Here is a 55,755-nt window from a genome sequence, read left to right as displayed (position 1 = left end):
CGCCTGGAGTCGAGCCTAGTGCTGCTGGTGGAAGCGGCGCTGGCCGAGGCGCTGGATAAGGTCGAGGCACGCTGGGACCCACGCCCCAGCCTCGGTGTGGTCCTCGCCGCCGGTGGCTATCCGGGCGACTATGCCAAGGGCCGGGCGATCGACGGGCTGGACGCGGCGGCCAGGCTGCCGGGCAAGGTGTTCCACGCCGGCACCGCGCTGGCCGACGACGGCCGCGTGCTGACCGCCGGCGGCCGGGTGCTGTGCGCCACGGCGCTGGGCGAGAGCGTCTCGCGCGCGCAGAAGAACGCCTACCTGCTGGCCGAGGCGATAGAGTGGGACGGCTGCTTCTACCGCCGTGACATCGGCTATCGCGCCGTACTGCGGGAAGAAGGCCCGAACTGACCAGGACGGTCCGTCCGATATGTGCGCGAAGCCGGCATTTGCCGGCTTTGTCCGCCTTACCTGACCGATAAGCTTGGTTATAATCCGCGGTCACACCCACGAAGGGACCTCACGCGTGCGCCGGCTCTGGATCGCTTTCGGAATATGCCTCGGCCTGTTGCTGGCAAGCGTTTGCCCGGTGCAGCCCGTTGCGTTCGCCGCGCAGCCGGCGGTTGCCGGGTCGGATCCGGCCGCAGCGTCTACCGAATCCTCGACCTGGCGCATGCTGGTGGACCGCTCGGGCCAGCTGTCGCTCGAGGAGGTGCTCGCCCAGCGGCAACTGTTCGAGCGGCTCGACGCGCATGCCCTCTCCGCGTCCGCAAGCGACACCGCGGTGTGGCTGCAGGTCAGCGCCTCCGGCTACAGCAAGCCGCACTGGCTCTGGCTGTTCGCGCCGCGCGTGCAGTACCTGGACTTCTACCTGCTGCGCGACAGCAGGATCGAGCAGGTCGTCCACAGCGGCGAACAGCGCCCGCTGAGCTCGCGCCCGCTGCCGGCCCGCTCCTATCTCTTCGCCCTGCCCAACGACGGCCAGGCGCGCGAGGCCTACGTCCGCATGCAGTCGAACCACCCGCTGCTGGTGTGGTTCCAGACCATCGACGAGGCCGGCCTGGTCGCGCTGGAAAAGCCCGCCTACCTGTACGGCGCCCTGCTCGGCGCGCTCGCCCTGCTGGCGGTGCACAGCCTGTTGCGCTCCGCCTACGTGTTCAGCGCCGGCTATGCCTGGCTCGGAGCCCTGCACGTCGCGTTGCTGCTGTGCGCCATGGCGAACCTCGGCCTGCTGGCGGTGTGGGTGCCCTGGCTCGGCTACAGCCAGTCGCTGATCGCCGATCTCTCGGCGCTGGCCGCCGCCGCCTCGCTGTTGCTGTTCGCCGAGCGCTTCTTCAAGCAGCGCAACACCGGCTGGATGCGCGGCCTGCTGGTCGGCCAGGCGCTGGTGATCGCCGCGATCGCCCTGCTGGTGGTCCTGCTGCCGTGGCTCTGGCAGAGCTGGCTGATCTACGCACTGGTACTCGGCGCCTCGCTCAGCGTGCCGCTGGTGGCCCTCTATCACTGGCGCCGCGGCTATTCGCCGGCGCGCCTGGTGCTCAGCGGCATGCTGCTGTTCAACGGCGGCTTCGCCTTCTTCCTGCCGGTGCTGTTCGGCTTTGACCGGCTCAACCCCGGCTGGCTGATCGGCGGGGTGTTCTCGGTCGTCACGCTGAGCGGCCTGGTGCTGAGCTTCGCGCTGGTCGAACGGCAACGCTTCGTGCGCGCCGAGCAACTGTCCCGGCACACCGCCGCCGCGGTGAACTCGGCGGAGCTCAAGACCAAGGCCGACTTCCTGGCGAAGATGAGCCACGACATCCGCACGCCGATGAACGGCGTGCTGGGCATGACCGAGCTGCTGCTGGGGACCTCGCTGTCGGCCAAGCAGCGCGACTACGTGCAGACCATCCACAGTTCGGGCAACGAGCTGCTCAACCTGATCAACGAGATCCTCGACATTTCCAAGCTGGAGTCGGGCCAAATGGAACTCGAGGACGTGCCTTTCGACCTGCACGCGCTGATCGGCGAATGCCTGGACATCTTCCGGGCCAAGGCCGAACTGCGGAAGGTCGAGCTCATCAGCCTGATCCAGCCGCAGGTGCCGCGCGTGATCGGTGGCGACCCGGCGCGCCTCCGGCAGGTCCTGCTCAGCCTGCTGGAGAACGCCCTGCGCCAGACGGAGCGGGGCGAGGTGCTGCTGCTGGCCACGCTGGACGACGGGTGCCTGAGCATCTCGGTGCAGGACGACGGGCAGCCGTTGCCGCCGGCCGAACGCGAAAACCTGCTGAACCTGACACCGGAGAGTCCCGACCTGCTGACCGCCACCACGCTCGGCGGCCGCCTGAACCTGATCGTCGCCCGCCAGCTGGTCCGGCTGATGCAGGGCGAGCTGAGCCTGGAAGTCAACGAGACCGGCGGCAACCTGTCGCGGGTCCGCCTGCCGATCGGCAGCCCGAGCCTGACGCCGCCGGCCGGCGTGCTCGACGAGTCGCTGCACGGCGCCCGGCTGCTGGTGGTCGACGACAACGAGACCTGCCGCAAGGTGCTGGTGCAGCAGTGCTCCGGGTGGGGCCTGTCGGTCACCACGGCGGCCTCCGGCAAGGAGGCGCTGGCGATCATGCGCACCCGTGCGCACCTGGGCGAGTACTTCGACGCCGTGCTGCTGGATCAGGACATGCCGGGCATGACCGGCATCCAGCTGGCGACCAAGATCAAGGAAGACCTCAACCTCAGCCACGACGTGCTGCTGATCATGCTCACCGGCATGGGCGCCGCGCCCGGCAAGATCGATGCACGCAACGCCGGCATCGCCCGCGTGCTCGCCAAGCCGGTGGCCGGCTACACGCTGCGCACCACCCTGGCCGACGAACTGGCGCAGCGCCGGCGCGGCAACCGCCGCCGCAGCGACCTGTCGCCGGCCGCCGGCCTCAAGGTGCCGGAGGATTTCCGCATCCTGGTGGCCGAAGACAACGGCATTTCGACCAAGGTCATCCGCGGCATGCTGAACAAGCTCAACCTCACGCCGGACACCGCCAGCAACGGCGAGGAGGCGCTGCGGGCGATCAAGGCGCAGCCCTACGACCTGGTGCTGATGGATTGCGAGATGCCGGTGCTCGACGGCTTCGCCGCCACCGAGCGGTTGCGGGCCTGGGAGGCCTCGGTCGGGCGCGCGCGCACGCCGGTGGTCGCGCTCACCGCACACATCCTCAGCGAACACAAGGAGCGGGCTCGGGAAGCCGGCATGGACGGCCACATGGCCAAGCCGGTGGAACTCTCGCAACTGCGCGAACTGGTCGAGCACTGGGTCGCGGTCAAGGAGGCCGCGCCGCACGTCGCCCCATGAGGCGCTAGCGCGCGGTCAGACGCTCGACCGCCTCGATGAGCAGCCCGCTTTCCGGCTGCGCCGGCATGCGCGCCATGTCGACGCCAAGGTCCTGCTCGGGCACCCGGTAACGGATCTCCCGCGTCAGCACGCGCAGCGCATCGACCAGCAGGGCGATGGCCAGCGGCTCGCCGGGGCAGCGGTGCCCCCGATGCGGCTCGCCGCCGCCCTGGGTGATGAAGTTGAAGGCGCTGCCGTTCCAGCGCTCGAAGCGCTGCGGATCGAAGATGTCCGGCGCGGGCCACCGGGTCGGCTCGCGATTGGTGCCGAACAGATCGAGCAGCACCCGCGTGCCCTTGGGGAAGTGATAGCCCTGCCATTCGAAATCCTCGCGCACCCTGGCCGCCATGAAGGGGAAGAAGGCATACAGCCGCCGCACCTCCTGGGCGAAAGACTCCAGCGCCTGGTCATCCTCACGCAGGCGTTCGTGCCACTCGGGATGCGCGCGCAGTTCGAGCGCGGCGTAGATGACGAAGCGTGAAACCGCCACCGTCGGCCGCAGCAGGTTCAGCAGCTCCACGGCCGCGACCCTGGGCTCGAGCAGGCTGCCGTCGAGGTTGCGGTACTGCGCGACCGCCGCGAGCGCGCGGCCCTCGGCGACCGGCAGGGTTCCTGCACGCACGCGCTCGATGAGTTCGATCCCCCAGCCTTCCGCCGCCTTGCGCGCCCAGCGCGCGCGCCAGTGCCGGGCGCCGATGCCACCCGCCCCGTCGATGAGCGTCGCCAGCTGGTCGCGACGCGTTTCCACTTCGTCCTCCGGCAGCGGCACGCCCGCCCAGGCGCAGACCGCGCGGGTGAGGATCGCCTGCACCTCGTGATGCAACTGCACCTGTCCGTCACCGATCCAGCGGCCGACGGCCGAAGACCATTCACGCCGCGCCAGGGCCACCAGCTCGGCCACCCCGGACTCGCCCAGCAGCGACATGAACAACTGCTTGCGATGGTGGTGCTCCGGTCCGTCGAGCGTCTGCACGCCCCCTTCTCCCAGCAGCGTCTTGCGCAGCATGCGCGGCGCCGCGCCGGCACGCTGGAAGCGCCTGTCGTCGTAGAACAGGCGGGCGGCCTCCTCGCCGCTCAGACAGATGGTGTCCTGCATCAGCAGGCGGGTCTGGAACAGCGGCGCCTGGAGCTGTTGGCAGCGATTGCGAATGAAGCCGTAACCTTCCCTGAGCAGGCTGGCAGAGCTTTCCGGTGCGGGATCTCGGGGAATCGGACGCATGGCATATTTCCTGGTTTTCGTGTCCAATTCCGACCGCCGGAACCACCGCGGGTGCGGCCAGTGAACAAAAAGCCTTCGCCGCTGCCGATTACCTGTAGTGGCTGCGATGGGCGGTCATGCGGCAAAACGACCGCCCGAGACGGTCACGGCCGAGGAGTTGTCGATGATTAAACGGAGCGATGCCGCCTGGACCCTGGTCGGGCTGGCGGCAGTGCTGCTGTCCAGTTACCTGCTCTACAAAGAAGTCCGCACCCTGTCGCTCGCCGAGCTGACCGACAGCCTGGAGGCCATCCCGTTTTCCGGCTGGGTCATGGCCGGCCTGGCCACGCTCGGCGCCTACACGGCGCTCGCCTGGTACGACCGCATCGCCATGGCGCATCTCGGCAAGTGCATTCCCTGGTGGTTCATCACTCTGTGTTCCTTCACCACCTACGCGCTGGCTCACAACATCGGCGCCTCGGTGTTTTCCGGCGCGGTGGTGCGTTACCGCGCCTACCGCAGCAAAGGCCTCACCCCGCAGGAGATCGGCGTGCTGATCGTGTTCTGCTCGCTGACCTTCGGCCTCGGAACCATCCTAGCCGGCGGCCTGGTGCTGCTGCTCGAGCCCGGCCTGTTGCAGCGGGTGGCCGACGTCGGCCCCTGGGTCGCACAGGCGATCGGCGTGCTGCTGCTGGCGGCGGTCGTCCTCTATGCCTCGAGCGCGCTGCGGCGCGAAGCGCCCTGGCGGCTGGGCAAGTACCGGATCGACAGCCCGCGCCTGGGCATCGTCCTGCGCCAGCTCGCGGCAGGGCCGCTGGAACTGGCCTGCGCGGCCGCCATCATCTATTTTGCGCTGCCGGCGGAGAACAACCCGGGCTATCTGGTGGTGCTAGGGGTCTTCCTCGCCTCCTTCTCGCTGGCACTGCTGTCGCACGCGCCCGGCGGGCTGGGGGTTCTGGAGGTGACCTTCCTGGCGGCCATGCCGGAGTTCCGCACCGCCGACGTGCTGGCCGCGCTCATCGTGTTCCGCTGCCTTTACCTGCTGCTGCCGTTCGCCCTGGCGATCTTCGTCGTGCTCGGCTTCGAGTTCGGCCAGTGGTCAAGCAAGCGGCGCAGGCTGCCGGGCGAATAGGGGCAGCGGCTTCCGACGAAACGGCTATGGCCTTCTGGTGCCACACGGGCGATCATTCCGCGCCATGTTCTCGAGCGACGACGATGACCTCACCCTCCCCCACTGACGAACAGAAGCCGCGGCCGCTGCTCGACCTGCTGGTCAGCATCGTCATTCCCTCGCTGGTGCTGATGAAGCTCAGTTCGCCCGAACGGCTGGGCGCCGACGGCGCGCTGCTGCTGGCGCTGGCGTTTCCCCTCGGCTGGGGCGCGCTGGACCTGATCGGGCGGCGGCGCTTCAACTGGATCGCCCTGCTCGGCCTGGTCAGCATCGCACTGACCGGCGGCATCGGCCTGCTGCGCCTGAACCCCCAGTGGCTGGCTATCAAGGAGGCGGCCGTGCCGGGCATCCTTGGCATCGCCGTGCTGGTCTCGACGCGCACGCGCTACCCGCTGATCCGCACCCTGCTGTATTCGCCCAGGATCTTGGACGTCGCGCGCATCCATCAGCGCCTGGAGGACCGCGGGCTGGTCGAGCAGTTCGAAGCCCGGCTGCTGCGCGCCACCTACTGGCTCAGCGGCACTTTCTTCTTCTCCTCGGCGATGAACTACATCCTCGCCAAGTGGCTGGTCAACAGCCCGGCCGGCAGCGAGGCGTTCAACGCCGAACTGGGGCGGATGACGCTGCTCAGCTATCCGATGATCGCCATTCCGAGCATGCTGATGATGATGGCGATCTTCTACTACCTCTGGCGCACCATCCACGGCATGACCGGCCTGCGCCTGGAAGACATCCTCGCCCAGCACGACCGCGGTGGCGCGAGCAACCGGACGGACGACACCGGTCGCTAGAGCAGCAGTTCCGTCACCGCCAGCAGGCCGACGAGCAGGATGATGAGCAGCACGCTGGCGCTCTTGCGGAAGGATCTGAACATGGGAGCCGCCTGGATCGGATTGACGCAGTTGTGACTGCGTCTCGTGCAGCCGCGTTCGCGAACGCCGGTCAGCCGCCCGCCAGGAGCATCCACAGCGGCAGCGTGCCCGCTGCCAGCACGGTGGAAAGGAAGACCGTCGAACTGACCGGCCGGGTGTCGTCGGCATGCCTGACGAAGGCCAGCACGTTCACCCCGCTCGGGCACGCGGCCAGCAGCAGCAAGACGTTGCGTGCCTCTTCCCCGAGGCCCGGCAGCCAGCCGCTGAACCACCATACCAGCCAGGGAAACAGCCCCAGCTTGACCGCCGTGAGCAGGATCGCCGTGCGGCTCGGCCGCAGCCGATAGCGCGACAGGCTGACGCCGAGCACGATCAGCGCACAGGGCAGCGCGGCGTTGGCCAGCCACCCGGCCATGCGCCACAACGGCTCCGGCAGCGTCAGGCCGGACAGGTTCAGCGAGGCCCCCAGCAGCAGCCCGACGACGAGCGGGTTGGCCAGACTCCTGAGCAGCGAGACGAGATTCACCCGTTCGCCCGACCCGAGCGCGGCATAGAAGCTCTGGGCGGAAAACAGGATCAGGCTGTGGAACACCAGGATGGCGAACACGTAGACCAGGGCGTGGCTGCCCAACAGGGTCGTCACCAGCGGGATGCCCACCAGCACGTTGTTCGAGTAGGCGGCGGAGAGCCCGAGCGGGCTCGCCCGGCCGAGCCGCAGGTGCGCCACCAGGCTGACCAGCACCAGCACCGCCAGCACCGGCCCGAAGTAGGCCAGCAGCAGCATCGGCGACAGGCCCTGTGAGAGTTCAGCCTTCGCCAGGCCGGTGAACAGGATCGCCGGCATGAACAGCTTGAAGGTCACGTTGGCCAGCCCGGTGGCCGCCTCGCCGGTCAGCCACTGGCGCCAGCCCAGCACGTAGCCGAGCATGATCAGCCCGAAAATCGGCAGGATCGCCTGCACCACCACCATGCCCCGTCTCCTGATCTGCGGGCGGCTGGCAGCCCCCGTCCGGCAAGGCGGCGAAGGATACACTGGTCGGCACGTGGGTGGCAGGCCGTGGCCTGCACGCCGACGAGACGGTCAGGCGCGTGAACGCTGGCGGCTGGGGAGCGGGCGCTCGTTGAGTGCGTCCAGTTGCTTCAGGACCCGTGACAGGTCCTCTTTCCAGTCGTGCGGGGACAGGCCGAATGCCGCCTCGAAGCGGCTGCAGTCGAGCACCGACCAGGCGGGACGCCGCGCCGGCGTGGGAAACTGCTCGGTGCTGATGGGCAGCACCTCGGGGGCACTGGGCAGCAGGCCGATCAGCCGCGCCTGGCGAAAGATCTCGACGGCGAAGTCGAACCACGAGCAGGGCGGCTGGCCGCAGTAGTGGTACAGGCCCCAGGCGAGCACCCTGCCGTCCGCGTAACGCCGCGCCAGCTCGAGCATCACGTCGGCCAGCACGCCGGCGTGGGTCGGGCAGCCGATCTGGTCGGCCACGACGGACAGCTGGCTGCGCTGCTCGCCCAGGCGGAGCATGGTCTTGACGAAGTTATGCCCGTAAACGCCGTAGACCCAGCTGGTCCTGAGGATCAGGTGGCGGCTGCAGGCCTGCTGGATCTGCTCCTCGCCGGCGAGCTTGCTCGCACCGTAGACGCCGGTGGGGCCGGTCTGGTCGGACTCGCTGTAGGGATGGCCGGCTTCCCCGGCGAACACGTAGTCGGTCGACAGATGGAACAGCGGGATGCCGGCACGCTCGGCGACCCGGCCGAGGGCGCCGGCGCCATCGCGATTGATCGCGTAGGCCTGCTCGACATGCGTCTCGGCGTTGTCGACATGGGTGAAAGCCGCGGCATTGATGATGAGGTCCGGTTGCAGTTGTTCGACCGTACGCAGCACGGCATCGGGCTGGCTGATGTCCAACTCCCGATGGCTCATCGCCAGCGCCTGAAGGCCGAAACCAGCCGCACGGTCGATTACCTCGCGACCGACCTGGCCGCCTGCACCGCACACAAGGATTCGCATTCTCGTAGCCTCATCGATTGGGCAGCTCACAGTCTCCGCCGTGAGCAGAAAAAACCATCGGCGTGACGCGCCCAAAAAGGCGCGCCGGCCCTCGTGGAGCCGAACTCCACGCCTCCCCCTTTTTACGGGGGACTATACCCTGCCGGTGGAACGCCTGTATGCCTTCCAGTGAAACGACCGAGCGCTCGCAATCCCCCGCGGCAGACGCTTCGGATACCGGCTCCGTTCAGGCCAGCGATAAAGGGTTTTGTTCCCGCTTCGCCATAATTGATTACAACTTTGGACCTATGGTCCGCCCGTTCGTGACGGCCGCCCCAATTTCGGGAACTTCCACCGTCGGCGGAGTCGAGAATAGGGAGACTCTTGCTGAGGTGACGACCATGCCCCAAGGTGACAAATCCAAGTACACGGACAAGCAGAAGCGCAAGGCCGAGCATATCGAGGAGAGCTACGAGGAAAAGGGCGTACCCGAGAAGGAGGCCGAAGCCCGCGCCTGGGCCACGGTGAACAAGCAGTCCGGCGGCGGCGAACGTGAAGGCGGCTCCGGACGGCGCAAGAGCCCCGAAGCCAAGAGCGCCGCCCGCGAGGACTCGGCGCACCGCGCGGCCGACGCCCGCCATGGGCATCCACACAACCAGGGCGAGGCCAGCGAGCGGCACGGAAAGGGCTCCTCGTCCGGGCGCAAGTCCGGCGGCAAGTACGACTCCGATACCCTGTCCGGAATGACCAAGGAGGAGTTGCTCAAGCTTGCACGCGACCGCGACCTCCACGGCCGCTCGACCATGCGCAAGGACGAGCTGATCCGCGCGATGAGCTGACCGCCCCGTCCGGCCACCATGCGCCCCGCCGACGAAAGCGGGGCGCATGGCTGGCTAAACTTTCCTCCGCTTCGTCAATCACAGCTAACAGAGCGCCGGATCGACCATCCGGAACGGCCGGAGGCCGCCTCTGCGGCCGACGCCCACAAGCCGAGGAGACCCTGATGACCTATGTACAACTGAGCGACAAGCAAACCCTGCGCGAGCGCGCCCGCCAGCACGTCGAGAACGGCGCCGTCACCGAGAGCTACACCGCCGACCGCGAGGAGGTGATCCGCCTGCTCAACGAGGCGCTGGCTACCGAGCTGGTGTGCTACCTGCGCTACAAGCGCCACTACTATATGGCCACCGGCCTCAGGGCCAGCGTCGCCGCCGACGAATTCCTCGAGCATGCCAACGAAGAGCAGGAACACGCCGATCGCCTGGCCGAGCGCATCGTGCAACTGGGCGGCGAGCCGGACTACAACCCCGACAGTCTCTCCGAGCGCGCCCATGCCCAGTACGCCGAGGGCAACGGCCTGCGCGACATGGTGTTCGAGAACCTGGTATCGGAGCGCATCGCCATCGACAGCTACCGCGAGATCGTGCAGTTCCTCGGCGACAAGGACCCGACCACCCGGCGCATCTTCGAGGACATCCTGGCGCAGGAGGAAGAGCACGCCGACGACATGGCCAGCCTGCTCGACGGCATGAACTGAGCCACCGGCCAGAAGGAGCGTGTAAAGGTTCATCGCGCTTTCTCGGGAAGCAAGGATTGACACCGGACTGGCAAGTTTGAGTGTTTGAATGAAAGTCCTGCTTTCATGTCGGTTCGCGAGCCCTTGGGACGCTCGGTTTCGCCCTGCTGGACGACCTACTTTTTCCAGTCGCGGAAAAGAAGTAGGCAAAAACGCTTGTCCCTGCATCCGGCCCCGGCTGCGCCGGGGTTCGTTCGCTCCATCGCCGCTCCAGGAGTCGGCTTACAAGGGCCATCCACCCGTGGCCCTTTAAGCGGGGATGTTAGTCCTTTCGCCCTATCCCTGCGGCTCAATCCCCTACGCAACGATTGCGCTCTCCCTCCCTGATGGGGCGTTTTGGAGTCGCCATAGTTCGCGCATCGAGCAAAAGCCAAAAGCAAATTCTTGATCTTCCAGGCGACTCGGACTCCATTCCCCGTCAGGAGGCCGAGTGGAGGTGTTGCGCAGGGGGACGCGAGGCATGGACGCCGAGCGAGGAACGAAGGGGCAGGGACGCCCCTTCGTGACGGCCCCCGGAGCGGCACCGGAGCGAGGGAAGTCTGGCCGCACAGCGGACAGACCCGAATGTCGGGTGCCCTTCTTCTTTGGTTACTTTCTTGTTGGGCAAGCAACAAGAAAGTGACTCGGCCGGGGGGCCGAAACAAGGTGTACCAGCACACTCGGTAATCGCCCTGATCTCCAAGGTGCGAGCCTAAACGAGCTGGGAGCTCACCCCGAACTAGTCAGTCCGGTATCAAGCCACCATGTTCCCAGGAACGCGCGAAGAACCATAAAAAAAAAGCCACCCGAAGGTGGCCTTGAATCTAGGAAAGGAGAGGTACTGCTCAGCCGGCCGCTACCGGGCGCATGTAGGAGATCGGTGCGGTCTGCGGGTCATCGAAGGTCACCACTTCCCAGGCATCCTGCTGTTCCATCAGGGTGCGCAAGAGGCGGTTGTTCAACGCATGGCCGGATTTATAGCCGCGGAATTCGCCGATCAGGCTGTTGCCCAGTAGGTAGAGATCGCCGATGGCGTCGAGGATCTTGTGCTTGACGAACTCATCCTCGTAACGGAGGCCGTCTTCGTTCAGCACGCGGCTTTCGTCCACCACGATGGCGTTCTCCACGCTGCCGCCGAGCGCCAAGTTGTGCGAGCGCAGGAACTCGATGTCACGCATGAACCCGAAGGTACGCGCGCGACTGACTTCCTTGACGAAGGAAGTGCTGGAGAAATCCACGCTGGCAGTCTGGGTACGGCCGCGGAAAACCGGGTGGTCGAAATCGATCTCGAACGTCACCTTGAAGCCTTCGAATGGCAGGAAGGTGGCTCGTTTGTCGCCCTCCTCCACCGTGACTTCGCGCTTGATACGAATGAATTTCTTGTGGGCATCCTGTTCCTGGAGGCCGGCTGACTGGATCAGGAACACGAACGGGCCCGCGCTGCCGTCCATGATCGGCACTTCCGACGCCGAGAGCTCCACATAGGCATTGTCGATGCCCAGGCCGGCCATCGCCGACAGCAGGTGCTCCACGGTGTCGACCTTGACGTCACCATTGACCAGGGTCGTCGACATGGTCGTTTCGCCGACGTTCTCGGCCCGCGCGGGAATCTCCACATACGGGTCGAGATCGGTACGGCAGAACACGATGCCAGTGTCCACGGGCGCGGGCTTGAGGGTCAGGTAAACCTTCTCCCCCGAATGCAGGCCCACGCCGGTGGCGCGTATGGTGTTCTTCAAGGTGCGTTGTCTGATCATGGCTTGCTTCGCTAAGGCGCTAGTTGCGAATTGTTTTCAACAATAAGTGGCGATAATAGCAGATGCCCACTTTGCTGAATACAAATCACAGCTATCCCTTCGATTACCTCCCTCAATCAGCCTGACGACGCAGGAAGGCCGGAATGTCGAGGTAATCGAGGTCTTCCTGCGGGTTCATCTTGGTCGCCGCAGCAGCGCCGTGCGTCTGATTGCGCATCACCGTCGGGCGGTCCAGGTCACGGTAGTTGACCGAGCTGCCGTCGGCTGCCTTGGGCGCCTGCGCCGGGGCCACGGCGGCGGTCTGCACGGTGTTGTCGACCACCTTCACCGGCTTGTCCATGCGCGAATTCAGACCGGTGGCGACCACGGTCACGTGCAGCTCGTCACGCATGTCGGCATCGATCACCGCACCGACCTTGACGGTGGCGTGCTCGGAGGCGAAGGCCTCGATGATCTCGCCGACCGCGGCGTACTCGCCCAGCGACAGATCCAGACCGGCGGTGATGTTGACCAGGATGCCGCGGGCGCCCTGCAGGTTGACGTCCTCCAGCAGCGGGTTGCGGATGGCCGCCTCGGTGGCTTCGCGGGCGCGGTTCGGGCCGCTGGCGCAACCGGTGCCCATCATCGCCATGCCCATTTCGCCCATCACCGTCTTCACGTCGGCGAAGTCGACGTTCATCAGGCCCGGACGCTGCATGATGTCGGAGATGCCGCGCACCGCACCGGCGAGCACGTCATCGGCCTTGGCGAAGGCGGACAGCAGGCTGGCCTCCTTGCCGAGGATGGTCAGCAGCTTCTCGTTGGGGATGGTGATCAGCGAGTCGACGCACTCGGACAACGCGCGGATGCCCTCGTCGGCCACCTGCATGCGGCGGCGTCCCTCGAAGGGGAACGGACGGGTCACCACGGCGACCGTCAGCATGCCCATTTCCTTGGCCACCGAAGCGATGATCGGCGCCGCACCGGTGCCGGTGCCGCCGCCCATGCCGGTGGTGATGAAGACCATGTCGGCGCCCTGCAGGACTTCGGCGATGCGCTCGCGGTCCTCCAGCGCGGCCTGACGGCCGATTTCCGGGTTGGTGCCGGCGCCCAGGCCCTTGGTGATACCGGAGCCCAGCTGCAGGACGGTACGCGCCTCGACCTTCTTCAGCGCCTGCGCATCGGTATTGGCGCAGATGAATTCCACGCCCTCGACGCTGTTGCGCACCATGTGGTTGACGGCGTTGCCGCCGCCTCCGCCGACGCCGATCACTTTGATGACGGCATTTTGCGGGGTCTGATCTACGAGCTCGAACATTTCCCTCTCTCCTTTCACTTTCTAGTTTTGGATTACTGCGTGCTGCTCAGAAGTTGCCCTGGACCCAGCTCTTGAGCCGGTCGAGGACAGACGGTTTGGTTTCTTCGCCGTAATGGCCGGGCCCGGACAGCGAGATGCCGTCGGCCTGCTTCTGCAGGCCGTACAGCAGCAGGCCCACGCCCGTCGAATAGATGGGGTTGCGAACGACGTCGGTGAGCCCCTTGATGTTCTGCGGCGCGCCCAGGCGCACCGGCATGTGGAAGATTTCTTCGGCGAGGTCGATGGCGCCTTCCATCTTGGCGGTGCCGCCGGTGAGAACGATGCCGGCCGGGATGAGATCCTCGTAGCCGCTGCGACGCAGTTCGGCCTGGATCAGAGTGAAGAGTTCGTCGTAACGCGGCTCGACCACTTCGGCCAGGGCCTGGCGCGAGAGTTCCCGCGGCGGCCGGTCGCCGACGCTCGGCACCTTGATGGTCTCGCCGGCGCCGGCCAGCTTGGCCAGCGCGCAGGCGTAGCGGATCTTGATCTCCTCGGCGTACTGGGTGGGCGTACGCAGGGCCATGGCGATGTCGTTGGTGACCTGGTCGCCGGCGATCGGGATGACCGCGGTATGGCGGATCGCCCCTTCGGTGAAGATGCAGATGTCGGTGGTGCCGCCGCCGATGTCGACCAGGCACACGCCCAGCTCCTTCTCGTCGTCGGTGAGCACCGCGTGCGCCGAGGCCAACTGCTCGAGGATGATGTCGTCCACCTCGAGGCCGCAGCGACGCACGCACTTCTCGATGTTCTGCGCCGCGTTCACCGCGCAGGTGACCACGTGCACCTTGGCCTCCAGGCGCACGCCGGACATGCCCAGCGGCTCGCGCACGCCTTCCTGGTTGTCGATCACGTAGTCCTGCGGCAGCGTGTGCAGGACCCGCTGGTCCGACGGGATCGCCACGGCCTGGGCGGCGTCGAGCACGCGCTCGAGGTCGGCGGTGCTGACTTCGCGGTCGCGGATGGCGACGATGCCGTGGGAGTTGAGGCTGCGGATATGGTTGCCGGCCAGCCCGACGAACGCCGAGTGGATCCGGCAGCCGGCCATCAGCTGGGCCTCCTCGATGGCGCGCTGGATGGACTGCACGGTCGATTCGATATTCACCACCACGCCCTTCTTCAGGCCACGGGACGGGTGCGTTCCAATGCCGACGATCTCCAGTTGGCCATCGGCCGCGACCTCGCCCACCAGCGCCACCACCTTGGAGGTGCCGATGTCGAGACCGACGATCATCTTGCCGCTTTGCACGCTTGCCATCTTCTCTCGTTCCTCAATTCTTCACGGCGACCGTTTGGTCGGTTGCCGCCGGGATCGGTTCGCGCCATGCCACGGCCAGGCCGTTGGAGTAACGCAGGTCGATCCGCGCGATGTTGCCGCTCTGCTCCTTGAGCGCCTTTTCGTAGATCGTGCCGAAGCGACGTACCTTCTCGACCAGATGGTCGCGCCCCAGCAGCAGTTCGATTCCTTCGCTGGTGGTCAGGAACCAACTGCCACGCTCGCGCAGTTCCAGGCGGGTAATGGAGAACCCCAGCGGGCGCAGCATCTGGCTGAGCAGCTGGTATTGCTGCATGACCCGCTGTTGGGCCCGCTTCGGACCATGGAGTTGCGGCAGGTGTTCATAGTTGGAAAGCTCGCTCGGCGCGAAGGCCTCGCCCTGGTTGTTCAGCAGCGCTTCCTCTCCCCAGCGTGCGATGGGCAACTGCTCGTCCAGGCGGATCACCACCTGGTCCGGCCACACGCGCCTGACCTGCGCATGGGCGATCCAGGGCATCTGCTCCAGATCGTGGCGCATGCCGTTCAGATCAACCTTGAAGAAGCTCGCCTCGACGAACGGTGCGATGTGCTGCTGCACCGCTTCGCGGCTGACGTAGGCCAGGTCGCCCTGGACGCTGACCTTGGTGATCGGCCGGTCGGCATAGGGCAGCAGGCGCAGCGCCAGTTCGTAGCCGCCGTACAGCAGGGCGACCAGCAGCAGCGGCCAGGACAGCCGCCTGATCCCGCTCAGGCTCGGCTTCGGCAGACGCGCGGACAGGGGCTCGCGCGCCACCAGACGGCTCGCGCCACGTGGCGGCGCCTTGCGTGACGGCAGGCGCCCCAGCCCGGGTTGCGGATGACGAAGCATGGCGCCCATGGTCAGGCCCTCGCCTCGAGGCTGTCTTCGAGGATCGCCAGGGCCAGTTGCGGGAAGTCCAGCCCGGCGGCGCGGGCCGCCATCGGCACCAGGCTGTGGTCGGTCATGCCCGGTACGGTGTTGACCTCCAGCAGCCAGAACTGCCCGTCGGCGTCCTGCATCACGTCGACCCGCGCCCAGCCCTGCACGCCGACCGCCTCGCAGGCGCGCACGCAGAGGCTTTCCAGCTCGGCGCTCTTGCCGGCGTCGAGGCCGCAGGGAATGCGGTACTGGGTATCCGAGGCGAGGTACTTGGCGTCGTAGTCGTAGAAGGTGTGCGGGGTGCCCAGGCCGATCGGCGGCAGAACTTCGCCGCGCAGGATGGCCACGGTGAACTCCGGCCCCTGGATCCACTGCTCGACCAGCACCTGGGCATCGTAGGCGCTGGCCGCACGCCAGGCGGCGACCAGTTCGGCGATCCCGCCGACCTTGGCCATGCCGATGCTCGAGCCTTCGTGCGCCGGCTTGACGATCAGCGGGAAGCCCAGCGCCTCGGCCGCCGCCTTGCAGTCCTCTTCGCTGGCCAGCACGGCGTGCCGCGGCGTCGGCAGGCCGATGCTCTGCCACACCTGCTTGGTTCGCAGCTTGTCCATCGCCAGCGCCGAGGCGAGGATGCCGCTGCCGGTGTAGGGGATGCCGGCGCATTCGAGCAGGCCCTGCATGCTGCCGTCTTCGCCGCCGCGGCCGTGCAGCACGATGAAGGCGCGATCGATGCGCTCCTCGCGCAGGCGGTCGAGGAAGTCCTCGCCGACGTCGATGCCGAAGGCGTCCACACCGGCGGTCTGCAGGGCCTCCAGCACGGCGGCGCCGGACTTCAGCGAAACCTCGCGCTCGGCACTGCGTCCGCCATAAAGCACGGCGACACGGCCGAAGGCCTTCGGGTCGGTGGAATGCAGCGCCTTCATCAGCCTTTCCTCGCGGCGTTCTCGCCGCCAAACAGGGGACCCTTGAGCAGTTGCGGCGCCAGCCCGCCGATGTCGCCGGCGCCCTGGCAGAGCAGGATGTCGCCGGCGCGCAGCAGCGGCCGGAGCACCGGAGCGAGGTCGCTGCCACGCTCGACGTAGATCGGATCGAGCTGGCCGCGCTGGCGGATGCTGTGGCACAGGTTGCGGCTGTCGGCGCCGGGCACCGGCTCCTCGCCGGCCGGGTAGACCTCCATCAGCAGCAGCACGTTGGCGTCCGCCAGGACCTGAACGAAATCCTCGTAGAGGTCGCGGGTGCGGCTGTAGCGGTGCGGCTGGTAGACCATCACCAGGCGCCGCTCCGGCCAGCCGCCGCGCACCGCCTTGATCACCGCGGCGACTTCGCGCGGGTGGTGCCCGTAGTCGTCGACCAGCATCACGCTGCCGCCGTCGACCTGCAGCTCGCCGTACACCTGGAAGCGCCGGCCGACGCCCTGGAAGCCCGACAGCCCCTGGACGATGGCGGCGTCGTCGATCCCTTCGTCGGTGGCGATGGCGATGGTGGCCAGGGCGTTGAGCACGTTGTGGTTGCCCGGCATGTTCACCGAGACGTCCAGCGGCTCGTGGCCGTTGCGCAGCACCGTGAAGAAGGTGCGCATGCCTTCCTGGCGCACGTCGATGGCGCGCACGTCGGCGTCTTCGCTGAAACCGTAGGTGGTGGTCGGCCGGCCGATCTGCGGCAGCAGCTCGCGCACCACCGGGTCGTCGACGCAGAGCACCGCCAGCCCGTAGAACGGCAGGTTGTGCAGGAATTCGACGAAGGTCTTCTTCAGCTTGCCGAAGTCGCCCTCATAGGTGCTCATGTGGTCGGCGTCGATGTTGGTCACCACCGCCACCATCGGCTGCAGGTGCAGGAAGCTGGCGTCGCTCTCGTCGGCCTCGGCGATCAGGTAGCGGCTGCTGCCGAGCTGGGCATTGGTGCCGGCGGCGTTCAGCCGGCCTCCGATGACGAAGGTCGGGTCCAGCCCGCCGGCGGCGAACACCGAGGCCAGCAGGCTGGTGGTGGTGGTCTTGCCGTGCGTGCCGGCCACCGCGATGCCGTGGCGATAGCGCATCAGCTCGGCGAGCATCTCGGCGCGCGGCACCACCGGAATGCGCTGCTCCAGCGCGGTGGCGACTTCCGGGTTGCTGGCGTTGACCGCGCTGGAGACCACCAGCACGTCGGCGCCATGGACGTTCTCGGCGCGATGGCCGATGTGGATGCTCGCCCCGAAGTTCTGCAGGCGCTCGGTGGTCGCCGACGCCCGCAGGTCGGAACCGGAGACCTCGTAGCCGAGGTTCAGCAGCACCTCGGCGATGCCACACATGCCGACCCCGCCGATGCCGACGAAGTGGATACGACGGATCCGGCGCATGCGCCGGACTTCGGCTTTCACCGCCGCGGGCGACTTAGCCATGCGCCACCTCCAGGCAGATGTCCACCACCTGGCGGGTGGCGTCGGGCCGCGCCAGACGCCGCGCGATGGCGCCCATGGCCTTGAGTTTTTCCGGCTGCATCATTACCTCGGTCAACTGCGCGGCGAGTCCGGCCGCGTCGGTCTTGGCTTGCGGCAGGAGGACGGCGGCGCCCTCCGAGGCCAGGTACTGGGCGTTGCGCGTCTGGTGATCGTCGATCGCATGCGGCAACGGAATCAGGAAGGCCGGCAGGCCCGCGGCCGCCAGCTCGCTCACGGTCAGCGCGCCGGCGCGGCAGATCACCAGATCGGCCCAGGCGTAGGCCCGCGCCATGTCCTTGATGAAGGGCGCCACCTCGGCGCCCACGCCGGCCTCGCGATAGCGCTCGGTGGTCACTTCGGCGTGCTGCTTGCCGGCCTGGTGGAACACTTCCGGGCACAGCTCCGGCGCCAGTTGCGCCAGCGCCGCCGGCACCAGCTTGTTCAGCGGCTCGGCGCCGAGGCTGCCGCCGAGCACCAGCAGCCGCGGCTTGCGGTTGGCCAGGGCGTCGCGCGGCGTTTCCAGGAACAGCTCCTCGCGCACCGGATTGCCGGTGGTGCGGCGCTTGGCGCTGGCCGGGAAGGTGTCCGGGAAGGCCTCGCACACGCGCTGGGCCAGCGGCACCAGGCTGCGGTTGGCGGTGCCGGCCACGGCGTTCTGCTCGTGGATGATCAGCGGGACGCCGGCGAGCTTCGCCGCAAGTCCGCCGGGGCCGGTGACGTAGCCGCCGAGCCCGAGCACGCAGACCGGCGCGACATCGCGCACCACCCGGCGGGCCTGGAACAGCGAGCGGAGCAGCTGGAACGGCGCCTTGAGCAGCGAGGCGATGCCCTTGCCGCGCAGGCCGCTGACCTGGATCAGGTGCAGCGGCAGGCCGGCGGCTGGCACCAGTTCGTTCTCGATCCCGCGCGGGGTGCCCAGCCAGTGCACCTGATAGCCGCGCGCCTGGAACTCGCGGGCGCAGGCCAGAGCCGGGAACACGTGCCCGCCGGTGCCGCCGGCCATGATCAGTACCTTAGCGGCCATGGGCGACCTCCCCGGCCGGTTCGGAGAAATCCGCCTCGTCGAACTCGGCATCCTCGCTGCCGAAGGTGGTGCGGCTTTCCCATTCGATACGCAGCAGCAGCGCGACGCTGACGCAAGTGATGACCAGAGAGCTGCCGCCGTAGCTGAGGAACGGCAACGTGAGCCCTTTGGTCGGCAGCAGCCCGATGTTCACGCCGACGTTGATGAGGAACTGGCCGATCCACAGGAACGCCAGGCCCCAGGCGATGTAGGCGGCGAAGAACTGCTTGGCGCGTTCGGCGCGCAGGCCGATGTAGAGCGCGCGCACGCCGACGAAGGCGAACAGCGCGACCGTGGTCAGCGCGCCGACCATGCCCAGTTCCTCGGCGAGCACCGAGAAGACGAAGTCGGTGTGCGCCTCGGGCAGGTAGAACTGCTTCTGCACACTGTTGCCGAGGCCGACGCCAAACCATTCGCCGCGGCCAAAGGCGATCAGCGCCTGGGTCAGCTGGTAGCCGGCGCCGTACTGGTCGGCCCAGGGATCGGTGAAGGCGATCAGGCGCTGCAGGCGGTATTCCTGGGTCTGCACCAGCACGTAGACCGCGCCGACGCCTAGCGCCACCAGCAGGCTGAAACGAATCAGGCCGACGCCGCCGAGGAACAGCATGGCCACCGCCGCGCCCATCATCACCACGGTGGCGCCGAAGTCCGGCTCGAGCATCAGTAGGCCGGCCATCGGCAGCAGCACGAAGAACGGCTTGAGGAAGCCCCAGAAGCTCTCGCGCACCTCTTCCTGGCGGCGTACCAGGTAGCCGGCCAGGTACACCACCACGAACAGCTTGGCCAGCTCCGACGGTTGCACGTTGAAGGCGCCGAAACCGATCCAGCGCGACGAACCGTTGACCTCGCGACCGATGCCCGGCACCAGCACCGCCACCAGCAGCACGAAGGCGGCGATCAGCAGCATCCAGCCGAAGCGCTGCCACACCGACAGCGGGACGAACAGCGCGGCGCCGCCGGCCACCAGGCCGATCGCCAGGTAGATCAGGTGGCGAATCATGTAGTACATCGGATTGCCGGCGTTCACCGCGGCGACTTCCGACGAGGCCGAAGTGATCATCACCAGGCCGAGCCCGAGCAGCGCGAGGCAGCCGGCGAGCATCGGGAAGTCGACGTTGAAGCCGTGGCGGCCGAAGACCGGCGAAGGATACTGGCGCAGGCGCGAAAGCATCAGTCGAGCGCCTCCACCGCCGCGGCGAACAGACGCCCGCGTTCTTCGAAGTTTTTGAACATGTCCAGGCTGGCGCAGGCCGGCGACAGCAGCACCGCGTCCCCCGGCCCGGCCAGGGCGTGGGCACGGGCGACCGCCTCGTCCAGCGAAGCGACGCGCTCGAGGCGGGTGGCGCCTTCGAGGGCATCGGCCAGACGCCCGGCATCGCGGCCGAGCAGCACCACCGCGCGGCAGTGACGGGCGATGGCCGGACGCAACGGCGCGAAGTCCGCCCCCTTGCCGTCGCCGCCGGCGATGAGCACCAGCTGGCCGGCGATGTCCTCTCCGAGCCCCTCGATGGCGGCCAGTGCGGCACCGACGTTGGTGGCCTTGGAATCGTCGTAGTAGCTGACTCCGGCGCGCTCGCCGACCCACTGGCAGCGGTGCGGCAGGCCGGCGAAGCGGCGCAGTGTGTCGAGCATCGGCTCGAACGGCAGCCCCACCGCATGGCCCAGCGCCAGCGCCGCGAGCGCGTTGCTCTGGTTGTGCGCGCCGCGGATGCGCAATTCGCGCGCCGGCATCAGGGTATCGAACTGGAAGGCCAGGTGCTTCTCGCCCCCCTCTTCGATCAGCCCGAAGCCGCGGAAGTCGGGCTTGCCCAGGCCGAAGGACCAGACCGGGACGTCCTCGCCGATCAGCGGGCGGCTCAGCCGATCGTCACGGTTGATCACCACCTGGCGAGCCCCGCGGAAGATCCGGTGCTTGGCCTGGTGATAGGCCGGCAGGCCGCTGTAGCGATCCATGTGGTCTTCGCTGACGTTGAGGCAGGTGGCCACTTCGGCGTCGAGCCGCTCGGTGGTCTCCAGCTGGAAGCTCGACAGCTCCAGCACGTACAGCTCGACATCGTCGGCCAGCAGGTCGAGTGCCGGGGTGCCCAGGTTGCCGCCGACGGCGACGCGGCGCCCGGCCGCGCGGGCCATTTCGCCGACCAGGGTGGTCACGGTGCTCTTGGCGTTCGAGCCGGTGATGGCGACGATGGGCGCGCGCGCCTGGCGGGCGAACAGCTCGATGTCGCCGGACAGGCGCACGCCGCGCTCGGCAGCGGCCTGCAGCGCCGGGGTGCTCAGCGCCAGCCCGGGGCTGATCAGCAGTTCCGAGGCGCGGCAGAGGAAATCGACATCCAGCTCGCCGCAGCGCACTTCCACCTGTGGGAAGTCGCGCCTGAGCGTCGCCAGCTCCGGCGGCTGTTCGCGCGTGTCGGCCACGGCGAACGGCACCCCGCGGCCCGCCAGGTGGCGAACCAGCGACATGCCGCTCTTGCCGAGCCCGACGACGATGCGGAACTGGTCGGATGCGATCAGCACGCTCGATTACCTCAGCTTCAGGGTTGCAAGGCCGACCAGCACCAGAATCACGGTGATGATCCAGAAACGGACGATCACCCGTGGTTCGGGCCAGCCTTTGAGTTCGAAATGGTGGTGGATCGGCGCCATGCGGAACACACGCTTGCCGGTCAGCTTGAAGGACGCCACCTGGATCATCACCGAGAGCGTTTCCATGACGAACACGCCGCCCATGATGAACAGCACGATTTCCTGGCGGACGATCACCGCCATCGTGCCGAGCGCCGCGCCCAGCGCCAGCGCGCCGACGTCGCCCATGAAGACCTGCGCCGGGTAGGTGTTGAACCAGAGGAAGCCCAGGCCGGCGCCGATCAACGCGCCGCTGAACACGATCAGCTCGCCCGCGCCCGGGACGTAGGGGATCAGCAGGTACTCGGAGAAATTCGCGTTGCCGGACAGGTAGCAGAAGATCCCCAGCGCGCCGCCGACCATCACCGTCGGCATGATCGCCAGGCCGTCGAGGCCGTCGGTGAGGTTCACCGCGTTGCTCGAGCCGACGATGACGAAGTAGGTGAGCACCACGAAGCCGAAGCCGAGCGGAATCTCGACGTTCTTCAAGAGCGGCACGATGAAGGTGGTCTCGATCGGCGCCTGCGCGGTCATATAAAGGAAGAGCGCCGCGGCCAGGCCGAACACCGACTGCCAGAAGTACTTCCAGCGGCTCGGCAGGCCGCGCGAATTCTTTTCGATCACCTTGCGATAGTCGTCGACCCAGCCGATCGCGCCGAACAGCAGGGTGACGGCCAGCACCACCCAGACGTAGCGGTTCGACAGGTCCGCCCACAGCAGCGTGCTGATGGCGATGGCCGAGAGTATCAGCGCGCCGCCCATGGTCGGCGTGCCCTTCTTCGACAGGTGCGACTGCGGTCCTTCGCTGCGCACGGCCTGGCCGATCTGGCGCACCTGCAGGGTGCGGATCATCCAGGGGCCGAGCCAGAGCGCCAGCACCAGGGCGGTCAGCACGCCGAGGATGCCGCGCAGGGTCAGGTACTGGAAGACCGAGAACCCCGTGTGGAACTGTTGCAGGTACTGTGCGAGCAGCAGCAGCATCAATGTTTCTCCCCGGCGGATGTCCGCAGGGCGGCGACGACCTTGTCCATCGCGGCGCTACGTGAGCCCTTTACAAGAATGGTGGTGGCCTGCCCCTGCTCGGCGCGCAGCGCTTCGATCAGTGCGGCCTGGTCGTCGAAATGCCGGGCGCCCTCGCCGAACGCCGCGACGGCATGGACCATCAGCGGGCCGACCGCATAGAGCGCGTCGACCTTGTCGGCGGCGTACTGGCCGACCTGGCGATGGCCCTGCTCGGCCCACTGGGCGAGCTCGCCCATGTCGCCGAGCGCGAGCACGCGGCGCCCGGAGAAACCGGTGAGGATGTCCACCGCCGCACACATGGAGGCGGGGTTGGCGTTGTAGCTGTCGTCGATCAGCCGCACGCCGCCGCCGATCAGCTCGGCGACCGCACGGCCCTTGACCGGCTGCAGGCTCTGCAGCCCGGCGGCGATGTGCTCCAGCGACACGCCCAGCGCATGCGCGGCGGCGGCGGCGGCCAGCGCGTTGGCGACGTTGTGGCGACCGAGCAGGTTGAGCTGGACGCGCGCCTGGCCGGCCGGCCCCATGAGGGTGAAGTTCGGGCAGCCGCGCAGGTCGTAGGCGATGGAGCCGGCGTAGAAGTCCGCCAGCGGGCTTTCCAGCCCGAAGCTGAGCACGCGACGGCCGGCAGCGCGGGTCTTCCAGACGTCGAATGCCGGATCGTCGCGGTTGAGCACCGCGATGCCGTCCTCGGCCAGGCCTTCGAGGATCTCGCCCTTGGCCTCGACGATTTTCTCCGGACCGCCGAACTCGCCGACGTGGGCGGTGCCGGCGTTGTTGATCAGGCTGACCTGCGGGCGGGTCAGGCCGGCGGTGTAGGCGATCTCGCCGACCCGCGAGGCGCCCAGCTCGATGACCGCCGCACGGTGCGCCGGTGCCAGTTCGAGCAGCGTCAGCGGCACGCCGAGATCGTTGTTCAGATTGCCGCGGGTGGCGTGCACGGCCTGCTCGCCGAAGGCCGCGCGCAGGATGCTGGCCAGCAGCTCCTTGACACTGGTCTTGCCGCTGGAGCCGGTGATGGCGGCGACCGGACCCTGGAAGGCGGCGCGATTGAACGCGGCCAGACGACCGAGCGCCACCCGGGTATCGGCGACCACCAGCTGCGGCAGCGCGACGTCCGGCACCTCGCGTTCCACCAGGGCGGCGGCGGCGCCCTTGGCGGCGACCTCGGCAAGGTAGTCGTGGCCGTCGAAGCGCGGCCCGGTGAGCGCCACGAACAGTGCCCCGGCGGCGAGCGTGCGGCTGTCGGTGCTGACCGAGTCGAAGCGCGCATCGGCGCCGGCCAGGCGGCCGCCGAGGGGGCCGGCCGCGGCGCTCAGGGTCAGGGCGTCAAGCATGAGGCGCCTCCCAACGGGCCAGCGCCTGGCTGGCCTGCTCCAGATCGGAAAATGGATGCCTCACGCCCTTGATCTCCTGATAATCCTCGTGCCCCTTGCCGGCCAGCAGCACCACGTCGTCCGCGGCACTCGCCGCGATGACCTCGGCGATCGCCTGGCTGCGGCCGTGAATGAAGGTGGCGCGGTCCGCTGTCACAAAACCGTTGCGGATATCCGCGAAAATGTCCGCCGGCTCCTCGCCGCGCGGGTTGTCGTCGGTCACCACCACCACGTCGGCCAGCCGCTCGGCTACCGCCGCCATGAGCGGGCGCTTGCCCCGGTCGCGGTCGCCGCCGCAGCCGAACAGGCAACGCAGCTGGCCGGTCGCGTGCGGCCGCAGGGCGGTGAGCACCTTTTCCAGCGCATCCGGCGTGTGCGCGTAGTCCACGACCACCAGCGGCCTGTCGCCGCCGCCGAGCCGCTGCATGCGGCCGGCCGGCCCCTGAAGGGTCGGCAGGATGGCGAGAATCTCGTCCAGCGGATAGTCCATTCCGATGAGCGCACCGATGGCCGCCAGCACGTTGCTGAGGTTGAAGCGGCCGAGCAGCGAACTGCGCAGGGCACGCTCGCCCTGCGGCGTCACCAGGCGCGCGCGGATGCCGTCGTCGTCCAGCCGGGCATCCGGGCAGTAGAGATAGGCCGAGCTGTCCTCGAGGCTGTAGGTGATCAGCCGCGACTCGTGCGGCCGGCCGGCCAGCTCGCGACCGAAGGTGTCGTCGAGGTTGATCACACGGCAGTGCAGACCGGGCATCTCGAACAGCTGCGCCTTGGCCTCGGCGTAGGCCTGCATGGTGCCGTGGTAGTCCAGGTGGTCGCGCGAGAGGTTGGTGAACACCGCGACGTCGAACTGCAGTGCCGCCACGCGCCCCTGCTCGAGCCCGTGCGAGGAAACCTCCATCGCCACGGCGCGCGCGCCGGCCTGCTTCAGCCCCGCCAGCGTGGCCTGCACGCCGATCGCATCGGGCGTCGTGTGCCGCCCCTGTGCGAGCTCGCCGTGGAAGCCGGTGCCGAGCGTGCCGATGATGCCGCAGCGCTCGCCCAGCTGACCCAGTGCCTGGGCCACCAACTGGCTCACGCTGGTCTTGCCGTTGGTACCGGTCACGCCGACCAGATGCAGCCCGCGGCTCGGTTCGCCGTAGAAACGACCGGCAATGGCGGACAGCTGGGCGGACAATTGACGCACCGGCAGCAATACAGCGTCGGGGAAGGAACGGGTCAGATCTTCGGCGCCTTCCGCTTCATAGGCCACGGCCGCGGCGCCGCGCGCCAGGGCGTCTCCGATGTGCGCGCGGCCGTCCTGCTGCAAGCCGGGGACAGCCAGGAACAGATCGCCCGGGCGCACCTTGCGGCTGTCGAGCGTCAGTTCGCGGATCAGCACGGCGCTCTCGGCCTGCGGCAGGAGCTGGTTCAATGGCATGGGCATCAGCTGCGCCCTCCCTTGCTTGCCGCCGGCACCGAGACCGTCTGGGTCTCGGCCGGTGGCGGCAGGTTGTCCGGGGCGATGTTCAACAGACGCAGGGCGCCGGCCATCACCCGGCCGAACACGGGGGCGGACACCAGGCCGCCGTAGTAGCCGCCCTTGCTCGGCTCGTCGATGACCACCACGGTGGCGATGCGCGGGTCGCTGGTCGGCGCGAAGCCGGCGAACAGGGAGCGATACGCGTGCTCGGTATAGCCCTTGGAACCGACCGCCGCCTTGCGCGCCGTACCGCTCTTGCCGGCCACGTGGTAGCCCGGCACCTGGGCGCGGTAGACGCCGCCCGGCGCTTCGACCACCTGCTGCAGCATGCCCTGCAGGGTCTTGGCCACCGGCTCCGACATCACCGCCGTGCTTTCCGGCTTGCGGTCCATGCGAACCAGCGACATCGGCACGCTGCGGCCGTCGTTGGCGAGCACCGAATAGGCGTGCGCCAGCTGGATCGCGGTGACCGAGAGGCCATAGCCGTAGGACAGGGTCGCAGTTTCCGCCTTGCGCCATTCGCGGTGATTCGGCAGGTTGCCGACCCGCTCGCCGGGGAAGCCGAGGCCGGTGTCCTGGCCCAGGCCGACCCGCTGCATGATCGAATAGATGGACTCACCGCCGATGTCGAAGGCGATCTTGCTCATACCGACGTTGCTCGACTTGAGCAGGATGCCGGTCAGGTCGAGCACGCCGCCTTCGGCGCGAGAAACGTCACGGATGGTGTAGCGGCCGATGCGCAGCCAGCCCGGGTGCACGTCGACCTTGTCCTCGGGCTTCCAGCGGCCGCTGGCCAGCGCCGCACTCATGGAGAAGGGCTTCATCGTCGAGCCGGGCTCGAACACGTCGATCATGGCGCGGTTGCGCATCGCCGCCGGCTGCAGGTTGCGCCTGTTGTTCGGGTTGTAGGTCGGATGGTTGACCATGGCGAGGACTTCGCCGGTCTTGACGTCGACCATCACCAGGCTGCCGGCCTTGGCGCCGAACTCGGCCAGCGCGTTGCGCAGCTCGCGGTGGGCCAGGTACTGCAGGCGCAGATCGATCGACAGGGCCAGCGGCTTGCCGGCCTTGGCGTTCTTGACCACCTGCACGTCCTTGATCAGCCGGCCGCGGCGGTCCTTGAGGACCTGGCGCTTGCCAGGCACACCGGCGAGCCATTCGTCGTAGGCCAGCTCCATGCCTTCGCGCCCGCGGTCGTCGATGTCGGTGAAGCCCACCACGTGCGCGGCTACCTCGCCGGCCGGATAGAACCGGCGGAACTCCTCCAGGGCATAGACGCCCGGCATCTTCAGTTCGAGCACGCGCTCACCCTGCTCCGGCGTCAGGCCGCGGACCAGGTACATGAATTCGCGATCGGCCTGGCGCTGCAGGCGCGTGGCCAGCTCGTCCGGCGCCTGCCCGAGGGCCTTGGCCAGTTCCGGCCAGCGCGCCTTGGCGGCCTGCAGCTCCTTGGGGTTGGCCCAGAGCGTGGTGACTGGCGTGCTGACGGCGAGCGGCTCGCCGTTGCGGTCGGTGATCAGGCCGCGGTGCGCCGGGATCGGGATGTGCCGCACGCTGCGGGCATCGCCCTGCGACTGCAGGAAATGCTGGTCGACCACCTGAAGGCTGACGATGCGCCAGCCGATCGCGCCGACCATGCCCGCCAGCAGCAGCAACACCAGGCGGACGCGCCACGGATAGAGCGCACCTTCGAGGCGGATCATGGCGCCACCAGCCTGACGTCCGCAGCCTGCGGCACGTGCATCTTCAGCTGTTCGCTGGCCAGCGCCTCGATCCGGCTGTGCGCGGTCCAGGTGCTCTGCTCGAGAATCAGACGACCCCACTCGGCCTGCGCCTTGTCGCGCACGCTCAGCTCGCCGTAGAGGCTGTTGAGCAGCTCGCGATTCCAGTGGGCGCTGTAGGCCACCGCGATCGCCGAGACCAGCACGCCGAGAAACAGCACGAGCATCAGCAGGCTGCCGCGCGGCATGGAACGAAGGGCGCTCATCGCAGCTTCTCCGCGACCCGCATGACGGCGCTGCGCGCGCGCGGGTTCGCCGCGAGTTCGGCCGGCGAGGCGTACTGGGGCTTGCCGATGAGCCTGAGGCGCGGTTCGAAGGCCTTGGGAATGATCGGCAGATCGCGCGGCAGGCGGTCGGCCTCGCCCTTGGCATGCCGGCGCATGAACTGCTTGACGATGCGGTCCTCGAGCGAATGGAAGCTGATCACCACCAGCCGCCCACCGATCTCCAGCGCCTCGAGCGCCGCGTCGAGCCCGGTCTCCAGGTCGCCCAGCTCGTTGTTGATGAAGATCCGCAGGCCCTGGAAGGCCCGCGTCGCCGGGTTCTTGCCCTTTTCCCAGGCGGGATTGGCCTGCGTCAGCACCTGCGCCAGGTCCGCAGTGCGCTCGAAGAGCTTCTGCTCGCGGCGCTGCACCACCGCCCGCGCCATGCGCCGGGCGAAGCGCTCCTCGCCGTAGTCCTTGAAGACCCGTGCGATCTCGTCTTCCGCGGCGGTGGCGATCCACTCGGCGGCGCTCACGCCACGCGAAGGGTCCATGCGCATGTCCAGCGGCCCGTCGTGCAGGAAGCTGAAGCCGCGCTCCGGATCGTCGAGCTGCGGCGAGGACACGCCGAGGTCGAGCAGGATGCCGCTGATCGAGCCGTTCCAGCCGCGCTGGCGCAGCTCCTCGCCCATCTCGGCGAAGCTTCTCTGTACAACGACAAAGCGGCCGTCTTCGGCCGCCAGCTGTTTGCCCGTCTCGATCGCCTGCGGGTCCTTGTCGAACCCCAGCAGGCGACCGTCGGTCCCGAGCTGCCGCAATAGCAGCCGGCTGTGCCCGCCCCTGCCGAAGGTGCCGTCCAGATAGCGGCCGTCCGGGCGCACGGCGAGGGCCGCGACGGCCTCGTCGAGCAACACGGTGATATGTCCCAAGCTGCTGTTCTGGTTCACAGGATCAGGTCACGCAATGAGTCTGGCAAACCGCCAGGCTGTTTGATGGCTGCAAGGTCCGCGTCGGCAAGCGCGTTCCAGTCGTCTTCATTCCACAGTTGAAACTTGTTGAGCTGGCCGACCAGCATGGCCCGCTTGTCCAGCCCTGCGTATTCGCGCAGACGCGGCGGCACGAGCACACGACCACTGCCGTCGAGCTCGAGGTCGACCGCGTTACCGATGAGCAAGCGCTGCAGGCGCCGGGCCTCCTCGCTGAAGGAAGGCAACTGGCGCAACTTGGTTTCGATCTGTTCCCACTCCGGCAATGGATAGATGCAGAGGCAGCGGTCGACCGCGTCGATCGTGACGATGAGCTGGCCATCACAACGCGAAACGAGCTCGTCACGATACCGACTCGGCATCGCGAGGCGCCCCTTGGCGTCAAGACTGATGGCGTTAGCTCCGCGAAACACGGCTGCGCTTCCCCTGAAAAAACCTAGCTATCCATGCCCATTTAACCCACTTCCTACCACTTCATGCCACTTCCGCACACTATAGGAACGCGCAGACCCCACCGTCAAGGCGACTCGGTCAGGAGAAAAGCCTTATGGGACGGTGATTTAGGCTGAAAAAGAGGGATGTGGGAGAAAGTGGCGACGGGCAGGAGACACCCAAGCGCGTGCAGCGAAGCCTAGTTAGGTTCGCTACTTAAAGTGATTTCTTAAGAGCAAGAATTTTTCGGACTAAGAAACGCAGCGGGAAGCGCAAAAAGAAGGGGGAGAGTCGATCTGTAAGCCGGGTTCTGTCGAGGACAGTCATTCCTCTACGACGTACATCGCTGCACGCCTCTAGCAACCTACCCGGATCCAGCGCGGGCCACGCCGACGGATCCCTATTTGGTCTTGCTCCAAGTGGGGTTTGCCTAGCCACGGACTGTTACCAGCCGTGCGGTGCGCTCTTACCGCACCTTTTCACCCTTACCGGCGCCGAAGCGCTTAGGCGGTTGTTTTCTGTGGCACTTTCCGTGGGCTCACGCCCCCCAGGCGTTACCTGGCACTTTGCCCTGCGGAGCCCGGACTTTCCTCCCTTCCCTTTTGCGGAACAAAAGGGAACAGCGACTGTCCGATCGACTCTCCGCCGGCAAGGGTAACGGGGAGAGCGGCAAGCGGCAAGCGCAAGCCGCAAGCAAAGGCGGAAAGCCTCATCCCGCCACCGCAATGCCTTCACCTGACCAGGGACGATCGGACCTTCGGCTTTCGGGCAGGCCTACGGGCATTCGCCGCGAGGGCGCGCAAGCCACAGGGACGTGGTGAATGCCGCAAGCCCGTCGGGAACGGGCGAGGCCTCCCACGGGGTTCGGTGGGCAATGTCGCTTTTTGTGGGAGGCCCGACCTCGGGGCGAGCCTGCCCAAGTGAACAGCATTACCCCTCCACCGGGCTTTTCTTGCCGCTTGAGGCTGGGACTTAGACCTTCCGCTCCAGGGCCGCCTGGTAAAGCAGATTCTTCCGTGCGCCGGTGATCTGCGCCGCGAGCGCGGCCGCACGCTTGAGCGGCAGTTCGTCGAGCAGCAGCTCCAGCACCCGCAGCGCCTCGGCATCCAGCTCATCGGCATCTTCCGGCGCCTGCCAGCCGCCGATCAGCAGCACGCACTCGCCGCGCTGCTGGTTGGCGTCGGCAGCGACCCAGGCATGCAGCTCGCCCAGCGGCGCATCCTTGAGGGTCTCGAAGGTTTTGGTCAGCTCCCGTGCGAGCACCGCCGGACGCTGCGGGCCGAAAACCGCCACCATGTCGGCCAGGCAGTCGAGCAGCCGATGCGGCGCCTCGTAGAACAGCAGCGTGCGTGGTTCGCGCTGCAGGGCCTGGAGGCGCGCCTGGCGGCCAGCGGTCTTCGCCGGAAGAAAGCCTTCGAAGGCGAAGCGATCCGACGGCAGCCCCGCCGCCGAGAGCGCGGCGACCAGCGCACAGGCACCCGGGACCGGCACCACCCGCACCCCCGCCTGGCGAGCCTGGCGCACCAGGTGGAAGCCCGGGTCGGAAATCAGCGGGGTACCGGCGTCGGAGATCAGCGCGACATCCTCGCCGGCCTGCAGGCGCGCGAGGAAGCGGCCGCCCTGGTCGCGCTCGTTGTGCTCATGACAGGCCGCCAGCGGCGTGCCGATGCCGAAGTGCTGCATCAGCCGCGCCGAGTGCCGGGTATCTTCCGCGGCCACCAGCGCCACCTCGCGCAGGATGCGCACCGCCCTGGGCGTCATGTCCTCCAGATTGCCGATCGGTGTCGCCACTACATAGAGGGTTCCACATGCGGAATTCACGGCACCCGGAGCAGTCACAGGGCATAACCTCGATGGTGAAAACGCGCATTGTAGCCCGTTTCGCGGCGGCGACGTCCCGCGCCCGACACCCCTTGGGTACAATCCGCCCCGACTGCCCATGCTTCAGGACTCACTGCCCATGACGGCCCGCGTGCGCCCCCTTCTGCTCCTCGCCCTGGCTCTGCTGTTGACCGCCTGCGCCAGCTCCCCCTCCTCCACGCTCGGCGAGCTGCCGCGCACCCCGCAGGCGAGCACCGAACAGCTGCTGCAGCAGGCGGCCACCGCCGATCCGGAAGAGGCGGCGCTGCTGCGGCTGTCGGCCGCCGATCAGACCTATCGCCGCGGCGACCTGGTCCGGGCCCGCAGCATCCTCGAACAGGTCGACCTCGCCATCCTGCCGCCGGCCCAGCAGATCTTCGCCCGCACCCTGCTCGCCGAACTGGCGCTGGCCAACGACAAGCCGGACGAGGCCCTCGCCGCCCTCGACCACCCGGCATTCGAGCGCCTGATGGAGCTGCCCGTCGAACAGCAGATTCGCTCTCAGCTGGCGCGCGCCGATGCCCTGGAAGGTGTCGGCCGCCCGCTCGACGCGGCGCGCGAGCGGGTGTTCATCGCCCCTCTGCTCGAGGGGAACCAGGCGCAGGACAACCACGAAGCGATCTGGCGCCTGGTGTCCGGCATTCCGCCCGAGCAGCTGGCGCAGACCCAGGCCGCCGACGCCGACCTGGCCGGCTGGCTCGCACTCGCCGCCGCCGTGCAGGGCGCCGGCACCGTCGGCGAGCAGCAGCGCGCGATCGACGACTGGGTCGCCCAGCATCCCGCGCACCCCGCTGCACGGCAACTGCCGGAGGCGCTGATCAAGCTACGCGAGCTGGCCAGCCAGCCGCTCGACCACATCGCCCTGCTGCTGCCGCTCGACGGCCAGCTGGCCGCCGTGGCCCAGGCACTGCGCGACGGCTTCCTCGCCGCCTATTACCAGGCGGAAACGTCCGGGCAGCAGCCACCGCGAGTGGAGATCTACGACAGCACCACCATCGGCTCGCTCGACAGTTTCTACCGGCAGGCGGAAGCCGACGGCGTCCAGATGGTCATCGGCCCGCTGGAAAAGGAGCTGGTCCGGCAACTGGGCGAACGCCCCCGCCTGCCGATCACCACGCTCGCGCTGAACTACAGCGACGCCGGGCAGAACACCCCGCCGCAGCTGTTCCAGTTCGGCCTCGCCGCCGAGGATGAGGCACGCGAGGTCGCCCGCCGGGCCTGGGCCGACGGCCATCGCAGCGCCATCGCCCTGGCGGCGCGTGGCGACTGGGGCAACCGGGTGCTCGAAGCCTTCCAGCAGGCCTGGCTGGAACAGGGCGGCACGCTGCTCGCCGCCGAGCCCCTGGCCGAGCCGGTCGAACTCGCCGACCAGATCGCCGACCTCCTGCAACTGCGCGAGAGCGAGACGCGCCAGCGGGGCATGAGCAGCGCCGCCGCTCCTACCCGGCGCTCCGACGTGGACTTCCTGTTCCTCGCCGCGACGCCGCAGCAGGCGCAGCAGGTCAAGCCCACGCTGGCGTTCCAGTACGCTGGCGACCTGCCCGTCTACGCGACCTCCCACCTGCATGCCGCGACCGGCAACCGCAGCCAGTATCAGGATCTGGAAGGCATCCGCTTCGCCGAGACGCCCTGGCTGCTGCAGCCCACGGCGCCGCTGCGCCAGCGCGTGACGCAGCAGTGGCCCGCCGCCGACGGCAGCCTGGGCCGGCTGTATGCCATGGGGGCCGACGCCTACCTGCTGGCGACCCGCCTGCCGCAGATGCTGGCCATTCCCAGCACCGAAGTCGACGGCCTGTCCGGCACCCTGCTGCTGACACCGTCGCGCCGGGTCGAGCGGCACCTGCCCTGGGCCGAATTCCAGGGTGGCCGCGTGGTGCCGCTGCCGGCCGCCTTCTGATGGAGGCCGGCACGCGCGAAGCGGGCTTTTCGGCCGAATCCCTGGCGCTCGAGCACCTGGCGCGAAGCGGCCTGCGCCTGCTGGCGCGCAACTGGCTGTGGCGCAACGGCGAGCTCGATCTGGTCATGCTCGACGGCGATACAGTAGTATTCGTCGAAGTCCGCTACAGGCGATACGCCGCCTGGGGCGGCGCGCTGGAAAGCGTCGACTCGCGCAAGCAACAGAAGCTGATCCGCACCGCCCAGCGCTTTCTCCAGCAGGAAAGCCGTTGGGCGAAGCATCCCTGCCGTTTCGACGTCGTCGCCATCGGCTTGCAGGGCAAGAACACCACGCTCGACTGGGTTCGCAACGCCTTCGACGGCTAGGCGGCGCCTGCCGCTGCGATCGACGATCCCGCTCCGCTAAAACTAAGGTTATTCGACCGATGGATATGCAATCCCGTATTCGCCAGCTCTTCCAGGCCAGCATCGCGACCAAGCAGCAGGCCATGGAAGTGCTCGCCCCCAGCATCGAGCAGGCCGGCCAGGTGATGGTCGGCGCCCTGCTCAACGAGGGCAAGATCCTCACCTGCGGCAACGGCGGCTCGGCCGGCGACGCCCAGCACTTCTCTTCCGAACTGCTCAACCGTTTCGAGCGCGAGCGCCCCAGCCTGCCGGCGATCGCCCTGACCACCGACAGCTCCACGCTGACCTCGATCGCCAACGACTACAGCTACAACGAGGTCTTCTCCAAGCAGATCCGCGCGCTGGGGCAACCGGGCGACGTGCTGCTGGCGATCTCCACCAGCGGCAATTCGGCGAACGTTATCCAGGCCATTCAGGCCGCCCACGACCGGGAGATGGTGGTGGTCGCGCTGACCGGACGCGACGGTGGCGGCATGGCTTCGCTGCTGCTGCCGGAAGACGTCGAGATCCGCGTGCCGGCCAAGGTGACCGCGCGCATCCAGGAAGTGCATCTGCTGGCGATTCACTGCCTGTGCGACCTGATCGACAACCAGCTGTTCGGAGGAGAGGAATGAGCCTGAACCGCCTGCATGCCATCACCCTGGCGCTTTGCGTGGCCGCAACCGGCTGCAGCTCGGTGCTGACCGCCACGCGCGACGCACCCATCGAGGAAAACCGTGGCACACGCACCATCGGCAGCAAGATCGACGATTCGCTGATCGAGACCAAGGCGGCCGTGAACATCGCCAAGGCGCACCCGGACCTGGACAAGAACTCGCACATCGTCGTCGCCAGCTACAACGGTGTGGTGCTGCTCGCCGGCCAGACGCCCCGGCAGGAACTGAAGACCCTGGCGGCGCAGGAGGCCAGCGCCATCCAGCGCGTCAAGCGCGTGCACAACGAGCTGCAGGTACTGCCACCCTCCTCGGCCCTGGCGCGCAGCAACGACACCTGGCTGACCACCAAGATCAAGACGCAGATGCTCGCCGACAGCAACGTGCCGGGCAGCCGCATCAAGGTGATCACCGAAAACGGCATCGTCTATCTGATGGGCCTGGTGACGCGCAAGGAAGGCGAGCTGGCGACGAGCATCGCCCAGAGCGTCTCGGGCGTGCAGCGCATCGTCAAGCTGTTCGAGTACCTCGACTGAGTGACAGGGGCGTGACCGCCTGACGACTCGATATGAACCCGCCGCGGCGCAGGGCCTTCCACAGGCTCGGTGGGCACCCTTTACTTCGTGGGAGGCCCGCCCTCGGGGCGATGCCTTGAGCGCTTTGAGCAGGGCAGCGGCCTGCATCGCCGCGAGGGCGCGCCTCCCACAGGGATATGGTGAATGCCGCAAGCCCGTCGGGACCGGGAGCGGCCTTCCACAGGCTCGGTGGGCACCCTTTACTTCGTGGGAGGCCCGCCCTCGGGGCGATGCCTTGAGCGCTTTGAGCAGGTCTTCGGCCTGCATCGCCGCGAGGGCGCGCCTCCCACAGGGATGTGGTGAATGCCGCAAGCCCGTCGGGAACGGGCGGCCTTCCGCACCGAGGCCACCGGCAGCAGCGGCTTTTCCCTTCTCCCTCGGGAGAAGGTGGCCCGCAGGGCCGGATGAGGGCCGCCGCGCCACCACCCCCAACTCCAGTCCCTACTTGACGACCTTGAGGCTCGGCCGTCCGGCAGGCTTGGGCGCGTCGTCGCCGCCAGGCCCTTCCCCGGGCCCACCTTCCGGCGGCATCGGATCGATTTCGAAGACCATGCCCTGCCCGTTCTCCCGAGCATAGATGGCCATCACGGCTCCGGTCGGGATGTACAGCGAGTGGGAAACGCCACCGAAACGCCCCTCGAAGCTCACCGCCTCGTTGTCCAGGTGCAGATGACGCACCGCGCTGGGCGACACGTTGAGCACGATCTGCCCGTCGCTGGCGAAGCCGGACGGCACCTTGACCTCGGGATATTCGGCGTTGACCAGCAGATGCGGGGTGCATTCGTTGTCGACGATCCACTCGTACAGGGCTCTGAGCAGATAGGGACGACTCGGTTTCATACGGGCTGCCTCTCTTTGCGCATGGCGCGCTCAACGGCGGAAAGACTGGCCTGGAAGGCCTCGCGAGCGAAGTTACGCTCCATGTAATCGAGCAGCGGCCTGGCGGCGCGCGGCAATTCGATTTCCAGCTTGGGCAATCGCCACAGGATAGGCAACAGGCAGCAGTCCACCAGACTCAGCTCGTCACTCAAAAAGAACGGCTTGTCGACGAACAACGGGGAGACGCCGCTGAGGCTTTCGCGAAGCTCCTTGCGGGCATTCGCACGTACTGCGTCGCCGACCTTCGGATCGAGAATGCGATCGACCAGGCTGCACCAGTCGCGCTGGATACGGTGCACCAGCAAGCGCGTGTTCGCACGCGCCAGGGGGTACGCCGGCAGCAACGCCGGATGTGGATAACGCTCCTCCAGGTACTCCATCACCACGGTCGACTCGTAGAGCGCCAGGTCGCGATCGACCAGGGTCGGTACGGTCGCATAGGGGTTGGCGTCGGCGAGCTCAGGCGGAACGCGCCGGGGGTCGACGTCGATGATCTCGGCGACCACCCCCTTCTCCGCCAGGATGAAACGGATGCGGTGGCAGTAGTGATCGGCAGGATCCGAATAGCAGGCCAACCGGTTCGGTACAGCCATGGGCAATCCTCTTGGTCGGGACCGACCGACAGGCAACCAGCCCCGGACGTCGAATCGGTCGGTCGGCAGGACGACGGCGCCTGCCGGGTGCAGAAACGACACGCGCCCTTTCGGGCGCGTGTCTTGAGGGCTGGCTACGCAGCGCTGTCAGTGGACGTCTTTCCAGTACTCGCGCTTGAGCAGGTAGGCGAACACGAAGAAGAACGCGAGGAACAGCAGCACGTAGGTACCGATCCGCTGGCTCTCCAGCTTGACCGGGTTGGCCGAGTACGCCAGGAAGGTCACCAGGTTCTTCACCTTCTCGTCGTATTCCGCCTCGGACAGCTCGCCGGTGTTCGGCAGCACGGTCAGCTGGTCACAGGCTTCGTGCGTGATCGGCGTGCCGGTCAGCGGGTCGAACTGCTTGCGTCCGTCCTCGACCACCTGCACCTGCTTGCAGCCGACGACCTGGCGACCCTGCAGCGGCGCCAGCACGTGCGGCATGCCGACGTTCGGGAACACCCGGTTGTTGACGCCCCAGGGGCGCGTCGGGTCTTCGTAGAACGCACGCAGGTACGAATACAGCCAGTCGTTGCCGCGCACCCGGGCGACCAGGGTCAGGTCCGGCGGCGCGGCGCCGAACCAGGCCTTGGCGTCGTCGGGCTTCATGCCGATCTGCATGTGGTCGCCGATCTTGGCGCCAGTGAAGACCACGTTGTCGAGCATGATCTCCTCGGGGATGCCGAGGTCGTTGGCCACGCGCTCGTACCGCTGGAACTGCGCGCTGTGGCAGCCCATGCAGTAGTTGGCGAAGGTGCGCAGACCGTCCTGCATCGCAGCCTTGTCGGTCAGATCGATTTCCACCTTGTCGAGATGGACGTCATGGCCACCGGCGGCAAAACCAAGAGCCGGCAGCACAGCGAGTATCAATGCAGCGAATTGCTTTTTCATCAGCCGTCCACCCTCTCCGGAACTGCTTTTGTCTTCTCGAGCCTGGTATAGAACGGCATCAGAATGAAGTAGGCGAAATAGATGATCGTGCAGACCTGCGACAGCAGGGTCCGACCGGGCGTCGGTGCCAGTACGCCGAGCACGCCGAGGATGACGAAGGACACGCAGAACAGCACCAGCGCGATCTTGCTCATCCAGCCCTTGTAGCGCATCGACTTAACCGGGCTGCGATCCAGCCAGGGCAGCACGAACAGGATGGCGATCGCCGCGCCCATGGCGATGACGCCCATGAGCTTGTCCGGCACCGCACGAAGGATCGCGTAGAAGGGGGTGAAGTACCACACCGGCGCGATGTGCTCGGGCGTCTTGAACGGGTTGGCCGTCTCGAAGTTCGGCTTCTCGAGGAAGTAGCCGCCCATCTCCGGGAAGAAGAACACCACCGCACAGAACACGAACAGGAAGACCACCACGCCGACGATGTCCTTCACCGTGTAGTACGGGTGGAAGGGGATGCCGTCCAGCGGCTTGCCGGCTTCGTCCTTGGCCTTCTTGATGTCCACGCCCAGCGGGTTGTTCGAACCCACTTCGTGAAGCGCCAGGATGTGCAGCACCACCAGGCCCAGGATCACGATCGGCAGCGCGATGACGTGCAGCGCGAAGAAGCGGTTCAGGGTGATGCCGGAGATCAGGTAGTCACCGCGGATCCAGGTGGTCAGGTCTTCGCCGATCACCGGAATCGCACCGAACAGCGAGATGATCACCTGCGCGCCCCAGTAGGACATCTGCCCCCACGGCAGCAGGTAGCCCATGAAGGCCTCGGCCATGAGCGCGAGGTAGATCATCATGCCGAAGATCCAAACCAGCTCGCGCGGCTTCTGGTAGGAGCCGTAGAGCAGGCCGCGGAACATGTGCAGGTAGACCACGATGAAGAACGCGGAGGCGCCGGTAGAGTGCAGGTAGCGGATGATCCACCCGTACTCGACGTCTCGCATGATGTATTCGACCGAGGCGAAGGCGCCTTCGGCCGAGGGTTCGAAGCTCATCGTCAGCCAGACGCCGGTGAGGATCTGGTTGACCAGCACCAGGAGGGCCAGCGAGCCGAAGAAGTACAGAACGTTGAAGTTCTTGGGTGCGTAGTACTTGCTGAGGTGGTCTTCCCACATCTTGGTGGCGGGGAAGCGGGCATCCACCCATTCCATGAACTTACTCATCAAGCGTTCTCCTGGTCCACACCGATGATGACCACATTGTCCGACTCGTAGGCATGCGGCGGCACCGGCAGGTTCAAGGGTGCAGGCTGCGCCTTGTACACGCGGCCGGCCAGGTCGTAGCGGGAGCCGTGGCAGGGGCAGAAGTAGCCGCCCACCCAGTCCGGACCGAGGTCGGCCGGCGCCACTTCCGGACGGAACGACGGCGAGCAGCCGAGATGGGTGCACAGCCCGACGAGGATGACGATCTCCGGCTTGATCGAGCGAACGTGCGGATCGACGTATTCCGGCTGGACCGAAGCCTCGGAAGCCGGATCGGACATGCTCGGCTCGATCTTCTTCAGATTGGCCAGGATTTCCTCGGTACGACGCACGATGAACACCGGCTGACCACGCCACTCGGCGACCATCTGCTGGCCCGGCTCGATCTTGCTGATATTCACCTTCACCGGTGCGCCGGCCGCCTTGGCCTTGGCACTAGGGAACCATGACCCCACGAACGGGACCGCGGCACCCACCGCTCCTGCAGCACCCACTACCGAAGTAGCGGCTACCAGGAAGCGACGCCGGCCAGCATTCACGCCGTCATTGCTCATTCAGTCGTCTCCCATCAGCTTCTTATGGCCTGCAAGGCAGGCAAGTACAACCTAAAAAGGCCGCGAAAAAATTCGCCAAATGGTAAAGAAAAGCCCCTCTGCTGACAAGGTAATGGCCTGTCACAAACTGGCTGCAAGCCCGCAAATCCGCGGCGTCCAGCGCGCGACACGCTGTCGCAGCGGCAAAATCGGAGGCAAAAAAAACGCCCAGCTCCACAAAGGAAACTGGGCGCTTTTCGCGAAGCGCGGAATCAGCGCTTGGAGTACTGCGGACGCTTGCGCGCCTTGCGCAGGCCGACCTTCTTACGCTCGACTTCGCGGGCATCGCGGGTCACGTAACCGGCGCGACGCAGCGGGCTGCGGAAGGTTTCGTCGTATTCGATCAGCGCACGGGTGATGCCGTGGCGGATCGCACCGGCCTGACCGCTGACGCCGCCGCCGAGGACGGTCACGTACACGTCGAACTTCTCGGTGGTCTCGGTCAGCTCGAGCGGCTGACGCACGACCATGCGCGCGGTTTCACGACCGAAGAACTGGTCGAGATTGCGGTTGTTGATGGAGATCTTGCCAGTGCCCGGACGCAGGAATACGCGTGCGGTTGCAGTCTTGCGACGGCCAGTGCCGTAATTTTGAGTCGCCGACATAATGAACTATTCCGTTAAATCTTCAGTTCTTGGGGCTGCTGAGCGGTATGCGGATGGGTCGAACCCTTGTACACCTTCAGCTTGCGATACATGTCGCGACCCAGCGGATTCTTCGGCAGCATGCCCTTGACCGCGGTCTCGATGACGCGCTCAGGGGCACGAGCGATCAGCTTCTCGAAATTGATCGACTTGATGCCGCCCGGGAAGCCGGAGTGGGAGTAGTACATCTTGTCGGAAGCCTTGGCGCCGGTCACACGGACCTGCTCGGCGTTGATCACCACGATGTAGTCGCCGGTGTCGACGTGCGGAGTGTATTCCGGCTTGTGCTTGCCGCGCAGACGGCTGGCGATCTCGGTGGCCAGACGACCCAGGGTCTGGCCGGCAGCGTCGACGACATACCAGTCGCGCTTAACGGTTTCCGGTTTAGCAGTAAAAGTCTTCATTCGTTATAGCCTCAGGGGCCGCCCTGAATACAAGACGGCGAATCTTACTGAATGGTGCTTGTCCTGGCAAGGCCAGGGCGGCCGGAAACAGACACTGTCGGGGGCTCGGGTCAGCGCGTCCGCTACGGCGGGGTTCGGTAGGCTAGGCATCCCCTACCTTGGTCCGACAGGGCTAGGCGTCCCCGTCGAAAGTCGCGGGATTATGCCGGCTGCGGTGAAAAATGCAACCGTGCCGTGCCGTGCCCTGCCCATTGAATGAAGCGACGGGCCGCCGCTATGGTGGTCGTCCTTCCATCTACCTTCGGAGCAGCGCATGGAACGACGCCGACTCGGCCGCACCGACCTGCAGGTCAGCGCCCTGTGCCTGGGCACCATGACCTGGGGCGAGCAGAACACCGAGGCCGAGGCCTTCGCCCAGATCGACCGCGCCAAGGCCGCGGGCGTGAACTTCATCGACACAGCCGAGATGTATCCGGTACCGCCGCGGGTGGAAACCTATACCGCCACCGAGCGCATCATCGGCAACTACTTCAAACGACACGGCGACCGTGCCGACTGGATACTGGCGAGCAAGATCGCCGGGCCGGGCAACGGCATCGACTACATCCGCGGCGGGCAGCCCCGGCACAACCGCGCGCAACTGCGTGAAGCGCTCGAGGGCAGCCTGCGCCGGCTGCAGACCGACTACCTTGATCTCTATCAGCTGCACTGGCCGGAGCGCAGCACCAATTTCTTCGGGCGACTCGGCTACCGCCATGCCGAGCAGGACTTCACGCCGCTCGAGGATACGCTCGAGGCGCTCGACGAACTCGTGCGCGAGGGCAAGATCCGACACATCGGACTGTCCAACGAGACGCCCTGGGGCACCATGACCTTCCTCAAGCTGGCGGAGGCCCGCGGCTGGCCACGCGCGGTGAGCATCCAGAACCCCTACAACCTGCTCAACCGCACCTTCGAGATCGGCCTGGCGGAAATCGCCATGCGCGAAGACTGCGGCCTGCTCGCCTACTCTCCGCTGGCGTTCGGCATGCTGTCCGGCAAGTACGAAGGTGGCGCCCGTCCGCCGCAGGCACGCCTGACGCTGTTCAGCCGCTTCGCCCGCTACAACAACCCGCAGGCGCAGGCGGCCTGCTCGCGCTACGTGGCCCTCGCTCGCGAGCACGGCCTGGACCCGGCGCAGATGGCGCTGGCATTCGTTACCGGTCAGCCATTCGTGACCAGCAACATCATCGGCGCCACCTCGCTCGCGCAATTGGAAAGCAACCTGGCCAGCCCCAGCCTCACGCTCTCGGACGAGCTGATCACGGCGATCGATGCCATCCACACCGCCCAGCCCAACCCCGCCCCGTAATGGAAACCCGGCCTACGGCCGGGAGTCCAAAACTCAGACCGTGGCGCTCCTTCGCCAGGCCGCCCGCGGATAGCATTCATGATCGATGCCGAACTGTTCTCGACCACCACCACCCTGCTCGGCTGGCTGATCTACCTGGCGGCGCTGGGCTGGGCAGTCTGGCGCGCCCCCTGGGTAGAGCTGTTCAGCGACACGCGGCGACAGCACCTGCTGTTCGGTGCAGGGCTGGCGGTGTTCCTGCTGTGGCTGGTGCGCCGGGATTTCGAATCCGGCCTTTCCTTCCATTTCATCGGCCTGACCGCCGTCACCCTGCTGCTCGACTGGCCCCTGGCAATGATCGCCGCCTTCCTGGCGCAGCTCGGACTATCCGTGATCGGCTTTCAGGACTTCACCGCCATCGGCCCCAATGGCGTGCTGCTGGTCCTCATCCCCATCGCGGTCACCGAGGCCTGTGCGCTGCTGGTCGAGCGAACGCAGCCGAAGAACCTGTTCGTCTATATATTCTGCGCCGGCTTCTTTCCCGCAGCGCTCGCGGCCCTGCTCTGCGTCCTGGCTTCGCTGGGGGTCCTGCTGGCGGACGGTCTCTACCCCATGCCGCCCTGGCTGGAACAGTTCTGGGGCTACCTGTGGCTGGTCATGTTCCCCGAGGCGTTCATCAACGGGACAGCAGTCACCGCACTGGTGGTGTTCTATCCGGACTGGCTGGAAACTTTCAACCGTAGCCGCTACCTGCAGGCGCCGTGGAAGGATGGGGGCAGCTGAGGCTGGAGGCTGGAGGCTGGAGGCTGGAGGCTGGAGGCTGGAGGCTGGAGGCTGGACAGCGTTGAGCCGTATGGCGAGATGAACAAGTGCATCGCCCCGAGGGCGGGCCTCCCACGACAAGCCTCCGGCACATCAGCCTGTGGGAGGCACGACCTCGCGGCGATAAAGGGGCGGACCAACACCGGACCACCCCCTGCCCCTCCGGGGAGGGCCCGGGTGAGGCCCTTGTGCAAGGCCTCCCTCATCCGGCCCTGCGGGCCACCTTCTCCCGGAGGGAGAAGGGAATGCGACGGCGCTGCCCTCGGCTCCGGCAACGCCTGTAGGAGCAGGCTCTGCCTGCGACCGGAAACCACCAGCCAAAGATCGCGGTCAAGACCGCTTCCCACGGGCCATGCACGGCACCCGCTTTCGTAGGAGCGACCTTGGTCGCGAACCGCGGCCGCGGATCAACACCGAACAACCCCCATCCCTCCGGGGAGGGCCCGGGTGAGTCGCTTGTGCAAAGCCTCCCTCATCCGGCCCTGCGGGCCACCTTCTCCCGGAGGGAGAAGGGAATGCGACGGCGCTGCCCTCGCTCCGGCAACGCCTGTAGGAACAGGCTCTGCCTGCGACCTGGCAGGCATCGTTCGCTGGCAAGAGCGCTCCCACGGCCATGTGCGGCACCACTTTCGTAGGAGCGGCCTTGGCCGCGAACCGGGCCGACACGTTGCCGCGGGTCAACACCCAACCAACCACCCTCGCCCGCCGGCCCGGGTGAGGGCTCCGTGAGCGGGCCTGCCACGCTCACTCACACGGCCAGCGGTGCGAGACTTGCGACTCAGTGCTCGCGAGGCGGCAGGTCGCCGGACAGCAGGTCGTCTTCCAGCTCGTCACCCGGAATCGCATGCTCACCGGACGCCCAGGCACCCAGGTCGATCAGCTTGCAGCGGTCGGAACAGAACGGACGGTGCGGGCTCTTCGAACTCCACTCGACCGGCGCTCCGCAGGTAGGACACTCGACGTGTATGGACGAGTTCATGGCTGACCTCCACGCAAGGTGAGATAGAAACGGTGCAGGCGTTCGACTTCCGCCTGCAGCCAGGCGGGATCACGGTCGTTGACCAGCACGTCGTCGGCGTGCCGTAGGCGCTCGTCACGGCCGGCCTGGGCTTTGAGAATGGCCTGGACCTGCGCCTCGCTGACGCCGTCCCTGGCCATCGTGCGCTGCAGCTGCAGGTGCTCCGGAACGTCCACCACCAGTACGCGCTGCGTCATACGATACTGCCCCGACTCGATCAGCAGCGGCGAAACCAGTACCGCGTACGGAGACTCAGCCCGAGCCAGGTAGTCGCTGATTTCCTTTCTGATCAGCGGGTGCAGCAAGGCCTCCAGCCATTTGCGCTGCGCCGGATCCTCGAATACCCGCTCGCGCAAGGCAGCGCGATCCAGGGTCCCGTCCGGCCGGATCACCGTCTCGCCGAAATGCCGGGCAATCTGTTCCAGCGCCGGGCGCCCGGGCTCGACGACCCAGCGGGCGGCCTGATCGGCATCGACCAGGTGCACGCCCAGACGGGTGAAATGCTCGGCCGCAGCGCTCTTGCCGCTACCGATGCCGCCGGTAAGTCCGAGAATCCATGGGGTCATGATCGCCAGCCCGTCGGGAACAGGCCGGCAGTAGTACCGGCTGGCAGCCTCGGATGCAAGGGCACCGGGCGACGCTTTTCCCCTCTCTCCGCGAAAAAGCTCGTCCGGGGGCGCGCCTCCCACCAGGTTAGGCGCGCACCCGCTGCTTTTGTGGGAGGCGCGCCCTCGCGGCGATGCAGGCCGCAGGCCTGCCTTTTTCACCGCCCTGCAAGCACCACCCACCCCAGCCACGCCCCACACCCGCTCACAGCCACCCACCAGTCCGTCGTACCGGCGAAGGCCGGTACCCAGAAGGCCAGTAGCCAGTCGAGGATGAACTCAGCGCTCCACAAGCCCACACCCAAGTGCAAGCCACCTGGGCCCCGGTCTTCGCCGGGACGACGGTTCGGTAATGAGCTGAAGACTGACGTAGGTTAAAAAGTCGCGCAGCGATTTTCCACCGATATACCCGCCGCCCTTTCTGGTGGAAAAGGCTTCGCCGTTTTCCACCCTACGCAACGGAGGCCGTTCAGTTGAAGCCCGCGAATTGAAGGTAGCTCGCGGTGATCTCGTCACCCCAGAGCAGGGCGATCCAGCCGGCCAGCGCGAGATAGGGGCCGAACGGAATCGGCGTGCCGCTGTGCGCACGCCGCACGCGCAGCATGATGGTGCCGAGCACCGCGCCCACCAGCGAGGACAGGAGAATGGTCAGCGGCAGCGCCTGCCAGCCACCCCAGGCGCCGATCATGGCCAGCAGCTTGAAGTCGCCATACCCCATGCCCTCCTTGCCGGTAAGCAGCTTGAACAGCCAGTAGACCGACCACAGGCTGAGGTAACCGGCGATCGCTCCCCAGAGCGCATCCTCGAGCGTGACGAACAGGCCGTAGTGATTGAGGACGAGCCCCAGCCACAACAGCGGCAGCACCAGCACGTCCGGCAGCAGCTGGTGATCGGCATCGATCAGGCTCATCGCCAGCAGCCCCCAGGTCAGCAGCAGCATCGCCCCCGCCGGCCAACCGAAGCCGTAGTGCCAGGCGACGAAGGCCGAGAACAGCCCACAGCTAAGCTCGACCAGCGGATAGCGCCGACTGATGGGCGCGCGACAGGCCGAGCAGCGCCCCCTGAGCACCAGCCAGCTGATCAGCGGGATGTTTTCCCAGGGTTTGATCTCATGCGCGCAGTGCGGGCAACGGGAGTTGGGCAGCACGAGGTTGAAGGTCGGGCCCTGCGGCTCGGCCGGCAGCTCGAGAATCTCCCTGGCCTGTGCCCGCCAGTCGCGGCGCATCATGATCGGCAGCCGATAGACCAGCACGTTGAGAAAGCTGCCGACCAGAAGACCGACCAGAAGCGCAGAAAAAACAAAGGCCAGCGGATGGCTGGCCATGTAATCGACAAGGGGCATCAGACAACGGAACCCAACTGGAAGATAGGAAGGTACATGGCGATGATCAGACCACCGACGAGCACGCCGAGCACTGCCATGATCATCGGCTCCATGAGGCTCGTCAGCCCGTCGACCATGTTGTCGACCTCATCCTCGTAAAAAGTAGCCACCTTGCCGAGCATCTCGTCGAGCGACCCCGATTCCTCACCGATGGCTGTCATCTGCACGGCCATGGTCGGGAAGGTATTGGTGGTACGCATGGAGAAATTGAGCTGGGTGCCGCTGGATACGTCGGCCTTGATCTTGTGGGTGGCATTGCGAAACACGACGTTGCCGGTTGCACCAGCAACAGAATCTAGCGCATCCACCAAGGGCACACCCGCAGCGAAGGTCGTCGAGAGAGTACGCGCGAATCGTGCGACGGCAGATTTATAAAGAATGTCCCCAATGATCGGCAGCTTAAGCAAGGCGCGATCAAAGGAGTTTCTGAATTTTTCGGATTTCTGGTGCAGCTGCTTGAAAAAGAAACCGGCGCCGATAAGACCAAACAGCACGATCCACCACCACTCCTGGAGCATTTCTGACAGGCCGATGACCATCAGTGTAAAGGCTGGTAGTTCTGCACCGAAGTTGGCGAATACGGACTGAAATTGCGGCACCACCTTGATGAGCAGGATGGCCGAAACAATAACCGCCACAAGAATCACGGCGATCGGATAGTTCATGGCCTTCTTGATCTTGGCCTTCAGCGCCTCGGTCTTTTCCTTGTAGGTCGCGACCCGGTCGAGCAGCGTCTCGAGCGCACCGGACTGCTCGCCGGAATCGACCAGGTTGCAATACAGGTCGTCGAAATACTGCGGCTTCTTGCGCAATGAGGTGGCGAAGCTATTACCGGCCGCCACTTCCTGCTTGAGATCGTCCACCAGCTTTCGCATGTTCGGGTTGTCGAAGCCCTCGCCAATGATGTCGAACGATTGCAGGAGGGGAACGCCGGCCTTCATCATGGTCGCCATCTGGCGGGTGAACAGGGCGATGTCCATGGGCTTGATCTTCTTGCCCGCACTGAGGAGGGACATGCCCTTCTTGCGCACCTTGAGCGGGTTGATGCCCTGCTTGCGCAGCTGCGCCTTGACCAGCGCCGGGCTGGCACCGCTGAGCTCGCCCTTGATCTTGGAGCCACGCCGGTCGGTACCTTCCCAGGTAAAGACGCTGTTTCTGATCGCTTTCTGCGCCATGGTTAATCCTTGGTCACGCGGTTGACTTCTTCCAGGCTCGTGACCCCCTGCATGGCTTTCAGCAGCGCCGAAGTACGGAGGTCGTTGAAGCCATCCTTGCGCATCTGTGCGGCAATATCGATGGAGTTACCGTCTTCCATGATAATGCGCTGCAACGCCGGCGTGTTTTTAACCACTTCATAAATACCGACACGCCCCTTGTAGCCACCCTTGCAATTGTCGCAGCCGACCGGGCCGTAGATCTTGAAGGTGCCGATGGCGCTCTCGGGGAAGCCTTCCCGGATGAGCGTTTCGCGCGGTACCTCGACCTCTTTCTTGCAGGTATTGCAAAGCTTGCGCGCCAATCGCTGGGCGATGATCAGGTTCACCGAGGTAGCGATGTTGAAGGCTGGCACACCCATATTGCGCAGGCGCGTGAGGGTTTCCGCTGCGCTGTTGGTGTGCAACGTCGACATCACCATGTGGCCGGTCTGCGCGGCCTTGATGGCGATCTCGGCCGTTTCCAGGTCCCGGATCTCGCCGACCATGATCACGTCCGGGTCCTGCCGCAGGAAGGCCCGCAGCGCCTGGGCGAAGTCCATGCCCTGCCGCGGGTTGACGTTGACCTGGTTGATCCCCTCGAGGTTGATTTCCACCGGGTCCTCGGCGGTCGAGATGTTCACGTCGACGGTGTTGAGAATGTTCAGACCGGTGTAGAGCGAGACGGTCTTGCCGGAGCCGGTGGGGCCGGTTACCAGGATCATGCCCTGCGGCTGGCTCAATGCGCCCAGATAGAGTTCTTTCTGGCTCTCCTCGTAGCCGAGCGCATCGATGCCCATCTGTGCACTGGAAGAATCGAGAATCCGCATCACGATCTTCTCGCCCCAGAGCGTGGGCAACGTATTGACCCGAAAGTCGATCGATTTGGTCTTCGACACCCGCATCTTGATACGCCCGTCCTGCGGCTTGCGGCGTTCGGAAATATCGAGACCTGCCATTACTTTAAGACGCGCCGAGATCCTGGGAGCCAGCTGAATCGGTGGCCGCGCAGCCTCGTGCAGGATTCCGTCGGTACGAAAGCGCACCCGGTAGGCGCGCTCGTAGGGCTCGAAGTGGAGGTCGGACGAGCCGCCACGTATCGCGTCCAATAGCATTTTGTTGACGAAGCGCACAACGGGCGCATCGTCCGCTTCCGCCCCCGCCTGATCGTCGGCTCTGTCGTCAGACACCGTCTCGACGTCCAGTCCGTCGAGATCCACGTCGCCCAGCGTCTCGAGGCCGGTGGTACCGCTATCGAAAAACTTGTCGATCGCCTCGCCGAGCTTGTCGTCTTCAACCAGAATCGGCTCGGTGGTAAGACCGGTGCTGAACTGGACATCCGTCACAGCCTGGTGATTGGCCGGATCGGATACACCTATAAAGAGCTTGTTGCCGCGCCGCCACAGCGGAAGCAGGCGATGCTGACGGACGAGCTTTTCGCTGATGACATCCCGCGGCAGCCCCTCCTTGTCCATCACTGAGAGGTCCATGAAGGCGATACCGAACTGCTCGGCGGCCAGCTCCGCGACCGCCCGCCCCTGGGCCAGCTTGTTCTGCACGACATAGGTGATGAGCGACAGCTTGTTACGAGCAGCCTGCTGCTGCGCCTGCTGCGCGGTCTTATCGTCCAGCAGGCCGGCCAGCACCATCTGCTTGGCCAGACCCGAAAGGGGAATATGATCCGTCATCGAATTCTCCTGAATTAATGCCCCGCCTTATAACGCACATGACAGGCAGTGCCAAACCTCGTTATCACAGGTGACGAAATTTGTCAGAAGGGCGCGAATGAAGGCAGGGTGCACAGTTCACATAAGCCCTGGAGGCCCGATTTTCCGGGACATGGAAAACTTGGCACACTGACTGCTACAGGGAGAGCAGGCTAACTGCCTGAACACTTTCAAGGAGAGACACATGAAAGCTCAGATGCAAAAAGGTTTTACCCTGATTGAACTGATGATTGTTGTGGCAATTATCGGTATTCTGGCGGCAATTGCGCTGCCGGCCTATCAGGACTACACCGGCCGCGCACAAGCGTCCGAAGCACTCAGCGCAACCGCAGGCCTGCGGGCAGATATCGGCGTTTACCTTTCTGAAGAAGGCGCCCTGCCCGATGCAGGCGATTCGCAGGCACTCGATGATGCGATTGGCGAACTGGAAGGGAAATACTTCACTGGAGTGACAATCGCAGCCGGCGTTCTTAGCGTTCCGTTCACCAGCGGTGTACATAACGGCGAAACAATGACGCTGGAGCCGGTCCTCAATGCCGCTGGCAATCAAATTTCCAACTGGGAATGCGATGGCTTGGAAGTCAAGTATCTGCCGTCTGCCTGCCGCCCGTAAAACAGTTACGGAGCGTTGCATGACGCCTTGTTGAAAACAAGAAACCCCGCATTTGGCGGGGTTTTTTATTTTTCTGCTTATCAACCGTCGGCGCGGTGCTTGCCTTATATTCAACCCGTCTGGGGAATCTGCCAAATATTTGGCTGCCCAACCAAGGCAAACTCCCATGCGCTCGCATTTGCTCTCTGGAATTTTTAGCCAGTATAACTGGACCACACACAAAACCTCGCCCGCGCCCAACAGGGCTTTGTATTTGCGCAACCCGCCGACTATTGCCCATGCGCGTTTCTGGCGGGAGCATTCGGCCTATGCTCTTACCGATGGAAACGCCTCTCATGCGTTTTGCATTGCCTCTGGAACATATTTGGACAGAGTCGGCCAAGACTTTAGAGGCAAGCATTACGATTCCCTTGGCAAAGCCAAGAATAGCCTTTCAAAGATGGTGGATGAAGCCGCAGCCGAGCAGGTCATCCTCATTGCCAACGCACGGCCGCGCGCTCACCCGACTGGTTCCCGTGGGGCCTTCGGGCAAGCGCATCGGGCGGATGAGGGCAAGCTGGTAGTTCCCGACGATTTCGACGCGCCGTTGCCCGATGAGGTGGTCGATAGCTTCGAGCAAGCTCCTCTATGAGGATATTGCTCGATACGCATGTCTTGTTGTGGGCGCTCGCCGATGATCAGAAGCTTTCACGCAAGGCCAGGCGCCTGATCGAGGACGCCAGCGAGGCCTATATCAGCGCCGCCTCTTTCTGGGAGCTGGCAATCAAGATCAGCCTCGGCAAAATCGACGCCGACTTGGACGAGATTCGCTGCTGCTGCCGAGAAAGCGGGTTCATCGAGTTACCGGTTGCCGTGGAGCATGTCATGGCCATCCGCGAAGTCGAATCTCATCATCGGGATCCTTTCGATCGCATTCTGGTTGCAACAACCATAACCGAACCCATGCACTTGCTGACTGCGGACTCGATGGTCGCCAGATATACCAGCCTGGCGATTCTGGTCTGAGGTTGCCTGCGCGAGCCGTGCGGGGGTGACAGTTCCCTCACCCTAGCCCTCTCCCGGAGGGAGAGGGGACAGATACGACGGGTATTTGGCTATGCCTCAGACGACCCCACGCCCCCGCAACAGCTCGATCACCTGCTTCACGCTCTCTTCCACCGACACCGTTTCCGTATCGATCACCAGGTCCGCATCGACAGGCGCGTCGTATGGGAAGGAGACGCCCGGAATGTTGTTGCCACCTGCCGCGTACAGGCCCTGCGGGTCGCGGGTGCGGCAGGTCTGTTCGGAAGCCTGGAGGTGGACGGTGATGAGGCGGTCGGCGCCGAGTTCGGCCTTGGCCTGCTCGCGCCCGGCGGCGGCCGGTGCGACGAAGGCGGCCAGGGCGATCATGCCCGCCTCGTTGAACTGCCTGGCCACCTGGGCAGCACGCCGCCAGTTTTCCGCGCGGCCTTCACGGGTCTGCGGCAGGCCCTTGTTGAGGTCGTGGCGCAGGTTCTGGCCATCGAGCACGAACACCGCGCGGCCGGCGTCGAACAGCTTGCGCTCGACGGCATAGGCCAGGGTGCTCTTGCCGGCACCGGAAAGGCCGGTGAACAGTACCGTCGCCGGGCGCTGTCCGAAACGCGCGGCGCGCTCTTCGGCGCTGACGTGGGCTTGCCGGCCATGGTGTCCATCGGGGTTCTGGTCGGCGAGCGGCTCGGAGATGATCATGCCGGCACCGACGGTGCCGTTGGTCAGCCGGTCGATCACGATGAACGCGCCGGTGGTGCGGTTCTGGGCGTAGCCGTCCAGCGCAATCGGCGCGTCCAGGCTGACCTTGACCCGCGCGATCTCGTTCAGCTTCAGTTCACTCGCCGCGCCCTGCTCCAGGGTGTTGACGTCGACCTTGTGGACGATGCTCGGGATCGAGCCCGGAACGTAGCTGGTGGCGCGCTTGATGTCGTATTTCTTGCCCGGGAGCATCGGCTCCTCGGCCATCCATACCAGCATGGCCTCGAAGCCGTCGTTGATGCGCGGGCGGTTGTCGGCGTGGACCAGCATGTCGCCGCGTGAGACGTCGATCTCGTCTTCCAGCGTCAGGGTGATGGCCTGCCCCGGACCGGCCTGCTCCAGCTCGCCGTCGAAGGTGACGATGGACTTGACCCGGCTGCTCTTGCCGGACGGCAGCGCGACGACCTCGTCGCCCTTGTGTACCACGCCGCTAGCCAGGGTGCCGGCGAAACCGCGGAAGTTCAGGTTGGGCCGGTTGACGTACTGCACGGGAAAGCGCATGTCGTCGAAGTTGCGGTCGCCGGCGATCTCGACGGTTTCGAGGATCTCCATCAGCGGCTTGCCCTGGTACCAGGGCGCGCGCTCGCTGCGGTTGACCACGTTGTCGCCCTTGAGCGCCGACATCGGCACGAACTCCAGGGTGGTGGGCGTCATGCCGATTCGCTCGGCGAAGGCCAGGTAATCGGCCTTGATCCGCTCGAACACCGCCTGGTCGAAATCCATCAGGTCCATCTTGTTCACCGCCACCACGATATGGCGGATGCCCAGCAGGGAGGCGATGTAGCTGTGCCGGCGGGTCTGGGTCTGCACGCCATGGCGGGCGTCGATGAGGATGATCGCCAGGTCGCAGGTCGAGGCCCCAGTGGCCATGTTGCGGGTGTACTGCTCGTGCCCGGGAGTGTCGGCGATGATGAACTTGCGCCTGGCCGTGGAGAAATAGCGGTAGGCGACATCGATGGTGATGCCCTGCTCGCGCTCGGCCTGCAGGCCATCCACCAGCAGCGCCAGATCGACCTCCTCGCCCGTGGTGCCGACCTTCTTCGAGTCGCGGGTGATCGCCTCGAGATGGTCCTCGTAGATCATCTTGGAATCGTGCAGCAGGCGCCCGATCAGGGTGCTCTTGCCGTCGTCGACGTTGCCGCAGGTGAGGAAGCGCAGGAGTTCCTTGCGCTCGTGCTGGGCGAGGTAGGCGAGGATGTCGGAGGAAATCAGCTCGGATTGGTGGGACATGCTTGGCTCCAGGCTGCAAGCTGCAGGCGGCAGGCTAACAGCGCTCAATTCTTCATTCAGCGATCCGGCTTATGAGGCCAGTCAGCATTCGGGAAATGCGTGTCGACTCATCCAGCCAGGAATCCGCCAGCCGCTGGTCGACGTAACCGATATTCGGCTCCGATCAGGATCTGGGTGCGCAATTCAGCGCATGACCCCTTGGCGATCCAGAGGAACCGACATTTTTCTCTTTCGCTCCCTCGCTCCATGCCCTCAGCGATATTGCTGGGTATGGACAGCGCAGAGCGCGTTATCTGGTCCTTGAAACCAAAGTCGCGGCAGCCACTCAGCTCCCGATAGACACTCACGGTCAGGACTCTGGCTCGCTGCCACACTTCAAGCCGCTCAAAATCCATTTCGATCAGCCTTTATCCCTTACTATGCAGCGACACCGCCTCCGGCCTGCAGCCTGAAGCCTGCCGCCTGTAGCCGGTTTAGAAATACCCCTGCCGCTTCTTCTCCTCCATCGAGCCGGCCTGGTCGTGGTCGATGACGCGGCCCTGGCGTTCGGAGGTCCGGGTCAGGAGCATTTCCTGGATGATGTCGGGCAGCGTCGCGGCGGTGGATTCGACGGCGCCGGTCAGCGGGTAGCAGCCGAGGGTGCGGAAGCGGACCATCTTCCTGGTGATTCGCGCCTTCTCCTCGTCCGAGAGGTGCTCGAGGATGCGCTCGTCGTCGATCATGATGAGCGTGCCGTTCTTCTCGATCACCTCGCGCTCGGCGGCGAAATAGAGCGGCACGATCGGGATCTGCTCCAGATAGATGTATTGCCAGATGTCCAGCTCGGTCCAGTTGGACAGCGGGAACACGCGGATGGATTCGCCCTTCTTCACCTTGCCGTTGTAGACGTTCCACAGCTCGGGGCGCTGGTTCTTCGGGTCCCAGCGGTGCTTGCTGTCACGGAAGGAATAGACGCGCTCCTTGGCGCGGGACTTTTCCTCGTCGCGCCGGGCGCCGCCGAAGGCCGCGTCGAAGCCGTACTTGTCGAGCGCCTGCTTGAGGCCCTCGGTCTTCATCACGTCGGTGTGCTTGGCGCTGCCGTGGGTGAAGGGGTTGATGTCCTGCGCCACACCCTCGGGGTTGATATGGGTGATCAGCTCCAGCCCCATCTCCTTGACCATCCGCTCGCGGAACGCGTACATCTCGCGGAATTTCCAGCGCGTGTCCACGTGCATCACCGGGAACGGCAGCTTGCCCGGGAAGAAAGCCTTGCGCGCCAGGTGAAGCATCACGGCCGAGTCCTTGCCGATCGAATAGAGCATCACCGGGTTGTCGAACTCGGCGGCCACTTCGCGAATGATGTGGATGCTCTCGGCTTCCAGCTCTTTGAGGTGCGTCAGTTTCTCGACCATGGCTACTCACGTTTGCAGAGGGCGGCCTGGCGGCCGCCGGAAATGGGCGCACTCTATCACGCGACCCGCTTCTAATCAGGCAACTGCTTAGACCTAAAAATTATAGCGATATGCAGGCAGCTTCCGGCCTTAGACCGGATTCGGGCAATCGATGAACAGGTGTTCGATGGCGAAGCGACGCGCCAGGTAGTCGCCCAGCGCCTGGACGCCGTAGCGCTCGGTGGCATGGTGCCCGGCGGCGAAGAAGGTCAGGTTGTTCTCGCGGGCGAAGTGCACGGTAGGCTCGGACACCTCGCCGGTCAGGTAGGCGTCCACGCCAGCCGCCAGCGCCTTGTCGATGTAGCCCTGGGCCGCCCCGGTGCACCAGGCGATGCGCCGGATGGGCTCCTCGCCTGCCACCATCAGCGGCTCGCGTCCCAGGGTTTCGTGCAGCAGGTGCATGAAATCCACCGGCCGCATCGGCGTCGCCAGCGAACCCACCAGGCCGACCGAGCGCGGATTGTCGAGCTCGAGCGGCCCCTCGATGGTGAGGTCGAGCAGGTGCGCCAGTTGCACGTTGTTGCCGACCTCCGGGTGCACATCCAGCGGCAGATGATAGGCGAGCAGGCTGACTTCGCTCGCCAGCAGAGCCTTGAGCCGGCGCTGCTTCATGCCGATCACGCGCGGATCCTCGTTCTTCCAGAAATAGCCGTGATGGACCAGCAGCACGTCGGCCTCGGCCTCGATCGCCGCGTCCACCAGCGCCTGGCTGGCGGTGACGCCGCTGACGATGCGTCGCACCTGGGGCCGGCCTTCGACTTGCAGGCCGTTGGGGCAGTAGTCCTGGAAGCGGGTGGCGTCGAGGTAGCGGTCGGCCTCCTCGACCAGGGTCGTCAGTGCGATGGCCATGCTCTTTTCTCCTGCGGTTCCAGGGGCCTGCTTTCTCGATCCAGGCCCGTATAATGCCGCCACCTTAAAGGGGCGCTCCCCGCACTCGCAACTCGGACGGAAATTCCTCGATGGTCAACGCCCTGCGTTATTTCGGCTGGCCGCTGCTGGTTGGCGTGCTGGTGGCACTGCTGATCATCCAGCGCTACCCGCAATGGGTCGGCCTGCCCGCGCACAACTACCATATTCGCGAAGCGCCGGCCGCCCTGCTGCCACAGCAGGGCCCGCACTCCTACGCCGCCGCGGTGAGCGCGGCGGCACCGGCGGTGGCCAACCTGTACACCACCAAGATGGTGGCCAAGGCCGAAGTGCCGATGCTAAACGATCCGTTGTTCCGCCGTTTCTTCGGCGACAACCTGCCCCGCCAGCGGCGCATGGAGTCGAGCCTGGGCTCGGCAGTGATCATGAGCCCGGAAGGCTATCTGCTGACCAACAACCACGTCACCGCCAACGCCGACCAGATCGTGGTGGCGCTCAAGGATGGGCGGGAAACGCTGGCGCGCGTGATCGGCAGCGACCCTGAGACCGACCTGGCGGTGCTCAAGATCGACCTGGACAACCTGCCGGCGATCACCGTCGGACGCTCGGACAGCGTGCGCATCGGCGACGTGACCCTGGCCATCGGCAACCCCTTCGGCGTCGGCCAGACGGTGACCATGGGCATCATCAGCGCCACCGGCCGCAACCAGCTGGGGCTGAACACCTACGAGGATTTCATCCAGACCGACGCAGCCATCAACCGCGGCAACTCGGGCGGCGCGCTGGTAGACGCCAACGGCAACCTGATCGGCATCAACACCGCGATCATTTCCGAATCCGGCGGCTCGCAGGGCATCGGCTTCGCCATTCCGATCAAGCTGGCCCGCGACGTCATGCAGTCGATCATCGAGCACGGCCAGGTCATCCGTGGCTGGCTGGGCGTAGAGGTGCAATCGCTGACCCGCGAACTCGCCGAATCCTTCGGCCTGGAAGGCCGCCCCGGCATCGTCGTGGCAGGTGTCTACCGCGACGGCCCGGCGGAAAAGGCCGGCCTGCAGCCCGGTGACGTCATCCTGAGCATCGCCGGCGCCCCGGCGAGCGACGGCCGCACCTCGATGAACCAGGTCGCCCAGACGCGCCCGGGCGACAGCATCGATATCGAAATCCTGCGCAACGGCAAGGCCATGACCCTGAGCGCCGAAGTCGGCATGCGCCCGCCGCTGCCGACGCAGCAGGAGCGGACGCAGGAACAGAAAAAGGAGCGCTGAAGGGCGCTCTTCCCTCGGGATCCGTGAGCAACATTCGCTTCTGTGGGAGGCCCGACCTCGGGCGAAGCTCTCCTAGGAGCGGCCTCGACCGCGAATGGACCGCGCCCTCGATGCGTCGCCGCGAGGGCGCGCCTCCCACAGGGTCCAGTCAACACCACTTGCTTGCGTGGGAGGCCCGACCTCGGGGCGAAGCTCTCCTAGGAGCGGCCTCGACCGCGAACGGACCGCGCCCTCGATGCGTCGCCGCGAGGGCGCGCCTCCCACAGGGTCCAGTCAACACCACTTGCTTGCGTGGGAGGTCCGACCTCGGGGCGATGCTCTCGTATGAGCGGTCCCGACCGCGATGGACCGCGCCCTCGATGCGTCACCGCGAGGGCGCGCCTCCCACAGGGTCCAGTCAGCACTTGCTTGCGTGGGAGGCCCGACCTCGGGGCGATGCTCTCGTATGAGCGGTCCCGACCGCGATGGACCGCGCCCTCGATGCTTCGCCGCGAGGGCGCGCCTCCCACAGGGTCCAGTCAACACCACTTGCTTGCGTGGGAGGTCCGACCTCGGGGGCGAGGCTCCTCGCGGGGTCTCGACCACCATTGGAACCACCAAGATCGCTGTCAAGACCGCACACAGGCCCTGCCAGGCCTTGTGCTGCGCCCTAGCGCCTAGCGCTCGATCAACTGGCCCAGCGCGTCCTTCAGGGCCTGGTTCTGCTCGGGCGTGCCGACCGTGATGCGCAGGAACTGGGCGACACGGGCCTGCTTGAAATGCCGCACGATCACGCCCTGCTCGCGCAGGCCCGAGGCCAGGCCGGCGGCATCGTGTCCGGGATGGCGGGCGAAGACGAAGTTGGCCGCCGACGGCAGCACCTCGAAGCCCAGCGCCTGCAGATCGGCCACCATCGCCTCACGGCTGGCCACGACCCGCGCGCAGGTTTCCTCGAAGTAGGCCCGGTCCTCGAAGGCGGCGGCCGCGCCGGCCAGCGCCACACGGTCGAGCGGATAGGAGTTGAAGCTGTTCTTGATCCGCTCCAGCGCCTCGATCAGATCCGGGTGACCGACCGCCAGGCCGACCCGCAATCCAGCGAGCGAGCGGGAT

Annotated in this window: 53 protein-coding genes, 1 other RNA gene and 1 pseudogene (2 of these 55 cut by a window edge); 16 read left to right on the top strand and 39 right to left on the bottom strand. The window is 66.2% G+C overall.

All coding sequences use genetic code 11. The annotated features are described in order from the left end of the window. Positions 1–393, top strand: partial view of a phosphoribosylamine--glycine ligase gene (gene purD / locus H610_RS0114500; RefSeq protein ID WP_028240344.1) — the 3' portion only. 900 nt of this gene lie to the left of the window's left edge; the window shows 393 of its 1,293 coding nt (coding positions 901–1,293); its start codon lies off the left edge, out of view; its stop codon occupies positions 391–393. Positions 394–508: 115 nt separating this feature from the next. Further along, positions 509–3,304 carry a hybrid sensor histidine kinase/response regulator gene (locus tag H610_RS0114495; protein ID WP_028240343.1) on the top strand — a complete coding sequence of 932 codons (2,796 nt, stop codon included), beginning with the start codon at positions 509–511 and terminating at the stop codon, positions 3,302–3,304. Positions 3,305–3,308: 4 nt separating this feature from the next. Here the strand turns inward: H610_RS0114495 and H610_RS0114490 are convergent, their stop codons facing one another. Next, on the bottom strand, positions 3,309–4,562 hold the full coding sequence (locus H610_RS0114490) for a cytochrome P450 (RefSeq protein ID WP_028240342.1): 1,254 nt from the start codon (positions 4,560–4,562) through the stop codon (positions 3,309–3,311). 163 nt (positions 4,563–4,725) lie between these two features. Between H610_RS0114490 and H610_RS0114485 the strand changes: the two genes are divergently transcribed. Together H610_RS0114485 and H610_RS0114480 are read left to right on the top strand one after the other, a co-directional pair. Beyond that, on the top strand, positions 4,726–5,673 hold the full coding sequence (locus tag H610_RS0114485; RefSeq protein WP_028240341.1) for a lysylphosphatidylglycerol synthase transmembrane domain-containing protein: 948 nt from the start codon (positions 4,726–4,728) through the stop codon (positions 5,671–5,673). Between the two features lie 83 nt (positions 5,674–5,756). Beyond that, positions 5,757–6,503 (top strand): VC0807 family protein, encoded by a 747-nt coding sequence (locus H610_RS0114480; protein WP_028240340.1) that lies wholly within the window; start codon positions 5,757–5,759, stop codon positions 6,501–6,503. Here H610_RS0114480 and H610_RS25505 read toward each other — a convergent pair. The 3 genes from H610_RS25505 to rfbD form a co-directional block, all read right to left on the bottom strand. Continuing rightward, positions 6,500–6,679, bottom strand: coding sequence for a hypothetical protein (locus tag H610_RS25505; RefSeq protein WP_152529102.1), 180 nt, complete (start codon positions 6,677–6,679; stop codon positions 6,500–6,502). The two genes, H610_RS0114480 and H610_RS25505, sit on opposite strands and share 4 nt — an antisense overlap. Then, positions 6,655–7,554 (bottom strand): AEC family transporter, encoded by a 900-nt coding sequence (locus H610_RS0114470; RefSeq protein ID WP_028240339.1) that lies wholly within the window; start codon positions 7,552–7,554, stop codon positions 6,655–6,657. Before H610_RS0114470 ends, H610_RS25505 begins: the two co-directional genes overlap by 25 nt. Positions 7,555–7,665: 111 nt before the next feature. Further along, positions 7,666–8,589, bottom strand: coding sequence for a dTDP-4-dehydrorhamnose reductase (rfbD, locus tag H610_RS0114465; protein ID WP_028240338.1), 924 nt, complete (start codon positions 8,587–8,589; stop codon positions 7,666–7,668). A 380-nt stretch (positions 8,590–8,969) separates the two neighbouring features. On the opposite strand from rfbD, the gene H610_RS0114460 reads away from it, so the two are divergent. Together H610_RS0114460 and H610_RS0114455 are read left to right on the top strand one after the other, a co-directional pair. After that, complete coding sequence (locus H610_RS0114460; protein WP_028240337.1) at positions 8,970–9,407, top strand: Rho termination factor N-terminal domain-containing protein; 438 nt, start codon at positions 8,970–8,972, stop codon at positions 9,405–9,407. Between the two features lie 164 nt (positions 9,408–9,571). Next, positions 9,572–10,105 (top strand): ferritin-like domain-containing protein, encoded by a 534-nt coding sequence (locus H610_RS0114455; protein WP_028240336.1) that lies wholly within the window; start codon positions 9,572–9,574, stop codon positions 10,103–10,105. Between the two features lie 863 nt (positions 10,106–10,968). Here the strand turns inward: H610_RS0114455 and lpxC are convergent. The 18 genes from lpxC to rsmI all read right to left on the bottom strand — a co-directional run bounded on the left by lpxC (position 10,969) and on the right by rsmI (position 30,563). Next, entirely contained in the window at positions 10,969–11,880 is a 912-nt protein-coding gene (lpxC, locus tag H610_RS0114450; protein ID WP_028240335.1) for a UDP-3-O-acyl-N-acetylglucosamine deacetylase, read from the bottom strand. A gap of 112 nt (positions 11,881–11,992) precedes the next feature. Continuing rightward, complete coding sequence (gene ftsZ, locus H610_RS0114445) at positions 11,993–13,177, bottom strand: cell division protein FtsZ (protein WP_028240334.1); 1,185 nt, start codon at positions 13,175–13,177, stop codon at positions 11,993–11,995. Between the two features lie 46 nt (positions 13,178–13,223). Continuing rightward, positions 13,224–14,471, bottom strand: coding sequence for a cell division protein FtsA (gene ftsA / locus H610_RS0114440; RefSeq protein ID WP_028240333.1), 1,248 nt, complete (start codon positions 14,469–14,471; stop codon positions 13,224–13,226). A gap of 13 nt (positions 14,472–14,484) precedes the next feature. Further along, positions 14,485–15,345 (bottom strand): cell division protein FtsQ/DivIB, encoded by an 861-nt coding sequence (locus tag H610_RS0114435; RefSeq protein ID WP_043238618.1) that lies wholly within the window; start codon positions 15,343–15,345, stop codon positions 14,485–14,487. Positions 15,346–15,347: 2 nt separating this feature from the next. Beyond that, entirely contained in the window at positions 15,348–16,289 is a 942-nt protein-coding gene (locus H610_RS0114430; protein ID WP_028240331.1) for a D-alanine--D-alanine ligase, read from the bottom strand. Next, complete coding sequence (murC, locus tag H610_RS0114425; RefSeq protein ID WP_028240330.1) at positions 16,289–17,743, bottom strand: UDP-N-acetylmuramate--L-alanine ligase; 1,455 nt, start codon at positions 17,741–17,743, stop codon at positions 16,289–16,291. Before murC ends, H610_RS0114430 begins: the two co-directional genes overlap by 1 nt. Beyond that, entirely contained in the window at positions 17,736–18,806 is a 1,071-nt protein-coding gene (gene murG, locus H610_RS0114420; protein ID WP_028240329.1) for an undecaprenyldiphospho-muramoylpentapeptide beta-N-acetylglucosaminyltransferase, read from the bottom strand. Before murG ends, murC begins: the two co-directional genes overlap by 8 nt. After that, a complete protein-coding gene (gene ftsW / locus H610_RS0114415; protein WP_028240328.1) occupies positions 18,796–20,016 on the bottom strand; it encodes a putative lipid II flippase FtsW in 1,221 nt (406 codons plus the stop codon). The genes murG and ftsW overlap by 11 nt, the downstream gene beginning before the upstream one ends. Next, entirely contained in the window at positions 20,016–21,359 is a 1,344-nt protein-coding gene (murD, locus tag H610_RS0114410) for a UDP-N-acetylmuramoyl-L-alanine--D-glutamate ligase (RefSeq protein WP_028240327.1), read from the bottom strand. The genes ftsW and murD overlap by 1 nt, the downstream gene beginning before the upstream one ends. Before the next feature lie 6 nt (positions 21,360–21,365). Further along, positions 21,366–22,448 (bottom strand): phospho-N-acetylmuramoyl-pentapeptide-transferase, encoded by a 1,083-nt coding sequence (mraY, locus tag H610_RS0114405; protein WP_028240326.1) that lies wholly within the window; start codon positions 22,446–22,448, stop codon positions 21,366–21,368. Continuing rightward, a complete protein-coding gene (locus H610_RS0114400; protein ID WP_028240325.1) occupies positions 22,448–23,824 on the bottom strand; it encodes a UDP-N-acetylmuramoyl-tripeptide--D-alanyl-D-alanine ligase in 1,377 nt (458 codons plus the stop codon). The genes mraY and H610_RS0114400 overlap by 1 nt, the downstream gene beginning before the upstream one ends. Beyond that, positions 23,817–25,286: a UDP-N-acetylmuramoyl-L-alanyl-D-glutamate--2,6-diaminopimelate ligase gene (locus H610_RS0114395; RefSeq protein ID WP_028240324.1), complete on the bottom strand. Its 1,470-nt coding sequence runs from the start codon at positions 25,284–25,286 to the stop codon at positions 23,817–23,819. The genes H610_RS0114400 and H610_RS0114395 overlap by 8 nt, the downstream gene beginning before the upstream one ends. Continuing rightward, a complete protein-coding gene (locus H610_RS0114390) occupies positions 25,286–27,025 on the bottom strand; it encodes a peptidoglycan D,D-transpeptidase FtsI family protein (RefSeq protein ID WP_028240323.1) in 1,740 nt (579 codons plus the stop codon). The genes H610_RS0114395 and H610_RS0114390 overlap by 1 nt, the downstream gene beginning before the upstream one ends. Continuing rightward, positions 27,022–27,309, bottom strand: a complete 288-nt coding sequence (gene ftsL / locus H610_RS0114385; RefSeq protein ID WP_028240322.1) for a cell division protein FtsL — start codon at positions 27,307–27,309, stop codon at positions 27,022–27,024. The genes H610_RS0114390 and ftsL overlap by 4 nt, the downstream gene beginning before the upstream one ends. Continuing rightward, complete coding sequence (gene rsmH, locus H610_RS0114380; RefSeq protein WP_028240321.1) at positions 27,306–28,253, bottom strand: 16S rRNA (cytosine(1402)-N(4))-methyltransferase RsmH; 948 nt, start codon at positions 28,251–28,253, stop codon at positions 27,306–27,308. The genes ftsL and rsmH overlap by 4 nt, the downstream gene beginning before the upstream one ends. Next, positions 28,250–28,705, bottom strand: a complete 456-nt coding sequence (mraZ, locus tag H610_RS0114375) for a division/cell wall cluster transcriptional repressor MraZ (RefSeq protein ID WP_028240320.1) — start codon at positions 28,703–28,705, stop codon at positions 28,250–28,252. The genes rsmH and mraZ overlap by 4 nt, the downstream gene beginning before the upstream one ends. A gap of 302 nt (positions 28,706–29,007) precedes the next feature. Then, positions 29,008–29,366: RNase P RNA component class A (gene rnpB, locus H610_RS24590), an RNA gene on the bottom strand. A gap of 330 nt (positions 29,367–29,696) precedes the next feature. Further along, on the bottom strand, positions 29,697–30,563 hold the full coding sequence (gene rsmI, locus H610_RS0114370; protein WP_043238615.1) for a 16S rRNA (cytidine(1402)-2'-O)-methyltransferase: 867 nt from the start codon (positions 30,561–30,563) through the stop codon (positions 29,697–29,699). 121 nt (positions 30,564–30,684) lie between these two features. Between rsmI and H610_RS0114365 the strand changes: the two genes are divergently transcribed. Genes H610_RS0114365 through H610_RS0114350 form a run of 4 tightly spaced genes read left to right on the top strand, consistent with a single transcriptional unit; the run spans position 30,685 to position 34,074 of the window. Further along, positions 30,685–32,481: a penicillin-binding protein activator gene (locus H610_RS0114365; RefSeq protein ID WP_028240318.1), complete on the top strand. Its 1,797-nt coding sequence runs from the start codon at positions 30,685–30,687 to the stop codon at positions 32,479–32,481. Further along, the gene (locus H610_RS0114360) at positions 32,481–32,846 is read left to right on the top strand and encodes a YraN family protein (RefSeq protein WP_028240317.1); all 366 of its coding nucleotides are present in this window, start codon (positions 32,481–32,483) and stop codon (positions 32,844–32,846) included. The genes H610_RS0114365 and H610_RS0114360 overlap by 1 nt, the downstream gene beginning before the upstream one ends. Positions 32,847–32,905: 59 nt before the next feature. Continuing rightward, positions 32,906–33,499 (top strand): phosphoheptose isomerase, encoded by a 594-nt coding sequence (locus tag H610_RS0114355; RefSeq protein WP_028240316.1) that lies wholly within the window; start codon positions 32,906–32,908, stop codon positions 33,497–33,499. Further along, complete coding sequence (locus tag H610_RS0114350) at positions 33,496–34,074, top strand: BON domain-containing protein (protein WP_028240315.1); 579 nt, start codon at positions 33,496–33,498, stop codon at positions 34,072–34,074. Before H610_RS0114355 ends, H610_RS0114350 begins: the two co-directional genes overlap by 4 nt. 480 nt (positions 34,075–34,554) lie before the next feature. Here the strand turns inward: H610_RS0114350 and H610_RS0114345 are convergent, their stop codons facing one another. The 7 genes from H610_RS0114345 to rplM form a co-directional block, all read right to left on the bottom strand. Further along, the gene (locus H610_RS0114345; RefSeq protein ID WP_028240314.1) at positions 34,555–34,953 is read right to left on the bottom strand and encodes a ClpXP protease specificity-enhancing factor; all 399 of its coding nucleotides are present in this window, start codon (positions 34,951–34,953) and stop codon (positions 34,555–34,557) included. Further along, positions 34,950–35,585: a glutathione S-transferase N-terminal domain-containing protein gene (locus H610_RS0114340; protein WP_028240313.1), complete on the bottom strand. Its 636-nt coding sequence runs from the start codon at positions 35,583–35,585 to the stop codon at positions 34,950–34,952. The genes H610_RS0114345 and H610_RS0114340 overlap by 4 nt, the downstream gene beginning before the upstream one ends. 147 nt (positions 35,586–35,732) lie before the next feature. Next, positions 35,733–36,515, bottom strand: coding sequence for a cytochrome c1 (locus H610_RS0114335; protein WP_028240312.1), 783 nt, complete (start codon positions 36,513–36,515; stop codon positions 35,733–35,735). After that, on the bottom strand, positions 36,515–37,726 hold the full coding sequence (locus H610_RS0114330; RefSeq protein ID WP_028240311.1) for a cytochrome b: 1,212 nt from the start codon (positions 37,724–37,726) through the stop codon (positions 36,515–36,517). Before H610_RS0114330 ends, H610_RS0114335 begins: the two co-directional genes overlap by 1 nt. After that, entirely contained in the window at positions 37,726–38,319 is a 594-nt protein-coding gene (gene petA, locus H610_RS0114325; protein ID WP_028240310.1) for a ubiquinol-cytochrome c reductase iron-sulfur subunit, read from the bottom strand. The genes H610_RS0114330 and petA overlap by 1 nt, the downstream gene beginning before the upstream one ends. 251 nt (positions 38,320–38,570) lie before the next feature. After that, a complete protein-coding gene (gene rpsI, locus H610_RS0114320) occupies positions 38,571–38,963 on the bottom strand; it encodes a 30S ribosomal protein S9 (RefSeq protein WP_028240309.1) in 393 nt (130 codons plus the stop codon). Positions 38,964–38,977: 14 nt separating this feature from the next. Then, positions 38,978–39,406 carry a 50S ribosomal protein L13 gene (rplM, locus tag H610_RS0114315; RefSeq protein ID WP_028240308.1) on the bottom strand — a complete coding sequence of 143 codons (429 nt, stop codon included), beginning with the start codon at positions 39,404–39,406 and terminating at the stop codon, positions 38,978–38,980. Between the two features lie 313 nt (positions 39,407–39,719). On the opposite strand from rplM, the gene H610_RS0114310 reads away from it, so the two are divergent. Both H610_RS0114310 and H610_RS0114305 read left to right on the top strand, forming a co-directional pair. Beyond that, complete coding sequence (locus H610_RS0114310; protein WP_028240307.1) at positions 39,720–40,757, top strand: NADP(H)-dependent aldo-keto reductase; 1,038 nt, start codon at positions 39,720–39,722, stop codon at positions 40,755–40,757. Positions 40,758–40,835: 78 nt separating this feature from the next. Further along, the gene (locus H610_RS0114305) at positions 40,836–41,519 is read left to right on the top strand and encodes an energy-coupling factor ABC transporter permease (protein WP_028240306.1); all 684 of its coding nucleotides are present in this window, start codon (positions 40,836–40,838) and stop codon (positions 41,517–41,519) included. Between the two features lie 817 nt (positions 41,520–42,336). On the opposite strand, the gene yacG is transcribed toward H610_RS0114305, so the two are convergent. The 5 genes from yacG to pilB all read right to left on the bottom strand — a co-directional run bounded on the left by yacG (position 42,337) and on the right by pilB (position 47,446). Continuing rightward, positions 42,337–42,537 carry a DNA gyrase inhibitor YacG gene (yacG, locus tag H610_RS0114300; protein WP_028240305.1) on the bottom strand — a complete coding sequence of 67 codons (201 nt, stop codon included), beginning with the start codon at positions 42,535–42,537 and terminating at the stop codon, positions 42,337–42,339. After that, on the bottom strand, positions 42,534–43,142 hold the full coding sequence (gene coaE / locus H610_RS0114295) for a dephospho-CoA kinase (protein ID WP_028240304.1): 609 nt from the start codon (positions 43,140–43,142) through the stop codon (positions 42,534–42,536). The genes yacG and coaE overlap by 4 nt, the downstream gene beginning before the upstream one ends. Positions 43,143–43,650: 508 nt before the next feature. Next, positions 43,651–44,523 carry a prepilin peptidase gene (locus H610_RS0114290; protein WP_028240303.1) on the bottom strand — a complete coding sequence of 291 codons (873 nt, stop codon included), beginning with the start codon at positions 44,521–44,523 and terminating at the stop codon, positions 43,651–43,653. Further along, a complete protein-coding gene (locus H610_RS0114285) occupies positions 44,523–45,740 on the bottom strand; it encodes a type II secretion system F family protein (RefSeq protein ID WP_028240302.1) in 1,218 nt (405 codons plus the stop codon). The genes H610_RS0114290 and H610_RS0114285 overlap by 1 nt, the downstream gene beginning before the upstream one ends. A 2-nt stretch (positions 45,741–45,742) precedes the next feature. After that, a complete protein-coding gene (gene pilB, locus H610_RS0114280) occupies positions 45,743–47,446 on the bottom strand; it encodes a type IV-A pilus assembly ATPase PilB (RefSeq protein ID WP_028240301.1) in 1,704 nt (567 codons plus the stop codon). A 223-nt stretch (positions 47,447–47,669) separates the two neighbouring features. On the opposite strand from pilB, the gene H610_RS0114275 reads away from it, so the two are divergent. The 3 genes from H610_RS0114275 (at position 47,670) to H610_RS0114265 (ending at position 49,103) form a co-directional block, all read left to right on the top strand. Further along, complete coding sequence (locus H610_RS0114275) at positions 47,670–48,098, top strand: pilin (protein WP_028240300.1); 429 nt, start codon at positions 47,670–47,672, stop codon at positions 48,096–48,098. 166 nt (positions 48,099–48,264) lie between these two features. Further along, positions 48,265–48,729, top strand: coding sequence for a hypothetical protein (locus tag H610_RS26155; RefSeq protein ID WP_408054999.1), 465 nt, complete (start codon positions 48,265–48,267; stop codon positions 48,727–48,729). Next, positions 48,726–49,103, top strand: coding sequence for a type II toxin-antitoxin system VapC family toxin (locus H610_RS0114265; protein WP_028240299.1), 378 nt, complete (start codon positions 48,726–48,728; stop codon positions 49,101–49,103). Before H610_RS26155 ends, H610_RS0114265 begins: the two co-directional genes overlap by 4 nt. A 96-nt stretch (positions 49,104–49,199) precedes the next feature. Here H610_RS0114265 and cysN read toward each other — a convergent pair whose 3' ends face one another. The 4 genes and pseudogenes from cysN to H610_RS0114250 all read right to left on the bottom strand — a co-directional run bounded on the left by cysN (position 49,200) and on the right by H610_RS0114250 (position 53,380). Next, on the bottom strand, positions 49,200–51,101 hold the full coding sequence (cysN, locus tag H610_RS0114260; RefSeq protein ID WP_028240298.1) for a sulfate adenylyltransferase subunit CysN: 1,902 nt from the start codon (positions 51,099–51,101) through the stop codon (positions 49,200–49,202). A gap of 52 nt (positions 51,102–51,153) precedes the next feature. Then, positions 51,154–51,496: pseudogene (locus tag H610_RS25015) on the bottom strand (four helix bundle protein). Between the two features lie 78 nt (positions 51,497–51,574). Further along, entirely contained in the window at positions 51,575–52,492 is a 918-nt protein-coding gene (cysD, locus tag H610_RS0114255) for a sulfate adenylyltransferase subunit CysD (protein ID WP_028240297.1), read from the bottom strand. A gap of 129 nt (positions 52,493–52,621) precedes the next feature. Further along, complete coding sequence (locus H610_RS0114250) at positions 52,622–53,380, bottom strand: Nif3-like dinuclear metal center hexameric protein (RefSeq protein WP_028240296.1); 759 nt, start codon at positions 53,378–53,380, stop codon at positions 52,622–52,624. A 110-nt stretch (positions 53,381–53,490) separates the two neighbouring features. Between H610_RS0114250 and algW the strand changes: the two genes are divergently transcribed. Next, entirely contained in the window at positions 53,491–54,666 is a 1,176-nt protein-coding gene (algW, locus tag H610_RS23935) for a Do family serine endopeptidase AlgW (protein ID WP_043238608.1), read from the top strand. Between the two features lie 656 nt (positions 54,667–55,322). On the opposite strand, the gene hisC is transcribed toward algW, so the two are convergent. Further along, on the bottom strand, positions 55,323–55,755 hold the final stretch of the coding sequence (gene hisC, locus H610_RS0114240; RefSeq protein ID WP_028240295.1) for a histidinol-phosphate transaminase. It continues 629 nt past the right edge of the window; only the last 433 of its 1,062 coding nucleotides appear in the window; its start codon lies off the right edge, out of view; its stop codon occupies positions 55,323–55,325.

The organism is Stutzerimonas azotifigens DSM 17556, assembly GCF_000425625.1.
Lineage (GTDB): Bacteria > Pseudomonadota > Gammaproteobacteria > Pseudomonadales > Pseudomonadaceae > Stutzerimonas > Stutzerimonas azotifigens.
This window is presented reverse-complemented; position numbering and strand designations above follow the sequence as displayed.

Bases quoted from the DNA above. Each gene is read 5' to 3' on its own strand.
- H610_RS0114335 (WP_028240312.1), bottom strand. From the start codon at position 36,515: ATGAAAAAGCAATTCGCTGCATTGATACTCGCTGTGCTGCCGGCTCTT.
- murC (WP_028240330.1), bottom strand. From the start codon at position 17,743: ATGGCTAAGTCGCCCGCGGCGGTGAAAGCCGAAGTCCGGCGCATGCGC.
- rfbD (WP_028240338.1), bottom strand. From the start codon at position 8,589: ATGCGAATCCTTGTGTGCGGTGCAGGCGGCCAGGTCGGTCGCGAGGTA.
- H610_RS0114305 (WP_028240306.1), top strand. From the start codon at position 40,836: ATGATCGATGCCGAACTGTTCTCGACCACCACCACCCTGCTCGGCTGG.
- cysD (WP_028240297.1), bottom strand. From the start codon at position 52,492: ATGGTCGAGAAACTGACGCACCTCAAAGAGCTGGAAGCCGAGAGCATC.
- ftsW (WP_028240328.1), bottom strand. From the start codon at position 20,016: ATGCTTTCGCGCCTGCGCCAGTATCCTTCGCCGGTCTTCGGCCGCCAC.
- H610_RS0114265 (WP_028240299.1), top strand. From the start codon at position 48,726: ATGAGGATATTGCTCGATACGCATGTCTTGTTGTGGGCGCTCGCCGAT.
- H610_RS0114470 (WP_028240339.1), bottom strand. From the start codon at position 7,554: ATGGTGGTGGTGCAGGCGATCCTGCCGATTTTCGGGCTGATCATGCTC.
- H610_RS0114460 (WP_028240337.1), top strand. From the start codon at position 8,970: ATGCCCCAAGGTGACAAATCCAAGTACACGGACAAGCAGAAGCGCAAG.
- mraY (WP_028240326.1), bottom strand. From the start codon at position 22,448: ATGCTGCTGCTGCTCGCACAGTACCTGCAACAGTTCCACACGGGGTTC.
- H610_RS0114395 (WP_028240324.1), bottom strand. From the start codon at position 25,286: ATGCCCATGCCATTGAACCAGCTCCTGCCGCAGGCCGAGAGCGCCGTG.
- H610_RS0114360 (WP_028240317.1), top strand. From the start codon at position 32,481: ATGGAGGCCGGCACGCGCGAAGCGGGCTTTTCGGCCGAATCCCTGGCG.
- rplM (WP_028240308.1), bottom strand. From the start codon at position 39,406: ATGAAGACTTTTACTGCTAAACCGGAAACCGTTAAGCGCGACTGGTAT.
- algW (WP_043238608.1), top strand. From the start codon at position 53,491: ATGGTCAACGCCCTGCGTTATTTCGGCTGGCCGCTGCTGGTTGGCGTG.
- H610_RS0114455 (WP_028240336.1), top strand. From the start codon at position 9,572: ATGACCTATGTACAACTGAGCGACAAGCAAACCCTGCGCGAGCGCGCC.
- H610_RS0114355 (WP_028240316.1), top strand. From the start codon at position 32,906: ATGGATATGCAATCCCGTATTCGCCAGCTCTTCCAGGCCAGCATCGCG.
- coaE (WP_028240304.1), bottom strand. From the start codon at position 43,142: ATGACCCCATGGATTCTCGGACTTACCGGCGGCATCGGTAGCGGCAAG.
- H610_RS0114275 (WP_028240300.1), top strand. From the start codon at position 47,670: ATGAAAGCTCAGATGCAAAAAGGTTTTACCCTGATTGAACTGATGATT.
- H610_RS0114310 (WP_028240307.1), top strand. From the start codon at position 39,720: ATGGAACGACGCCGACTCGGCCGCACCGACCTGCAGGTCAGCGCCCTG.
- H610_RS0114330 (WP_028240311.1), bottom strand. From the start codon at position 37,726: ATGAGTAAGTTCATGGAATGGGTGGATGCCCGCTTCCCCGCCACCAAG.
- ftsA (WP_028240333.1), bottom strand. From the start codon at position 14,471: ATGGCAAGCGTGCAAAGCGGCAAGATGATCGTCGGTCTCGACATCGGC.
- cysN (WP_028240298.1), bottom strand. From the start codon at position 51,101: ATGTCCCACCAATCCGAGCTGATTTCCTCCGACATCCTCGCCTACCTC.
- H610_RS0114490 (WP_028240342.1), bottom strand. From the start codon at position 4,562: ATGCGTCCGATTCCCCGAGATCCCGCACCGGAAAGCTCTGCCAGCCTG.
- H610_RS26155 (WP_408054999.1), top strand. From the start codon at position 48,265: ATGCGCTCGCATTTGCTCTCTGGAATTTTTAGCCAGTATAACTGGACC.
- H610_RS0114390 (WP_028240323.1), bottom strand. From the start codon at position 27,025: ATGATCCGCCTCGAAGGTGCGCTCTATCCGTGGCGCGTCCGCCTGGTG.
- H610_RS0114285 (WP_028240302.1), bottom strand. From the start codon at position 45,740: ATGGCGCAGAAAGCGATCAGAAACAGCGTCTTTACCTGGGAAGGTACC.
- murG (WP_028240329.1), bottom strand. From the start codon at position 18,806: ATGGCCGCTAAGGTACTGATCATGGCCGGCGGCACCGGCGGGCACGTG.
- rpsI (WP_028240309.1), bottom strand. From the start codon at position 38,963: ATGTCGGCGACTCAAAATTACGGCACTGGCCGTCGCAAGACTGCAACC.
- H610_RS0114250 (WP_028240296.1), bottom strand. From the start codon at position 53,380: ATGGCCATCGCACTGACGACCCTGGTCGAGGAGGCCGACCGCTACCTC.
- H610_RS0114345 (WP_028240314.1), bottom strand. From the start codon at position 34,953: ATGAAACCGAGTCGTCCCTATCTGCTCAGAGCCCTGTACGAGTGGATC.
- H610_RS0114485 (WP_028240341.1), top strand. From the start codon at position 4,726: ATGATTAAACGGAGCGATGCCGCCTGGACCCTGGTCGGGCTGGCGGCA.
- pilB (WP_028240301.1), bottom strand. From the start codon at position 47,446: ATGACGGATCATATTCCCCTTTCGGGTCTGGCCAAGCAGATGGTGCTG.
- H610_RS0114340 (WP_028240313.1), bottom strand. From the start codon at position 35,585: ATGGCTGTACCGAACCGGTTGGCCTGCTATTCGGATCCTGCCGATCAC.
- H610_RS0114350 (WP_028240315.1), top strand. From the start codon at position 33,496: ATGAGCCTGAACCGCCTGCATGCCATCACCCTGGCGCTTTGCGTGGCC.
- petA (WP_028240310.1), bottom strand. From the start codon at position 38,319: ATGAGCAATGACGGCGTGAATGCTGGCCGGCGTCGCTTCCTGGTAGCC.
- H610_RS0114480 (WP_028240340.1), top strand. From the start codon at position 5,757: ATGACCTCACCCTCCCCCACTGACGAACAGAAGCCGCGGCCGCTGCTC.
- ftsZ (WP_028240334.1), bottom strand. From the start codon at position 13,177: ATGTTCGAGCTCGTAGATCAGACCCCGCAAAATGCCGTCATCAAAGTG.
- H610_RS0114400 (WP_028240325.1), bottom strand. From the start codon at position 23,824: ATGCTTGACGCCCTGACCCTGAGCGCCGCGGCCGGCCCCCTCGGCGGC.
- H610_RS0114430 (WP_028240331.1), bottom strand. From the start codon at position 16,289: ATGAAGGCGCTGCATTCCACCGACCCGAAGGCCTTCGGCCGTGTCGCC.
- H610_RS0114290 (WP_028240303.1), bottom strand. From the start codon at position 44,523: ATGCCCCTTGTCGATTACATGGCCAGCCATCCGCTGGCCTTTGTTTTT.
- lpxC (WP_028240335.1), bottom strand. From the start codon at position 11,880: ATGATCAGACAACGCACCTTGAAGAACACCATACGCGCCACCGGCGTG.
- yacG (WP_028240305.1), bottom strand. From the start codon at position 42,537: ATGAACTCGTCCATACACGTCGAGTGTCCTACCTGCGGAGCGCCGGTC.
- H610_RS0114435 (WP_043238618.1), bottom strand. From the start codon at position 15,345: ATGGGCGCCATGCTTCGTCATCCGCAACCCGGGCTGGGGCGCCTGCCG.
- H610_RS0114365 (WP_028240318.1), top strand. From the start codon at position 30,685: ATGACGGCCCGCGTGCGCCCCCTTCTGCTCCTCGCCCTGGCTCTGCTG.
- ftsL (WP_028240322.1), bottom strand. From the start codon at position 27,309: ATGAGCGCCCTTCGTTCCATGCCGCGCGGCAGCCTGCTGATGCTCGTG.